General features: G+C 52.7%; 44 protein-coding genes and 1 riboswitch. Of the genes, 26 read left to right on the top strand and 18 right to left on the bottom strand.

Features of this window, described 5'->3' with window-relative positions:
- Positions 1-155 precede the first annotated feature (155 nt).
- Positions 156-641, top strand: a complete 486-nt coding sequence (gene folA / locus AACU55_RS20095) for a type 3 dihydrofolate reductase (RefSeq protein WP_013577047.1) — start codon at positions 156-158, stop codon at positions 639-641.
- Positions 642-723: 82 nt separating this feature from the next.
- Here the strand turns inward: folA and apaH are convergent, their stop codons facing one another.
- The 6 genes from apaH to lptD form a co-directional block, all read right to left on the bottom strand.
- Positions 724-1,578, bottom strand: coding sequence for a bis(5'-nucleosyl)-tetraphosphatase (symmetrical) ApaH (gene apaH, locus AACU55_RS20090; protein ID WP_134705984.1), 855 nt, complete (start codon positions 1,576-1,578; stop codon positions 724-726).
- Positions 1,579-1,583: 5 nt separating this feature from the next.
- Positions 1,584-1,961 (bottom strand): Co2+/Mg2+ efflux protein ApaG, encoded by a 378-nt coding sequence (gene apaG / locus AACU55_RS20085; protein ID WP_112286979.1) that lies wholly within the window; start codon positions 1,959-1,961, stop codon positions 1,584-1,586.
- Positions 1,962-1,965: 4 nt separating this feature from the next.
- Positions 1,966-2,793 (bottom strand): 16S rRNA (adenine(1518)-N(6)/adenine(1519)-N(6))-dimethyltransferase RsmA, encoded by an 828-nt coding sequence (gene rsmA / locus AACU55_RS20080; protein WP_013577044.1) that lies wholly within the window; start codon positions 2,791-2,793, stop codon positions 1,966-1,968.
- A 5-nt stretch (positions 2,794-2,798) separates the two neighbouring features.
- A complete protein-coding gene (gene pdxA / locus AACU55_RS20075) occupies positions 2,799-3,806 on the bottom strand; it encodes a 4-hydroxythreonine-4-phosphate dehydrogenase PdxA (protein WP_134705983.1) in 1,008 nt (335 codons plus the stop codon).
- Positions 3,796-5,091: a peptidylprolyl isomerase SurA gene (gene surA / locus AACU55_RS20070; protein WP_013577042.1), complete on the bottom strand. Its 1,296-nt coding sequence runs from the start codon at positions 5,089-5,091 to the stop codon at positions 3,796-3,798. Before surA ends, pdxA begins: the two co-directional genes overlap by 11 nt.
- An 86-nt stretch (positions 5,092-5,177) precedes the next feature.
- Positions 5,178-7,553: an LPS assembly protein LptD gene (gene lptD / locus AACU55_RS20065; protein ID WP_013577041.1), complete on the bottom strand. Its 2,376-nt coding sequence runs from the start codon at positions 7,551-7,553 to the stop codon at positions 5,178-5,180.
- A 181-nt stretch (positions 7,554-7,734) separates the two neighbouring features.
- Between lptD and djlA the strand changes: the two genes are divergently transcribed.
- Complete coding sequence (djlA, locus tag AACU55_RS20060) at positions 7,735-8,556, top strand: co-chaperone DjlA (protein ID WP_013577040.1); 822 nt, start codon at positions 7,735-7,737, stop codon at positions 8,554-8,556.
- Positions 8,557-8,624: 68 nt separating this feature from the next.
- Here the strand turns inward: djlA and AACU55_RS20055 are convergent, their stop codons facing one another.
- The 4 genes from AACU55_RS20055 to AACU55_RS20040 all read right to left on the bottom strand — a co-directional run bounded on the left by AACU55_RS20055 (position 8,625) and on the right by AACU55_RS20040 (position 18,892).
- Complete coding sequence (locus AACU55_RS20055) at positions 8,625-12,404, bottom strand: S6 family peptidase (protein ID WP_134705982.1); 3,780 nt, start codon at positions 12,402-12,404, stop codon at positions 8,625-8,627.
- A 205-nt stretch (positions 12,405-12,609) separates the two neighbouring features.
- Positions 12,610-13,311 carry a bifunctional tRNA pseudouridine(32) synthase/23S rRNA pseudouridine(746) synthase RluA gene (rluA, locus tag AACU55_RS20050; RefSeq protein ID WP_015690474.1) on the bottom strand — a complete coding sequence of 234 codons (702 nt, stop codon included), beginning with the start codon at positions 13,309-13,311 and terminating at the stop codon, positions 12,610-12,612.
- Between the two features lie 66 nt (positions 13,312-13,377).
- Entirely contained in the window at positions 13,378-16,275 is a 2,898-nt protein-coding gene (gene rapA / locus AACU55_RS20045; protein ID WP_013577037.1) for an RNA polymerase-associated protein RapA, read from the bottom strand.
- A gap of 211 nt (positions 16,276-16,486) precedes the next feature.
- Complete coding sequence (locus tag AACU55_RS20040) at positions 16,487-18,892, bottom strand: DNA polymerase II (protein WP_256369597.1); 2,406 nt, start codon at positions 18,890-18,892, stop codon at positions 16,487-16,489.
- A 238-nt stretch (positions 18,893-19,130) separates the two neighbouring features.
- On the opposite strand from AACU55_RS20040, the gene AACU55_RS20035 reads away from it, so the two are divergent.
- Complete coding sequence (locus AACU55_RS20035; protein WP_134705980.1) at positions 19,131-19,898, top strand: DedA family protein; 768 nt, start codon at positions 19,131-19,133, stop codon at positions 19,896-19,898.
- Here AACU55_RS20035 and thiQ read toward each other — a convergent pair.
- The 4 genes from thiQ to sgrR form a co-directional block, all read right to left on the bottom strand.
- A complete protein-coding gene (gene thiQ / locus AACU55_RS20030; RefSeq protein WP_013577034.1) occupies positions 19,888-20,598 on the bottom strand; it encodes a thiamine ABC transporter ATP-binding protein ThiQ in 711 nt (236 codons plus the stop codon). The genes AACU55_RS20035 and thiQ overlap by 11 nt on opposite strands.
- On the bottom strand, positions 20,582-22,192 hold the full coding sequence (gene thiP / locus AACU55_RS20025; protein WP_134705979.1) for a thiamine/thiamine pyrophosphate ABC transporter permease ThiP: 1,611 nt from the start codon (positions 22,190-22,192) through the stop codon (positions 20,582-20,584). Before thiP ends, thiQ begins: the two co-directional genes overlap by 17 nt.
- Positions 22,168-23,151, bottom strand: coding sequence for a thiamine ABC transporter substrate binding subunit (gene thiB / locus AACU55_RS20020; protein WP_134705978.1), 984 nt, complete (start codon positions 23,149-23,151; stop codon positions 22,168-22,170). The genes thiP and thiB overlap by 25 nt, the downstream gene beginning before the upstream one ends.
- Before the next feature lie 43 nt (positions 23,152-23,194).
- Positions 23,195-23,310, bottom strand: a riboswitch (TPP riboswitch).
- A gap of 40 nt (positions 23,311-23,350) precedes the next feature.
- Positions 23,351-25,012, bottom strand: a complete 1,662-nt coding sequence (gene sgrR, locus AACU55_RS20015) for an HTH-type transcriptional regulator SgrR (RefSeq protein ID WP_134705977.1) — start codon at positions 25,010-25,012, stop codon at positions 23,351-23,353.
- A gap of 102 nt (positions 25,013-25,114) precedes the next feature.
- Between sgrR and sgrT the strand changes: the two genes are divergently transcribed.
- From sgrT to AACU55_RS20000, 3 genes are all read left to right on the top strand, one after another.
- Positions 25,115-25,300 (top strand): glucose uptake inhibitor SgrT, encoded by a 186-nt coding sequence (gene sgrT / locus AACU55_RS20010; RefSeq protein WP_037033442.1) that lies wholly within the window; start codon positions 25,115-25,117, stop codon positions 25,298-25,300.
- Between the two features lie 160 nt (positions 25,301-25,460).
- Positions 25,461-26,624: an MFS transporter gene (locus AACU55_RS20005; RefSeq protein WP_037033441.1), complete on the top strand. Its 1,164-nt coding sequence runs from the start codon at positions 25,461-25,463 to the stop codon at positions 26,622-26,624.
- 227 nt (positions 26,625-26,851) lie between these two features.
- A complete protein-coding gene (locus tag AACU55_RS20000; protein WP_134705976.1) occupies positions 26,852-27,544 on the top strand; it encodes a hypothetical protein in 693 nt (230 codons plus the stop codon).
- A 283-nt stretch (positions 27,545-27,827) separates the two neighbouring features.
- Here AACU55_RS20000 and leuD read toward each other — a convergent pair whose 3' ends face one another.
- The 4 genes from leuD to leuA are packed head-to-tail and all read right to left on the bottom strand — an operon-like array spanning position 27,828 to position 32,526.
- Entirely contained in the window at positions 27,828-28,430 is a 603-nt protein-coding gene (gene leuD, locus AACU55_RS19995; RefSeq protein ID WP_013577027.1) for a 3-isopropylmalate dehydratase small subunit, read from the bottom strand.
- Between the two features lie 10 nt (positions 28,431-28,440).
- A complete protein-coding gene (leuC, locus tag AACU55_RS19990; RefSeq protein WP_013577026.1) occupies positions 28,441-29,841 on the bottom strand; it encodes a 3-isopropylmalate dehydratase large subunit in 1,401 nt (466 codons plus the stop codon).
- A gap of 1 nt (position 29,842) precedes the next feature.
- Positions 29,843-30,934 (bottom strand): 3-isopropylmalate dehydrogenase, encoded by a 1,092-nt coding sequence (leuB, locus tag AACU55_RS19985; protein ID WP_013577025.1) that lies wholly within the window; start codon positions 30,932-30,934, stop codon positions 29,843-29,845.
- 2 nt (positions 30,935-30,936) lie between these two features.
- The gene (gene leuA, locus AACU55_RS19980) at positions 30,937-32,526 is read right to left on the bottom strand and encodes a 2-isopropylmalate synthase (RefSeq protein ID WP_013577024.1); all 1,590 of its coding nucleotides are present in this window, start codon (positions 32,524-32,526) and stop codon (positions 30,937-30,939) included.
- A 739-nt stretch (positions 32,527-33,265) separates the two neighbouring features.
- Between leuA and leuO the strand changes: the two genes are divergently transcribed.
- From leuO to ftsZ, 20 genes are all read left to right on the top strand, one after another.
- Positions 33,266-34,213: a transcriptional regulator LeuO gene (gene leuO, locus AACU55_RS19975; protein WP_037033438.1), complete on the top strand. Its 948-nt coding sequence runs from the start codon at positions 33,266-33,268 to the stop codon at positions 34,211-34,213.
- A 289-nt stretch (positions 34,214-34,502) separates the two neighbouring features.
- Complete coding sequence (locus AACU55_RS19970) at positions 34,503-36,299, top strand: AMP-dependent synthetase/ligase (RefSeq protein ID WP_134705975.1); 1,797 nt, start codon at positions 34,503-34,505, stop codon at positions 36,297-36,299.
- Positions 36,300-36,726: 427 nt separating this feature from the next.
- On the top strand, positions 36,727-38,445 hold the full coding sequence (gene ilvI, locus AACU55_RS19965) for an acetolactate synthase 3 large subunit (protein WP_013577021.1): 1,719 nt from the start codon (positions 36,727-36,729) through the stop codon (positions 38,443-38,445).
- A 2-nt stretch (positions 38,446-38,447) separates the two neighbouring features.
- Positions 38,448-38,939, top strand: coding sequence for an acetolactate synthase small subunit (gene ilvN / locus AACU55_RS19960; protein WP_013577020.1), 492 nt, complete (start codon positions 38,448-38,450; stop codon positions 38,937-38,939).
- 166 nt (positions 38,940-39,105) lie between these two features.
- The gene (cra, locus tag AACU55_RS19955; RefSeq protein WP_013577019.1) at positions 39,106-40,110 is read left to right on the top strand and encodes a catabolite repressor/activator; all 1,005 of its coding nucleotides are present in this window, start codon (positions 39,106-39,108) and stop codon (positions 40,108-40,110) included.
- A gap of 708 nt (positions 40,111-40,818) precedes the next feature.
- Positions 40,819-41,277, top strand: a complete 459-nt coding sequence (gene mraZ, locus AACU55_RS19950; RefSeq protein ID WP_013577018.1) for a division/cell wall cluster transcriptional repressor MraZ — start codon at positions 40,819-40,821, stop codon at positions 41,275-41,277.
- 2 nt (positions 41,278-41,279) lie between these two features.
- Positions 41,280-42,221 carry a 16S rRNA (cytosine(1402)-N(4))-methyltransferase RsmH gene (rsmH, locus tag AACU55_RS19945; RefSeq protein WP_037033435.1) on the top strand — a complete coding sequence of 314 codons (942 nt, stop codon included), beginning with the start codon at positions 41,280-41,282 and terminating at the stop codon, positions 42,219-42,221.
- On the top strand, positions 42,218-42,538 hold the full coding sequence (ftsL, locus tag AACU55_RS19940; RefSeq protein WP_013577016.1) for a cell division protein FtsL: 321 nt from the start codon (positions 42,218-42,220) through the stop codon (positions 42,536-42,538). Before rsmH ends, ftsL begins: the two co-directional genes overlap by 4 nt.
- Before the next feature lie 27 nt (positions 42,539-42,565).
- Positions 42,566-44,329, top strand: coding sequence for a peptidoglycan glycosyltransferase FtsI (locus AACU55_RS19935; RefSeq protein ID WP_119262108.1), 1,764 nt, complete (start codon positions 42,566-42,568; stop codon positions 44,327-44,329).
- A complete protein-coding gene (gene murE / locus AACU55_RS19930; protein WP_013577014.1) occupies positions 44,316-45,803 on the top strand; it encodes a UDP-N-acetylmuramoyl-L-alanyl-D-glutamate--2,6-diaminopimelate ligase in 1,488 nt (495 codons plus the stop codon). Before AACU55_RS19935 ends, murE begins: the two co-directional genes overlap by 14 nt.
- Complete coding sequence (gene murF / locus AACU55_RS19925; protein WP_112150992.1) at positions 45,800-47,161, top strand: UDP-N-acetylmuramoyl-tripeptide--D-alanyl-D-alanine ligase; 1,362 nt, start codon at positions 45,800-45,802, stop codon at positions 47,159-47,161. The genes murE and murF overlap by 4 nt, the downstream gene beginning before the upstream one ends.
- Positions 47,155-48,237 (top strand): phospho-N-acetylmuramoyl-pentapeptide-transferase, encoded by a 1,083-nt coding sequence (gene mraY, locus AACU55_RS19920; RefSeq protein WP_013577012.1) that lies wholly within the window; start codon positions 47,155-47,157, stop codon positions 48,235-48,237. The genes murF and mraY overlap by 7 nt, the downstream gene beginning before the upstream one ends.
- Positions 48,238-48,239: 2 nt before the next feature.
- On the top strand, positions 48,240-49,556 hold the full coding sequence (gene murD, locus AACU55_RS19915; protein WP_037033430.1) for a UDP-N-acetylmuramoyl-L-alanine--D-glutamate ligase: 1,317 nt from the start codon (positions 48,240-48,242) through the stop codon (positions 49,554-49,556).
- Positions 49,556-50,758, top strand: a complete 1,203-nt coding sequence (ftsW, locus tag AACU55_RS19910; RefSeq protein WP_013577010.1) for a cell division protein FtsW — start codon at positions 49,556-49,558, stop codon at positions 50,756-50,758. Before murD ends, ftsW begins: the two co-directional genes overlap by 1 nt.
- Entirely contained in the window at positions 50,755-51,822 is a 1,068-nt protein-coding gene (murG, locus tag AACU55_RS19905; protein WP_134705974.1) for an undecaprenyldiphospho-muramoylpentapeptide beta-N-acetylglucosaminyltransferase, read from the top strand. Before ftsW ends, murG begins: the two co-directional genes overlap by 4 nt.
- A gap of 78 nt (positions 51,823-51,900) precedes the next feature.
- Entirely contained in the window at positions 51,901-53,376 is a 1,476-nt protein-coding gene (gene murC, locus AACU55_RS19900; RefSeq protein ID WP_015690468.1) for a UDP-N-acetylmuramate--L-alanine ligase, read from the top strand.
- Complete coding sequence (locus AACU55_RS19895; protein ID WP_134705973.1) at positions 53,369-54,289, top strand: D-alanine--D-alanine ligase; 921 nt, start codon at positions 53,369-53,371, stop codon at positions 54,287-54,289. Before murC ends, AACU55_RS19895 begins: the two co-directional genes overlap by 8 nt.
- A 1-nt stretch (position 54,290) precedes the next feature.
- The gene (ftsQ, locus tag AACU55_RS19890) at positions 54,291-55,127 is read left to right on the top strand and encodes a cell division protein FtsQ (protein WP_013577006.1); all 837 of its coding nucleotides are present in this window, start codon (positions 54,291-54,293) and stop codon (positions 55,125-55,127) included.
- Positions 55,124-56,380, top strand: a complete 1,257-nt coding sequence (gene ftsA, locus AACU55_RS19885; RefSeq protein ID WP_009634688.1) for a cell division protein FtsA — start codon at positions 55,124-55,126, stop codon at positions 56,378-56,380. The genes ftsQ and ftsA overlap by 4 nt, the downstream gene beginning before the upstream one ends.
- Before the next feature lie 71 nt (positions 56,381-56,451).
- Positions 56,452-57,606: a cell division protein FtsZ gene (ftsZ, locus tag AACU55_RS19880; RefSeq protein WP_013577005.1), complete on the top strand. Its 1,155-nt coding sequence runs from the start codon at positions 56,452-56,454 to the stop codon at positions 57,604-57,606.
- Positions 57,607-57,671: the final 65 nt, after the last annotated feature.

The raw sequence follows: 57,671 nt of genomic DNA, 5'->3' as shown, positions 1-57,671 counted from the left end.
GCTACTTTTGGCGGGGAATATCCCGGCAGGGTAAGAGCTCTCTTATATCTTTGTAAAGCGTGGGTCTCCCTATCGACGGCTGATGGGGCTTTCCGTATAGTGGCAGCTCTTTTTTGGGGTCACGCACAAATCCTTTTTCTACACAGGGCTTCACAATGATTATTAGCCTGATCGCCGCACTGGCGACCGATCGCGTTATTGGCATGGAAAACGCTATGCCTTGGCATTTACCTGGTGATCTGGCCTGGTTTAAGCGTAATACGCTCAACAAACCCGTTATCATGGGACGAAAGACGTTTGAGTCAATCGGACGTCCGTTGCCTGGCCGGCTGAATATTGTCATCAGCTCTAAACCGGGCGAGCATGAAGGTGTGACCTGGGTAACCTCTGTTGACGCTGCGCTGGCGGCGGCCGGCGATGTGGAAGAAGTGATGGTGATGGGGGGCGGCCGCGTGTATGAGCAACTGCTGCCGAAGGCCAATCGTTTATATCTGACTCACATTGATGCCGAAGTCGAAGGGGATACACATTTCCCTGATTATGAGCCGGATGACTGGGAAAGCACATTCAGCGAATTCCACGATGCGGATGAGCAGAACTCTCATGGTTATTGCTTCGAAATCCTTGATCGCCGCGCCTGATCCTACGGCTGCGTGAGCCGTGTGACAGCAAAAAGGCACCCTTTGCAGGTGCCTTTTTGCTGTCTGAATATCCGCTGTTTGATCAAACGGCTTTCGGGATTTCAGACTGCTGTTTTTCGCTCTGGCGGTTTGAAGGCTGGGCGAAGTAGGTTTTGTCTTCCCAGCGCAGCATGGTCAGGTCACCGCCCCAGCAGCAGCCGGTATCCAGCGCATAAATGCCTTGCGGCGTGCCTTTCCCTTCCAGTGATGCCCAGTGTCCGAACGCAATACTGTAGCCTGCTTCCTGTAAGGGCCCCGGAATATCAAACCAGGGTTTCAGCGGCTTTGGCGCGTTTTCCGGGATATCTTTGCAGATCATATCCAGTTGTCCGTTCGGGAAGCAATAACGCATGCGGGTGAAAGCATTGGTGCTGAAACGCAAACGCGCCAGACCCGTCAGTTCAGGATGCCAGTTGTTCGGCATATCGCCATACATCGCATCCAGAAACAGCGGATAAGTATCGCTGCTCAGGACGGCTTCCACTTCACGGGCGCACATTTGAGCGGTGTCGAGATCCCATTGCGGCGTGATCCCTGCGTGGGCCATGACCAGCTTCAGATCTTCATCAACCTGCAGTACTGGCTGGCGGCGCAACCAGTTGATCAGTTCGTCAGCGTCTTCGGCTTCAAGCAAGGGCGTGATGCGGTCTTTCGGTTTGTTGAAACTGATCCCCGCGTAAACCGCCAGCAGATGCAGATCGTGGTTACCGAGCACCATCCGGACACAATCCCCCAAACCGCTGACAAAACGCAGCACTTCGAGCGAGGACGGACCGCGGGCAACTAAATCACCCGTCAGCCACAGGACATCGTTTTGCGGATTAAAATCCACCTGCGCCAATAGCGCCTTGAGTTCATCGATGCAGCCGTGAACATCACCAATAAGATATGTCGACATGAGGATTAATTTATCAGCGTAGGGATGGCGAGGCGGAAGACCGGAACAGGCACACGGAAGGCTTCACCGTCTTGTGCGACCATTTCATAATGGCCTTCCATCGTGCCCAGTGGCGTTTCTAAAATAGCGCCGCTGGTATAGTGAAATTCATTGCCAGGCAGGATCAGCGGTTGTTCACCGATGACCCCTTCACCCTGGACTTCAGTCTGGCGACCGTTACTGTTGGTTATCAGCCAGTAACGGCGAAGCAGTTGCACATTAAAACGCCCCAGATTGCGGATGGTGATGGTGTAAGCGAAGACAAAACGTTCTTCTTCGGGTATCGACTGTGACTCAACGTAGATACTTTGCACCTGAACACAAACGCGGGGCGAATTAAGCATAACGCTACTCCTGAAGTTCCGGGGTTTTAGGTCGTGTGGACAACCAGTTAGCCAGTTTACAGAATTGCTCTACAGAAATATTTTCAGCACGCATGCTGAGATCTAAACCCAGTTCGGTCATTTGTTCCGGAGTGAACAGGTGGCCGAGGCTGTTGCGCACTGTTTTACGACGCTGGTTGAAAGCATCCGTTGTCAGACGGCTCAGAATGCGAATATCAGGCACCGGATACGGGATCACTTCATGCGGCACTAAACGTACCACAGCGGATTCCACTTTAGGCGCCGGTGTGAAGGATTCTGGTGGAACTTCCAGAACAGGGATCACATTGCAGTAATATTGCGCCATCACCGTTAAACGACCATACGCTTTGCTGTTCGGGCCTGCAACCAGACGGTTTACCACTTCCTTCTGCAACATAAAATGCATGTCTTTGATGGCGTTGGTATAAGTGAACAAATGGAACATCAGCGGCGTAGAAATGTTGTACGGCAGGTTACCAAAGACACGCAGTGGCTGACCGAGTTCTTCAGACAGTTCGCCGAAATTAATTTTCATCGCATCAGACTGGATGACCCGCAGTTTGCCCTGAAACTTAGGGTTATTTTCCAGACGTGTTGCCAAATCACGGTCGAGTTCGATGACCGTCATGCTGTCCAGGCGCGAAGCAACAGGCTCAGTTAACGCCGCCAGACCGGGACCGATTTCAACGACGGCCTCGCCCGGCATAGGGTGAATGGCCGACACGATGCTATCGATAACAAACTGATCGGTTAAGAAGTTTTGCCCAAAACGTTTACGGGCAAAGTGACCTTGGTGGACTCTACTATTCATTGTTGTTATTTATCGTTGCTGTTATTTGCCATGTGAATGGCGAGATTTATTGCTGTCTTGAAACTGCCCGCATCGGCGGTGCCGGTGGCGGCGAGTTCAAGGGCGGTACCGTGATCAACGGAAGTCCGGATAAAAGGCAGGCCGAGTGTGATATTCACTGCGCGACCAAATCCCTGATATTTTAGCACCGGAAGGCCCTGATCGTGATACATCGATAAAACAGCATCGGCATGTTGCAGATATTTAGGCTGGAATAACGTATCAGCGGGCAGCGGGCCGATGAGATTCATCCCTTGCTGGCGCAGTTCGTCCAGGGCAGGAATGATAATGTCGATCTCTTCGTGCCCCATGTGGCCACCTTCGCCGGCATGTGGATTCAGGCCACACACATAAATTTGCGGCTCGGTAATACCAAATTTGGTTTTCAGATCATGATGCAAAATGGTGATGACTTCATGCAGGCATTCACGGGTAATTGCACCCGGCACCGCCAGCAAAGGCAAATGCGTGGTCGCCAGCGCAACGCGTAACTCTTCGGTTGCCAGCATCATCACAACACGGTCGCAATGGCTGCGGTCAGCGAAGAATTCGGTATGGCCGATGAAGGGAATTCCGGCATCGTTGATAATGCTTTTTTGAACCGGGCCGGTGATCAGTGCAGCGAATTCACCGCTGATAGCACCGTCGCAGGCACGTGCCAGCGTTTCCACCACGTAGGGCGCATTAGCCACATCAAGTTTACCTGCGGTCACCGGGACGGCGAGTTTAACAGGCAAAACGGTCAATATGCCCGCAGCCTGAGGCTCTGGCGGACGCGCTCTCTGATAATCGCGTAAGCGGATATTCAGGCCGAGTTTCTCAGCACGTTCAAGCAGTAAGGCCGGATCGGCACAGACCACTAACTCAACAGGCCATGCCTGCTGAGCCAGCGCCAGTACCAGATCCGGCCCAACCCCGGCCGGTTCGCCGGGGGTAATGACCACAGATTTTGTCACGGAAGTATTATTTTCCATTCCCATCCATAATTTTCACATACGCTTCAGCACGCTGTTCCTGCATCCACGTCTGGGCTTCTTCCGCAAATTTGCGGTTGAACAGCATGCGGTAAGCACGTTCTTTCTGTGCCGCATCTGTTTTATCGACCTGACGGGTGTCAATAAGTTGGATCAAGTGCCAGCCAAACGAAGAGTGAACCGGTGCACTGATTTCGCCTTTTTTCAGGTTCATCAACGCATCACGGAACGCAGGATCGTACATATCTGGTGACGCCCAACCTAAATCGCCGCCCTGATTAGCAGAGCCAGGATCCTGAGAAAGCTGTTTGGCTTCATCAGCGAATGTGGCTTTACCGCTCTTAATATCAGCCGCAACCTGTTCCAGCTTCGCACGCGCCTGCGCATCCGTCATTACGACAGAAGGTTTCAGCAGGATATGACGGGCGTGAACCTCGGTGACAGAAACCGTTTTATTGTCGCCACGGATATCGTTCACTTTCAGGATGTGGAAACCAACACCAGAACGGATCGGGCCAATGACCTGGCCTTTCTGAGCGGTGCTTAACGCCTGAGCAAACAGGGAAGGCAGTTCCTGCAATTTGCCCCAGCCCATGTTGCCGCCTTTCAGTGCCTGGGAATCAGCCGAGTAGGTGATAGCCAGTTTGCCAAAGTCCGCACCATTGTTCAGATCAGCAACAATTTTCTTCGCCAGCTGTTCTGCAGAATCAACCTGATCCTGAGTTGGGTTTTCTGGCAGTGGCAACAGGATATGGCTGAGGTTGAATTCAGCACCGCTGCCGTTTTGCGCCGCAACCTGTTTGGCAAGCTGATCCACTTCCTGAGGCAGTATGGTGACACGGCGACGCACTTCACTGTTACGTACTTCGCTGATGATCATTTCCTTGCGAATCTGCGTACGGTAAGTGCTGTAGTTCATTCCGTCATAAGCCAGACGGCTGCGCAGTTGATCAACAGAAATGTTGTTTTGCTGTGCAATACCGGCAATGGCTTTATCCACGTCCTGATCGGTTGGCGTGATGCCCATTCGGGTCGCCATTTGTAACTGGATCTGATCCATGATCAAACGGTCGAGGATCTGGTGACGCAGAGTCGCATCATCCGGCAACTGCTGTTTAGCCTGCTGTGCCTGCTGTTTTACAGAATTAAACAAGCTATCAACGTCACTTTGCAATACCACGCCGTTGTTAACGACGGCGGCAACTTTATCAACTTCCTGAGGGGCAGCAAACGCAGTGCTGGCACAAAGCGTCACGCCGAGGAGAAGTGTTCTCCAGTTCTTCATACTTTTTCCATTTGTCTAATCCGCAAGCGCGGGTTTCAAGTTCACTGAATTCGTCGTGTCTTCACGAAATGAATCGTGTTTCGGGCTTAGAAAGCGCGTTGATAAGGCAGTATGCCGCTGGCCAACATTTCTTTCGTTCCGAGGGTTTGATTGTTACCCAGGCCTCTAAGTTCAATATTGAAACCAATCTTATTGTCATATTTACTTTCTGACTTAACCGTATCGTAGCTGGTGATCTTACGTTCATAACCAACATTGATAGCCCAGCAGCATGTGTTGTATTGCAAACCAATAAGCTGATCGGCTGGTTGCTGTGCTTTGGTGTCGTAATAATACGCCCCCACGATCGCCCAACGGTCAGCAATCGGCCAACTGGCGATGCCGCCAACCTGCGAAATACCGTCCTGATAACCCGGGTTGGTAACGTTAGGTAACGTTGCCTGAATATATTCCGGGCTGGCGTAACGGTAACTCAGCTGAATCATTCTTTCTGAGTCTGCGCGGTACTCCAGCACTGCATCGCCTAAAGCCAGCGCATCCAGACGGGTGTCATACTGCACTCCGCCACGGATACCCCAGAAATTGTTGATTTTGTAGTAGCTGTCACCGGCCCACACCAGGCTGCCCGTATCATCATTTTTATCCAGGACGCTATCAACGTCACCGGTACGTGGCGGCTGGAAGTAATAAATCTGACCGGCAGAGGCATTAAAGCGCTCTTCCAGATTTTCGTCATAGATACGGGTCGTTAAACCGCTTGCCACCTGGTTTGCAGAGGCAATACGGTCCAGACCACTGTAGCTTTTATCGCGGAACAGGCCGGTGTAGTCGGACTGTAACAGCGTCGAGTCATAGGTATTGATCGAGCTCTGATTGCGGTAAGGGATATACAGGTACTGCACGCGCGGTTCGAGGGTCTGGGTGTAGTCACTGTTCCAGTCCATCGTGCGGTCGAACACCATTTTGCCGTCGCTTTTAAACTCAGGCATCGTACGGTTCACGGATGAACGCAGTTTGGTATTCGGATTGCTATCGTAATACGCGTCCGGAATATCCTGCTGATAGTGGGTAGTCATCAGCTTCACTTCGTTATCCAGACTTCCCCAGCCATTACTGAGTGGCAGGCTGATAGTCGGCTCGAAGTGTGTACGCACTGCTTCCGGGTTGTCAGGGTTTACGCTGGTGAATTTCACCGCCTGACCGTACAGATGCAGGTCAAACGGGCCCACATCATTTTTGTAATAGTTAATATCCAGCTGTGGCTGTGCACGGTAAGCGTTGGCGTTCCCGAAATCTGAGAACACCTGGAACTGCTTACTGGCCAGTGTAACATCCCAGTTTTGGTTCGCGTAACCTACGCTGAATTTCTGCGTGGAATAGCCGTCAGTACTGGAACCGTATTTCGAATCGAAATCGGTGAAGTAATAAGGGTCACTGACCTTGGTATAGTCGACGTTGAAGCGCCAAACCTGATCGTATACACCGGCATGACGCCAGTAATACATCCAGCGCTTGGTTTTATCGCTGGTACGGTTTTCATCTTCGACATACTGCTGATCGATTTTCTTATCGTTACCCAGATAATCGAATTCCATCAGACCCGCACCGGCAACGGTCAGGTAGCGGAATTCATTTTGCAGTTGCAGACCACGGTTGCTCATGTAATTGGGCGTAATCGTGGCATCGTAGTTTGGCGCAATGTTCCAGTAGTAAGGAACGGTGACACCAACGCCATTATTGCTGCTGTAGTTAGCATTAGGGATAAGGAAACCGGAACGACGCTTATTGCCAATCGGCAACTGCATGTACGGGCTGTAGAACACCGGCACCGGACCGATATGGAAGCGGGCATTCCAGATTTCAGCCACTTCTTCCTGACGATCCTGAATCACTTCGGAACCGACGACGCTCCAGCTGTTATCGCCAGGCAGACAGGTGGTAAATGTACCGTTATCCATGATGGTGTAACGGTTGTTGTCACGCTGCTTCATTTTGTCAGCCTGACCACGTCCCTGACGGCCGACCATCTGATAGTCGCCATCCTGAACATCAGTATCTTTGGTGGTCAGGTTCGCAAAGCCTTTCGGGCCATTCAGCTTGATTTGGTTATCGTTATAACGCACGTTGCCGGTCGCAGTAGCGGTTCGGGTCGGGGTCGGCTGATTGGGATTGGCGATTTGATTAAGCTGAACCTGATCAGCATCCAGTGTGCTGTTGCCCTGAACAACGTTAACGTTGCCGCTAAACAGCGCACTGTCAGGATAATTGCCGGTCGCCTTATCGGCGTTGATGGTCACAGGCAGTGAATTAGGATCACCCTGCACCAAAGGTTTGTCATAGGTCGGAACGCCGAGCATACATTGTGCTGCGAGATCGGCCATTGCGCCGTGACTGTACAATACTGACCAGATTGTGGCGGCCAGCATTGTCGGTAAGCGTGTTTTCAGACGTCTGTTTTTCATACGTAAAATGGTGTTCCGTCATCAGAGGCATCATGCCGGCAAACGGTCAGAGACTATCTCACTCATCATGGTTGCGCTAGTGTTAAATCCCACCTGTTACGTTGCTGCCGTTAGGCACAACGATAAATGCCGGTTATGATAAAGCAATTTTTAAGCGACGGCATGGCGAATTGAGGAGTATATGCAGTATTGGGGAAAACTGCTCGGACTTATCCTGGGCTTATGGTCCGGTTTAGGCTTCTGGGGAATTGTAGCAGGGCTGCTGATAGGGCATATGTTTGATACCGCGCGTTCAGCGAAACGCAGAGGGTATTTTGCCGATCAGCAGACACGTCAAACCATCTTTTTCCGCACCACGTTTGAGGTGATGGGAAATCTGACTAAATCAAAAGGCAGAGTTACCGAGGCGGATATTCAGATCGCCAGTCTTTACATGGAACGTATGCAGTTGCACGGCGAGCAGCGCGAAGCCGCACAACGCGCCTTTCGCGACGGGAAAGAAGCTGACTATCCCTTGCGTGAGAAAATGCGCGAACTGCGCACTGCGTGTTTTGGTCGTTTTGACCTGATACGGACTTTTCTGGAAATCCAGATCCAGGCCGCGTACGCCGACGGTTCATTGCATCCCAATGAACGCGAAGTGTTGTACGTGATTGCTGAAGAGCTTGGGATTTCACGGATGCAGTTCGATCAGTTCCTGCGCATGATGGAAGGCGGCCAGCAGTTTGGCGGTCACCAGCAGGGGGGACGCTCGTATGGCGGCGGTTATCACCAGACGCAGCAAGGCCCGACGCTGGCAGATGCCTGCAAAGTGCTGGGCGTGAATGCCACCGACGACGCAACGACCATTAAACGTGCCTACCGCAAACTGATGGGCGAGCATCATCCTGACAAACTGGTGGCGAAAGGTTTACCGCCTGAAATGATGGAAATGGCGAAGGAAAAAGCACAGGCGATTCAGGCGGCGTATGACCTGATCAAACGTGAAAAAGGCTTTAAATAACGTCATCATTAAAAAGGCGCTCTTTTCAGAGCGCCTTTTGCTTTGTGGGACACAGATTTGTGTCAGTGTCAGAACTTAAACGTCACCCCTGCGACAGCCTGCCAGTAATCTACCCCTTCATCTTCCAGCCTGTGCTGATACTGTACACCGGTATTCAGTGACACATTCGGCATCGGATTGCTGATAATCCCCAGGTCTAGCATCCCGGAACTGCCTGCAGCACCGCTGTGGAAGCTGTTGCTGACGTCGCTGTAGGTGACTCCGATGTCCACTGACGCATCGTCTCTGAGATCTGTAATGAACAATGTATTCGCCGTAATCGCCCATTTACCAGCATTTGCGGTATCCCAGTCGTAGCGGTAACGCATCCCTAAGCGGGCAGTCTGACGGGTGATATCGTCATAATGAACCTTCGTATTATCAATATCCGTAAAATCATCGACTTGCAGGCGCTGAATGCCAAATCCAACTAATGGCGTCAGCACATGATTACCCGCCTGGATTTTATATCCCACATCCACAGAGCCACCGAAGGAGGTCGCACTGATATCCGCCACGTCACTGCCGCGCAGGTCGGTCGATACATTGCCGTCATAGATGGCGACGTCCGAAGCTACATCCACCGTTAAACCGCTGACATACTGATACGACAGCAGTGAAGAGAGTCCCCAGGTGGTGTATTGCGTTTTGCTGTTGCCGTCGGCGGCATCCGGCGTGACATCCAGATTAGCGCTGGAAAGGCCAAGGCTCAGTGCCAGCGAGTGGGTGTCGTTACCCAGTTGCATCACTTTGGCACCCAATAGCCAGCCTTCTTCTTTCTGCGTGTAGTCGTAGCCATAATCCATAAAGCCGAGTGCTGAATGATAGTTGTCTTCTCCGTTGAGATACTGGAAGAAGAGATTCTGTTTCTTATCATCCTGTGCCAGAACCTGATTGCGGAAGGTTTCACTCACGCGACTGTTGTAGCTCAGCAGGGCGGAAGGTAAAGACAGATAAGAAGGCACCTGCGGCGTAACGGCCGGACGCGTATTTTTTCCGCTATCATCGTCATCTGGCGTCGGTGCCGGCGGGACCGGCGTATTATCGCCGCCGTCATCCGGCGTTGGTTCAGGAACCGGTGTATCGTCGTCCTCGCCATCGTCTTCATCATCCGGCGTCGGTTCTGGCGGAACCGGCGTGTTATCGACCGGTACCGTATTGTCGCCTTCGGTCAGCATGTTGTTTTGCAGACGGTAATCCCAGAACTGATCGCCGCTGCCTGCCACTTCACGCTGTTCTTCAGAGCTGCGGCCCGGTGCGAAGGCATACAGGTTATAGGCGTAAGCGCCGCGCGCCACGTATTCCCCCGCCAGTCTGAAGCTGTCTTTGGTTGCCTTACCGGCCACCTGGATCAGCGACACGCCTTCCTGATTATCCGCTGCGCCATCATTATCCGTATCAGTGAAGAAACCCGCCCCTGACGGTGTGACTTGAACACTCACCGGTGCAGAGGAAACCATGTCGCCGTTGATCAGCAGCTTGTCGGTTTGTGTGAAAGCCGGATCGAAATGCGTGCGCAGGCTGAGCAGATTATTGCTGCCCGCCGCCATTGTGCCGTTAACGGTTTGCGTGGCCGCGACAAATGTATCGCTCTCGCTTTCGTTTTCGGCTGGCCAGTGTGGCAGAAGCTGCACATCATCTTTCAGGATCAGATCGGCGACGGTGTTGTTACCGGCCAGCACCGTGTTTTTCTCCATCGTGACGGTGGACGCAAGGGAGCCGTTGAGGATCAGCGCGCCGCTGTAAATATTGGTGGCACCGGTGAACGTATTCTCGCTGTTGATGTACAGCGCGCCCGGCGCCATTTTCTTCAGGGTTCCGTTACCGGAAATAGTGGCGTCAATCACCACGTCATTATTGCCGTCGGTGCTGGTGGTTTTACTGTCTGTCTGATCAACAGAAATCATACTGCCGGAAGCCAGTTCCACCTTGCCGCTCAGATGCGATTTACTGTTCAGCATCAGGTTTGCCAGCTCATTGAGCTTAACGTTGGCATCCAGTGTGGCATGTTCGTTCACCCGCAGGGTGGCATGGCTGGCCACATCCACATTGTTTATCGTATAGGTTTCATCAATCCAGTCATCACTGAAAACAACGTTACCGGCATGCGGTGTCGGGCGACCCGCCAGTCTCAGAATGCCATTTTGCACGGAGAGCTGATTCAGATCGGCTCCGCCAGCCAGTTCCCAGACGCCTGCGGAGGAGTCCGGCGCATAATCGACGTTCAAATTCGACGCCGTTTCCTGACTGCCGAGATGGCCAATAAATGTCTGGTTATCAGAGTTATTCAACGTCAGCGTACTGATCTGGTCTGCATTGCTGTTAATAATTGTCGCACCGGAATCACTGTGATTAATGGTGCTGAAAGCCATGTCATAGCCATTCAGATCCAGATTACCGCCACGGTAACCAAAGTAAATATCGCTGCTTTCAATCTGGTTTTCGCCGCCGATCTGCACGGTCGGTCGACCGCTGACAATGGTGACTTTGGAGAAGGCTTTTTGCTCCCCGGCTTCATTGGCCTGCTGGGCTAACACCACCAGCCCGTCGCCGACATTCAGCGCGCCGCCATTATTCCCCACGGCATTGACGTACAGCGTACCTTCGCCGATTTTATGTAAAGTATCTCCGGCTAAACCGTTCACTTCCCAGTCAACGGTTTTATCCGCATCGACTTCGATCCCGCCGCCCACCCAGGTGCTGTTCGCACCTTCAGCCGACACCACCCGGTAATCGTTCGAGAATTGCAGTTTTGCGGCACCATGATTGACGGCGCTATCGAGTACGATCAGGCCGCCATCACCGGCAAAGCGCAGGTCTTTCGAGGCATTGAGTTCATCATTGGAGGCTTGCGAAGGCAGTGCCGTGTTGACGCCGTGCCACTGCCAGCTGTTTTCGCCCTGCGTAATATTGGCAGCCGTCCAGTGAATGTCGCCGTCGGCGGCTATATCGGTCACATCAGGATCGGTATTTTCAGCAATAACGCCCTTGAGGAAATTCAGCTGCATATCCAGCGTATAACTGATGTATTCATATCCTGTTTTTCCTGTGCCTCCCCATGGTGAGACACCATAGATTTTCCATTCTTTTTCCACGTTATCGTAAACATAGAGCGGGCTTCCGCTGTCGCCTGCTTGTATCGCTGAACTGAATGGCTGAGCACGTGCATCAGGTGGCCCGTAGTTCACCCAGCGTAAACGTGACGGTTCAAAAGTGGGATTAACCATCGTGCCGCCGCTTTTCCAATCGTAAGCCCCGGTGATATAGACGGGTTTCTTGGTGACCGGGTCGACCTGATACTGCGTTCCTGAGCCAACCCGTGCATAGTAAACATAACGTTCCGGGTTATTACGCACCTGCTGCGTGTCTACCATTGGTACTGGCGCGGCTTCGGTCACGACTTTATTCAGACGGGGAACATGAAAGTCTTTATTCCATGTTTCATAAGCTGGATGAATATTTCGGCTGATTAATTTATAGGTGGTTCGGTATTTTGCGTGATTCCCAAAATCAACGGAAGTATATCCACCGTTATGAGCAACGCTGGCAATATAGGAAGGTGAAATTAATGTCGCGAAACCCAGGCTGTTGACTGCGCCAAAATCAGGCATAGGAAAGTTCAGCATTCCGGCTGACGTGCCGTCCATTTTGAAAACTTCAATGTTTTCTTCACCGGCACCATATTTCCCCAGATTCTCTGCGAAGTCGCGGTAGTCCTGAACCGCAACATCTTCACGCATGATACCGGCATCGGCATCAAAAAGCGCCAATGCAATCAGGCTGCTGAGCAGCTTTGGTTTCCATTTCATGTCGTCTTCCCTGAAGGGTGAATAATTAAATTTGAATAAATAGGGCGGGATGTTATCAGTCGTGCGGGGCGAATTAACAGGGAAGGGAATAGGTGAGGAAGCCGATATTATATTTTTGGCAAGGTAAATTCTGATAAAACAACACGATGCTAATGTAATACATATTACTTAATAGTGATTGAAGAAATATGTATTATTTGAATGGTTAAAAATCCGGTTCGCAGTTAAATACCAGCGGCGCATCGGTTATCGGATGATAAAACGATAATTCCTGTGCGTGCAGTTGCAAACGACCGGCCGCTGCCAGCGCCTGCGGATGGGCATAGAATTTATCGCCCAGAATCGGATGCCCGAGCGCCAGAAGGTGCACGCGCAACTGGTGCGAACGTCCGGTAATCGGCCGCAGTTTCACCCGCGTTGTGCCGTCATCATCCCATGACATCACTTCATACTGCGTCAGCGCTTTCTTGCCGGTCTCGTGACAGACCTTCTGTTTCGGCCGGTTAGGATAATCGCAAATCAGCGGCAAATCGATAATGCCGTAATCTTCTTCAACCCGTCCCCAGACCCGCGCGATATACACTTTCTTAGTTTCGCGTTCGCGGAACTGGCGTTTAAGTTCACGCTCAGCGTCTTTGGTCAGCGCCACCACGATCACGCCGCTGGTGGACATATCCAGACGATGGACGGACTCAGCCTCAGGAAATTCCTGCTGAATACGCGTCATCAGGCTGTCCTGATGCTCGGCCAGCTTGCCCGGCACGGAAAGCAGCCCGCTCGGCTTATTGACCACCATGATGTGTTCATCCTGAAAAATCACCTGTAACCAGGGATCGGTCGGCGGATTGTAATTCTCCAGCGGCCGGGTTTTCGACGGTTCAGGGATAGTCGGTTGATGTTCGCTCATAGCGGTTTCAGTCTGCATTCAGGTTGAAATAAATAAGGGATGCAGACCGGCTGCATCCCGTCGGGCTTACTGATGGCTGACCACCACCAGGCGGATCGCATCCAGACGCCAGCTGGCATCGTTCAGATTCGCCAGCACCTGCTTACGGTTAGAGTCTACCGATTCCAGTTCGTCATCGCGAATGTTCGGGTTCACTTCTTTCAGCGCTTTCAGACGATCCAGTTCTTTGGTCAGTTGCTCGTCAGCTTCCACTTTCGCTGCTTCAATCAGGGCGCGTGCCTGATCGGCAATTTCCGCTTCTGCCTGTTGCAGCATGGCGTGAACATCCTGCTGCACGGCATTCACCAGTTTGCTGGAGTTGTGACGGTTGATGGCATTCAGCTGACGGTTAAAACTCTCAAATTCAACCTGAGCCGCCAGATTGGTGCCTTTACGATCCATCAGCATACGCACCGGTGTCGGTGGCAGGAAACGGGTCAGTTGCAGATGCTTCGGCGCCTGACATTCCACCACGTAAACCAGTTCCGCCAGCAAGGTACCGACCGGCAGCGCTTTGTTTTTCAGGATAGATACCGCGCAACTGCCGGTATCACCGGAAAGGATCAGATCCAGACCGTTACGCACGATCGGATGTTCCCAGCTGATAAACTGTGCATCTTCACGCGAGAGCGCCTGTTCACGATCGAAGGTCACGGTGCAACCGTCTTCCGGCAGACCCGGGAAATCCGGCACCAGCATGTGATCAGACGGTGTCAGGACGATCAGGTTATCGCTGCGATCTTCCTGATTGATGCCGACGATATCGAACAGGTTCAGCGCAAAGTTGACCAGGTTAACGTCGTTATCCTGCTCGCCGATTTCCTTCGCCAGTTGTTGAGCACGTTCGCCACCGTTGGAATGCATCTCCAGCAGGCGGTCACGGCCATTTTCCAGCTTCTCTTTCAGCGCGTCATGTTCGGCGCGACATGTAAGAATGAACTCGTCCAGACCTTCCTGCGCGGCCGGTGCCGCCAGGAACGCAATCAGTTGCTCATAAGCGCTGTCGTAAATGGTGCGGCCGGTCGGACAGGTATGTTCGAATGCGTCCAGACCTTCATGGAACCAGCGAACCAGTACCGACTGCGCGGTCTGCTCGAGGTATGGCACCATGATGTCGATATTGTTTTGCTGGCCGATACGATCCAGACGCCCGATACGCTGTTCCAGCAGATCCGGGTTGAACGGCAGGTCGAACATCACCATCTTGCTGGCAAACTGGAAGTTACGGCCTTCGGAGCCGATTTCAGAACACAGCAGAACCTGCGCGCCTTCTTCCTGGGAAGCAAAGTAAGCGGCGGCGCGGTCACGTTCGATGATCGACAAACCTTCGTGGAACACAGCAGCACGGATCGCTTCACGCTCCCGCAGAACCTGTTCCAGTTGCAATGCAGTGGCGGCTTTAGCGCAGATCACCAGTACTTTTTCGTCGCGGTTGGCGGTCAGATAACCGAGCAGCCATTCGACGCGCGGATCAAAGTTCCACCAGGTAGCGTTCTCGCCTTCAAATTCCTGATAAATCTGTTCCGGATACAGCATGTCGTGCGCACGGGCTTCGGCGGTTTTCTTCGCGCCCATAATGCCCGAGACTTTTATCGCGGTCTGATACTGCGTCGGCAGCGGCAGTTTAACCGCATGCAGATGACGCTCAGGGAAACCTTTCACGCCATTACGGGTGTTACGGAACAGTACGCGGCTGGTACCGTGACGGTCCATCAGCATGGAAACCAGCTGTTTCGCTGCGGCTTCGTCGCCTTTATTGGCGGCGGTCAGCAGGGCATCGGTATCGGCATTGCCGACACTTTCACCGAGCAGCGCCAGCGCTTCCGGCGTCAGCGGTTCTTTGTTGAGTAACAGCGTCACGGCATCAGCCACCGGCTGATATTGCTGTTGTTCTTCGATGAATTCTTCGTAATCGTGGAAACGGTCCGGATCCAGCAGGCGCAGGCGCGCAAAGTGGCTTTCCTGGCCCAGTTGTTCCGGCGTAGCGGTCAGCAGCAGAACACTCGGGATTTGCTGGGAAAGCTGTTCGATAACCTGATATTCGCGGCTCGGCGCGTCTTCGCTCCACACCAGATGGTGGGCCTCGTCGACCACCAGCATATCCCAGGCCGCATCGGATAACTGCTCCAGACGGGATTTATTGCGGCGCACGAAATCAAGGGAACAGATCACCAGTTGTTCAGTTTCAAACGGGTTCGTTGCTTCGTGGATGGATTCAGCGTAGCGATCGTCGTCAAACAAAGAGAAGCGCAGATTGAAGCGGCGCAGCATTTCTACCAGCCACTGGTGCTGCAGGGTTTCTGGCACCACGATCAGTATGCGTTCGGCACGGCCGGACAACAGTTGCTGATGAATAATCATGCCCGCTTCGATGGTTTTGCCCAGCCCCACTTCATCGGCGAGTAAAACGCGCGGCGCATGGCGCTGACCGACTTCATAAGCGATGTGCAACTGATGTGGGATGAGGCTGGCACGCATACCGCGCAGACCGCCGAATTCCAGACGGAACTGTTCACGCTGATATTTCCGGGCGCGGAAACGCAGGGCAAAACGGTCCATACGGTCAATCTGACCGGCGAACAGACGATCCTGCGGTTTGCTGAAGGTCAGTTTGCTGTCGAGCAGCACTTCGCGCATGGCAACGCCGGTTTCTTCTGTGTCCAGACGGGTGCCGATATAGGTCAACAGACCTTTGTCTTCAACAACTTCTTCGACCTGCAACTGCCAGCCTTCGTGACAGCTGATGGTATCACCGGGGTTGAACATCACGCGGGTGATCGGGGAATCATTTCGGGCATACAAACGGTTTTCACCGGTGGCGGGGAAAAGCAGGGTGACCATGCGCACATCCAGCGCGACTACGGTTCCTAATCCTAATTCGCTTTCCGTATCGCTTATCCAGCGTTGACCTAATGTAAACGGCATAATTTCTCTCTGTGTTGTGTGCTCTGTATACGGCGACTGCGCAATGCTTGTTCAGCCCGAGAGGTTTCACGGGCAATAGTTTTCTTTCCCCGCCCGGAGGCGCGGAGTAATTCACTGTGTGAGGATGATTCAGAAATGGGAAAGGGCGCTATGGTAATGGAAGGTAAGCGATTCGTCACCTGTGAATCACAAGAGCTGCGCCTTCTTTTGTTTAAAATAAACCCATCTGACCTGTAATCAGTGTAGCAAAGTCATCGTGAAGGAAAGGTAAAATGCCATCGGCGACCGGCTCGAGCTGACGCTCGATGTAGTGATCGTAATCGACAGGTGACTGACGGTTTTCCAGCGGCTCCGGGCCGGAAGTGGTCATCACATAGCTTATCCAGCCACCATTCTGATACTGTTTTGCCCGGCCATGCAGCGCGTTATAGTCATCGGCCAGCCGCGCGGCGCGAACATGCGGCGGCACGTTTTTTTCATAATCACTCAGTTTGCGCCGCAGGCGTTTGCGGTACACCAGTTTGTCATCAAACTCGCCACTGAGCGTGCGTGCGACATATTCGCGCACGTAATCCTGATACGGCTGGCGGTGGAATATGCGTTGATACAGCTCCTGCTGAAATTCCTGCGCCAGCTTCGTCCAGTCGGTGCGTACAGTTTCCAGCCCTTTATAAACGATGTGCTCACCGTCGGCGTCATTCACCAGCCCGGCATAGCGCTTTTTGCTGCCGGTTTCCGAGCCACGAATGGTCGGCATCAGGAAGCGCTGATAATGGGTTTCGAATTCCAGCTCGAGTGCGCTTTCCAGCCCGTATTCCTGTTGCAGATGGGCTTTCCACCAGGCATTAACCCGCTCCACAAGATGGCGGCCGATAACGTCGGCGTCTTCCTGTGAATGGGCTGTATTCAGCCAGACAAAGGTGGAATCAGTGTCACCGTAAATCACCTGATAACCTTCGGCTTCAATCAGTTCGCGGGTCTGACGCATAATGTCGTGCCCGCGCAGGGTAATAGAAGAAGCCAGACGCGGATCAAAGAAGCGGCAGCCGCTCGAACCGAGCACACCGTAAAACGCGTTCATGATGATTTTCAGTGCCTGCGAGAGCGGTTTGTTTTTCTGCTTCTTGGCTTCTTCGCGACCCATCCAGATCTGGCGGACAATTTCCGGCAGGCAATGTGTTTCCCGCGAGAAGCGGGCGTTGCGATAACCCGGCACCGAATGTTCATCGTCCGGTTGTTGCAGCCCGGCGACCAGTCCGACCGGGTCGATCAGGAAGGTGCGGATAATCGACGGGTACAGACTTTTATAATCGAGCACCAGCACCGAATCGTACAAACCGGGACGCGAATCCATCACAAAACCGCCGGGACTCATTTCGCCCTGCAATTCGCCCATATTGGGCGCGACGTAACCGGCGCGGTGCATGCGCGGTAAATAAAGATGGGTAAAGGCCGCCACTGAACCGCCGCTGCGATCCACGGCCAGACCGGTGACCGAGGCGCGTTCCAGCAAAAACGGCATCAGTTCAGTTTTGGCAAAAATACGCGTCACCAGTTCGCAGTCTTTCAGGTTATAGCGTGCCAGCGCCGGTTTATCTTCCCGAAAACGTTGTTCGATTTCGGCCAGCCGCTGATAAGGATTGTCGCTGGCTTTGCCTTCGCCTAATAAACTTTGCGAGACGAATTCCAGGCTGAACGAGTTGAAGTTCCAGAACGCCGATTTCAGTGCTTCAATGCCGTCGATGATCAGACGACCCGCAGCGGCAGCAAAAAAGTGCCCCTGTTTGAAACCGTGTTCACGCCATTCCAGTTCACCGCCGCCGCGCCCGAATTTCAGCGGGATTTTGTAGCGGTCTGCGTGTTTTTGTAAAACCCGCAGGTCAAACTGCACTACGCTCCAGCCGATTATCGCGTCGGGATCATAGATTTCCAGCCACTCATTGAGTTTTTCCAGCAACTGCGGGCGGCTGTCGACGTAGACCATGTTGAAATCAAATTGAGCATTAGGATCGCCGTTCGGCGGGCCGAGCATATACACGTGGCGCTGCCCGCAGCCTTCCAGCCCGATGCAGTACAACTCGCCGTTGCCGCTGGTTTCGATATCCAGAGAACACAGTTTCAGCGGCGGGCGGTAGTCCTCCGCCGGTTTCATTTTGGTGTCCATCAGCAGCTTGTCCGGCCCCGGTTTACCGCTGAACCACACCGGTGCGGTGATATAGCGTTCCATCAGGAAGCGTTCCGGCGGGCGGATATCCGCTTCGAAAACACTGACGCCATTTTCTTTCAGCAGTTTTTCAATCCGCATTAACTGCCGGTGTTGCGGGCAATACAGGCCGAGAACCGCGCGGGAATGGAAATCCTGCAACGGCAACGGACGCAGACTGATATTTTTTTCATCAATGAGAATGCGCTCCGCCGCCGCGCGTTGTTCGGCCGGAATAAACGCCACCGATTCCTGTAAAGGCAGGCGCACTTTCTGCGGACCTTCGTCGGTCGCCAGCCACAATTCCACCTCGGTACCGCGTGGCGTGTCGCGCCAGTGGCGGGTCAGCACAAATCCCTGACGCGGCGGGGTGTCAGTGGCAGCAGAAGCGGGACGGACAAAGGTTGAAGTGATAAGCGCCTCGGAACGGTAAAGATGAACAGATAAGGAATCAGAACAGAGTATGGTTATTTATACAGTCTTTGTCTATGGCTCAGGTTTCTGCCAAATACGCATACAATTACCCGGTTGACTGTGATAGTTCATGCGCTGACAATTCAGCCGCTTGATGTATTTACTACAATGAGAATGCAGAAAACTCACACTTGTCTCATTTATCTGCGCAATTGGCGCAACTGAATTCTGGGAAGATATGGAAGCCTATCTACAACATCTGGTCGCTCAGTCGGTGGGCTTCGCATTAATTATCGTCGCGGTGGTGGCTTTCTTCGAGTCGCTGGCGCTGGTGGGGCTGATCCTGCCGGGTACCGTCATGATGGCGACGCTCGGGACGTTGATCGGCAGCGGTCAGGTGGGGTTGTACGAAGCCTGGCTGGCGGCGGGGCTGGGATGTTTCTTCGGCGACTGGGCCTCGTATTTCATTGGCCGCGGTTTCAAGGAACCGCTGCATCGCTGGCGCTTCCTAAAACGTTACCAGTCATTACTGGATAAAACCGGTTATGCGCTGGATCGCCATAGTTTTGCGACGGTGATTATCGGGCGTTTCATCGGACCAACACGCCCGCTGGTGCCGATGGTTGCCGGTATGCTGAACCTTCCGCCTTACAAATTTGCACCACCGAATATTATTGGCTGCATCACCTGGCCACCGGTGTATTTCCTGCCGGGTATTCTGGCGGGCGTGGCCATTGATATTCCGGCCAGCCACAACAGTTCGGTCTTCAAATGGATGCTGTTTGCCGCCGTGGTGCTGATCTGGCTGAGTGCCTGGTTGCTGTGGCGCTGGTTCCGTTCGGGCAAAGCTTCACCTGATGCGATGACAAAATGGTTGCCCTTAGCGCGTCTGCGCATCGTCTGTGTGCTAAGTCTGGTCGCAACCGCAGTGAGTCTGGTGATGCTGAGCGAACAGCCGATGATGCCGGTTTATGGTCATTTGCTGTGGCAAGTGATCACCCGCTGATCCCCGGCATTATCCCCAACACGCTGGCCTGCGGCGCACTGCCGTCGGTCAGTGCCTGCGTCGGCCCGTCGTAAAAAATCCGGCCATCGACGATCAGCAACGTGCGCGGCGCGATCCGTGCCGCATCATCCAGATTGTGCGACACCATCAGCAACGTGAGATGGCGTTGCTCACATACCTTATCCAGCAACGTCAGCATCTCACTGCGCAGCGCCGGATCGAGTGCTGAAAAGGGCTCGTCGAGCAATAAAACCGGCTGACTGCGCAGCAGGCAACGCGCGAGCGCGACACGCTGACGCTGGCCACCGGAAAGTTGTGATGGCAGCCGGTCCAGACATTCAGTCAGCCCGACCTGTCGGGCAATTTCTTCCAGTTCCTGCTTCTGCTGCGCGGTAAGTTTCAGCCCCGGATGCAATCCCAGCCCCATGTTCTGACGTACCGTCAGATGCGAGAACAGATTATTTTCCTGAAACAACATCGACACCGGACGTTTTGCCGGTGGCGTCACGCTGTGATCTGCGCCGTTGAGCAGGATCTGCCCGCTGACCGGCGCCAGAAAACCGGCGACCAGACTCAGCAGGGTACTTTTCCCGGCGCCGCTCGGGCCGAGGATTGCCACACGTTCACCGGCGTCGATCTGTAAATCGAACCGCATCGGCAGATGTTCGTACAAATACGTCAGTTTATTCAGCGTCAGCATGGCGGCCCGGCAGTTTCTCAATCAGGGTGAATAACAGGAAGCATAGCAGCAGTAATAACAGCGCCGTCACCGCACCGTCCTGGCTGCGATAGGAACCAATCTGCTGATACAGATAAAACGGCAGGGTGCGGAAATTCTCGTTGCCGAACAAGGCAATCACACCGAAATCCCCCAGAGAAAGTACACAGGCGAAAGCCAGTGCCTGTGCAATCGGGCGTTTCAGTGCGCTGAGTTCAACCCGGCGCAGCCGCTGCCAGCCATGCATATCCAGCGAAAGACACAGCAGCGTGTAGCGTTCTGCCACATCACGCATCGGGTTATCCAGCACTTTTAATGCATAAGGTACGGCCATCAGCGCATTCGTGAGGATCACCAGCGGCCATGGCGATTGTGGCAAACCGGTGGTATCGCCGAGCAACAGGAAGAAACCGGTCGCCAGCACAATACCCGGCATCGCGAGGATCAGCATGCCGCTCAGGTCCATCGCCTGCGCCCAGCTATTTCTCTTGCGTAACCGCAGTTCGCGGCTGCTCCACAGCAGCATCATGGTCAGCAGCACACACAATAATCCGCTGCCGAGCGCGATACGCACGGATGTCCATAATGCCTGCCAGAGCGCGGGTTGTTGCAAGACACCGACCGCTGCCCGGTTTATGCCATCGGTAATGACGGCGAGTAATGGCGGCAGGATCAGCAACAACGCCAGGCCAATCAGTACGGCATCGGCGATGCGCCGCAGCCAGGAATCGTCAGGATTACGCCAGCGCTGAGAATGCGTTTGGCCCACCGGCAACGCCTGACTGAGTTTCTGACTGAGCAACACCAGCGCCAGGCAACAAAACAGCTGGATCAGGGCCAGCGTGGCGGCGCGGCTTAAATCGTAGTCGTAACTTAGCGCCTGATAAATGGCGAGTTCAATGGTCGTCGCCTGCGGACCGCCACCCAGTGAAAGCACCGTGGCGAAGCTGGCGAAACACAGCATAAAGATTAAGGCGGCGGCGGGGAATATCTGCCGGCGAATGGCAGGCCATTCCACAAAGCGGAATTGCTGCCAGATATTCATACCGAGTTGTGCGGCGAGCTGGCGCTGCTCAACGGCGATATTTTCCAGTGCCTGCACTAAAAGACGGGTTGCCAGCGGCAGATTGAAAAACACGTGCGCCAGCAAAATGCCCTGTAAACCGTAAGGCGAGAAACGGTAATCCATGCCCAGCCAGCCGCAAATTTGCGCCAGCCAGCCCTGTCTTCCGTAAACACTGAGAATGCCAAACACCGCCACCAAAACCGGCAAGACCAGCGTCATCGCACATAAACGTAATAACAGCTGACGGCCGGGGAAACGGCGGCGGAACAAGGTGCGTGCCAGCAAAATCGCGGGCAGCACCGAGCAAAGCGCTGAAAGCAGCGCCTGCCAGAAAGTAAAGCGGATCACATGCCAGAGATAAGGATCCTGCCAGAGCGAGGTGCCGTTCATCTGTGGCGCATGACGCCACAGAGAGCCTAAAGCCAGTACGGCCACCAGCAACATAGCCAGTGATGCGATGACGCCCGGCAACAGCCAGCGGGGGATCAATGGCTGACGGCGTTCTGCCATGCCTGGATCCATTGTGAACGATGAGTAGCGACATCCTGTGCGCTGTATTGCAGAGATTTGGCCGGAACCGTCAGCTGTTTAAACGCGTCAGGCAGCGGCGTATCCACCACCGGATACATCCAGTTGCCGGTCGGGATCACTTTCTGGAAATCTTCCGTGGTGACGAACTTCATAAACTGTTCAGCCAGTTTCGGTTGCTTGCTGTTTGCCAGCTGGCCCGCCACTTCGACCTGCATGTAATGCCCTTCGGTAAAATCGGCTGCGGCGTAGTTATCTTTCTTCTCTTCGACAATATGGTATGCCGGAGAGGTGGTGTAGCTCAGCACCAGGTCGCTTTCACCTTTGAGGAATAAACCGTAAGCCTCGCTCCAGCCTTTAGTGACGGTGACAGTTTTCTTCGCCAGTTTTTCCCACGCTTGCGGCGCTTTATCGCCGTAGACTTTTTGCATCCACAGCATCAGGCCCAGACCCGGTGTACTGGTGCGTGGATCCTCATAAATGACTTTCCATTTCTGGTCGCTGTTGATCAGTTCATCGAGGCTTTTTGGCGGATTCTTCAGTTTATTTTTGTCGTAGACGAAGGCGAAATAACCGTAATCGTAAGGCACGAAAGTGCTGTCATTCCAGCCGCCCGGCACCGTCAGTCTGGCGTTGGTTTTCGGTGCTTTGGCGAATAAACCGGTTTGTTCAGCGGCCTGCAACAGGTTGTTATCCAGCCCCAGCACGATGTCGGCTTTGCTGTTTTTACCTTCCATCCGCAGACGGTTGAGCAAAGACACGCCATCTTCCAGCGCCACGTATTTCAGTTCGCAGCCGCATTGGGCTTCAAAGGCTTTTTTAATGGCGGGACCGGGGCCCCAGTCAGCAGAGAAAGAATCGTAGGTATAAACCGTCAGAACAGGTTTTGCCGCAAATGTAGGTGCAGAAAGTAACAGCAGGCAGGACAGTAATTTTTTCAACTTTGCGCTCCAAAAAAATGAAAGGGCAAAGGATTTTGAGTAAGCATCGCGCAGTCTCAAATCCCTCCGCCGGGGTTAACCGGATCAGGTTCGACGGGTATCAGGTCTCAGCCATATTTAAACTTGCTTTCACAAGTGCTGGCACCCCGTTGAGAACGGATGTCATTCTAGTGATTAACGGCGCGATGCGATAGTCCGATTAACTGTCCGGTGGGGCAAACCAGGCGGATTTAAAGTCGAACCAGCCGAGGGTGTTCATACGCACGCCGCGCATACTGCGTTGCCCCTGTAGCACCAGCCAGTGATGGAACAGGGGATGGATCTGATGGCTGACCGTCTGTTTCTGGCTCCATTTCGCCATCGATAAATTCCCGGCGTGCCACAGGGCGGCATCGTCGTTCATCTCTTCGCTAAAGCAATGCTTTGCCAGCGGCAATTCGTAGAAATGCGCGAACAGTGAAAACTCCAGCGGCAGGGTGAAGTTGGCACTGCCGAGCCACAGATCACTTTTGGCATCGCCGCGGTGCCAGACTGCGTAATCCACTATCTGAATAATCAGTTCGATACCTTCTTCCGCCAGCAACGGGCGCAGGGCGTTGCAGATCGCCTGATGTTCGGAATGCTCGCCGTAAAATGTCAGCGTTACCTGCGTCAGGTTTTGCGGTTTGGGCGGACGTGGCCGGGGCGCTTTGTGATGCCATCGCGGCAGCAGGCCATACGCCGGAGACCAGTAGCGCTGGTAAATCGGTTCGGCATTATTCAGTAAGGCGATGGGATTGAGTAAATCGCACAACCACTGGCGTGTTTCTTCAGATTGTCCGACCGGCGAACGCTGGTCAAATAACAAGAAATAGCAGCCTTCTTCAAGGCGACTTTCCAGCTCGCTTTTGCCTGATTCATCAGCCTGAAGCTGTACGCCGGAATGCACCAGCTCTTCACTCAGTTCCGGTAATACCCAGATATTCACCTCGTCGATCAGTGCCCGGAAGCCAAAATAATCGTCAAAGGCGCGGATGCGCAGCTGTGTTTTCAGATTACGCACCACGGCGTAAGGGCCGGTGCCGACCGGATGGCGGGCAAAATCAGGCAGTGACTGCCATTCCTGCGGCAGGATCATCGCGTGGATATTGCCAAACAACCACGGCAGCCAGCGGTCGGGTTCATTCAGGTGGATATCTATGACATTTGCCGTGGGCGTCATGACTGATTTCAGGTTGCTGAACAGCGGATGTGATTTCAGGCGAATAAACGTGGCGATAATATCTGCCATCTCGAGTTCGCGACCATGATGAAAATGAATGGCGGGGCGCAGATAAAACCGCCAGTGCAGCGGCGAAACTTCCTGCCAGTGATGGGCTAAATCGCCTTCTGCTTCCCCGTTTTCCTCATTTATGCGTGTCAGGCCGCTAAAGATTTGTCTGGCAATGTGGGTTTCGGAACGGCGCAACATGGTGCCGGGCAGCAGATTCATCAGCGGGCGATAATACAGTACGCGCAGAATATGTTTGCCCTGACGAAAGCTGCGACCGAGCTGGGAGAGCAGCATCTGGCGCACCAGGGTTTTGTCGCCGACCAGTTGTACCAGCTGATCAATGCTGTCCTGTTCCAGCAGCTCTTCAGCGCGCTGTTGCTGGAGTGCCAGCCCGGTATAAAGAAATTTCAGCGTGGATCGTTTGCCGCGTCCGGCCTCTGCATCCCACGTCAGCCAGCCCTGTTCTTGCATGGTGCTGAGCAACGAGCGCATGTGTCTGCGTGAACAGTTCAGGACTTCTGACAGTGCCTGTAATGTCGTTTCAGTTTCTTCACCGTGACAGCTTTGCCATAAGCGGATGAACTGTTGTTGCAAACGGGATGAGGACATAAAAGAGGAACTCCGTGGCCGATCTTCATCAATTTATCTTTCCTCATATTACGCCGATACTGTTTCTCAACGAAAGCCTGTTGTGAACAACCGGAGATCATCATGAAACGCAGTCTGAACGCCCGTTTCTATCAGCGTTATTTTGAAGCCATCAAAAAGAACGCCTCTAAAAATCATGCTGACTGGCTGTCCTGGGTTCCGGTGCAGTACCGTCTGGATATTCTGTCCCGTCTCACGCAGTGGGATATGGAAACGATGGACGACGAGCAATACCGCCGGCGACTGTGACTTCAGGTCTGACTAAATTCGATTTTCTGAGTAATGGTGTATTGTCACCAGCCAGTGAGGAAACTCACTGGTTTTTTTATGCTCATTTTCCAGAACCGACTGAAACTTCGCTACACTGTCTGTCTTGCTTTATCTGCATTCATTTCTCAGGGACGACGTCATGTCAAAACCTCGTTTTAATCGTATTTATGTCACCTTTCTGGTGGTCTCCTTGCTGTGCGGCGTGGCGGGTGCATTACAGGCGCCGACGCTGAGTCTGTTTCTGACCAATGAAGTGAAAGTCCGGCCATTGTGGGTCGGCTTCTTTTATACCGTTAACGCTATCGCCGGGATTGCCATCAGCTTCCTGCTGGCTAACCGCTCGGATAACAAAGGCGACCGGCGGAAATTGCTGATGTTCTGCTGCCTGATGGCGATCGGCAACAGTCTGGTCTTTGCCTTCAGCCGCGATTATCTGGTGTTGATCACCGTCGGTGTGTTGCTGGCAGCGATAGGTAACGCGTCGATGCCCCAGCTCTTTGCACTGGCGCGGGAACATGCGGATCGCTCCGCCAGTGAAGTGGTGATGTTCAGCTCGATGATGCGTGCGATGCTCTCGCTGGCCTGGGTGCTTGGCCCGCCGCTGTCGTTCATGGTGGCGTTGAACTACGGCTTTACGCCAATGTACCTGAGTGCGGCAGCGGTGTTTGTCGGCAGCATACTGATGATCCTGTTTTTCCTGCCCTCAGTACCACGCCTTGAACTGCCAGTGGACGAAAAAGTAGTGCATGCCAGCGCCTGGCGTAACAAAGATGTTCGTCTGCTGTTCTTTTCTTCTTTGCTGATGTGGACCTGCAATATCATGTATGTCATTGATATGCCGCTGTACATCACCAGCGATTTGGGCCTGCCGGAAGGACTGGCAGGCTTGCTGATGGGGACGGCGGCCGGGCTGGAAATTCCTGCCATGCTGCTGGCCGGATATCTGGTGAAACGTACCGGCAAACGCAAGCTGATGCTGTACGCCGTGGCGAGTGGTGTGATTTTCTATGCCGGACTGGTGGCGTTTCAGTTCAAGGCGGCGCTGATGATCCTGCAACTGTTCAATGCGATTTTCATCGGCATCGTGGCGGGGATCGGCATGCTGTATTTTCAGGATCTGATGCCGGGAAGGGCAGGTTCAGCGACTACGCTATTCACCAACAGCATTTCCACCGGTGTGATTTGCGCGGGGTTGCTGCAGGGCTTTATCGTGGAAAACTTCGGCCATTATCCGGTCTACTGGGCGGCAACTGTGCTGGCGGTGGTGGCGCTCGGGCTGATGTATAAAGTCAAAGATGTTTAAATGACGTAAGGTTAAAGAGCGATTTATTCGCTCTTTAACCTATTCAACTGAATAATATATTCCGTTTTTTGCTTGTTCCGGCAACGTCTTAATGATTTTGAAGTATCTGTTTTTATCCTGCAAAGATTAATATTTTAAGTGCTTCGCATCCTCTTTACCTGTATGGCTAATGAAAAGTATTTTCTATAATAGCGTCTTTCTTAAAATTCTAATGCAGGGTGTTAAATATGATTCCAGTTGTACTTATCAGGAAAACATATAATTCATTTATTGATGAGAAAAAATCTGAGGGCTGCTGTATTGGGTTATGCCTGACGTGGCTGGGCGATATATTAAAAGAAAGGCCGGTACAACAAAGGGGGGGCTGGTTTTCCGGCTGGCTTTCCGGTTGGTTCTCCACGCCACTGACACCTGACAAGAAAGCCTTAATCCCCTCTGATACTGCGAAGCTGAGGCTATTGCTTGAACGTTCATACCGGCGGCACGAGAGCTATCTGAGGAGCTGCAAGGAGAGCCAGCAGGATCCGAAACGTCAGACAGGACGCCATCAGGTCTTTGTTAATTATAAAAATTTCCGTCAGGCAGAAAAGGAAAGAATAACTGGCGTTCCCGGTTTACAGTATCGTCTGATAACACGTAATGATTTCATGTTATTTAACGGGGTAAACAGTTTTGGTCACGCTCACCCTCTCACCGGAGCGATCATTGCTTTCCGGTTTTCTGAGGTGCCGGGTGAGGTTGGCTATCATGCCGTTGCGGCGTTTCGCTACAGTGCTTCGGAATGTTTTTTTCTCGATCCCAATTTAGGATTATTTAAAACATCCTCTTCTTATCCTATGTTAGATATTACTAAATATATTAAACAAGTATACAGAGAGGCTGTTCCATTAATGGAATTTATAGTTTCTAAGAAAGGCTAATTAAATGGTGGCCGATTTTTGTGCATTAGCCGTTGTTGAGTAAAAATAGTAGAAGTGTTTTGAATATGATTAATGTTATTTCCATCGAAAAAAATTATGGTTAAGTCGATTTTTTATCAGGCAAGTACCAGGATCCCATCGCTGTAAGTGAAATAATCGTGACAAAGAAACTGAAGACAGGATGGCTATGCAGGGGGAACTTTGCAGAGGCTTTCGGGGATGTCTTAAGGCTGATGAAGAAAGCGGGGCTGGGCCCGCCTTCTTCATCGTTTACAGATAATAATCACTGCATAAACGCAGGCTGATTCTTCTCGTAGCCGGAGATATTTTCTTCGTGTTGCAGGGTCAGACCGATGCTGTCCAGACCGTTGATCATGCAGTGACGACGGAAGCTGTCGATGACAAACGGATAGCTTTTATCGCCCGCTTTAACAGTCTGCGCTTCCAGATCCACTTCGAACTGAATGCCTTCGTTAGCTTTCACCAGCTCAAACAGTTCATCCACTTCGGCGTCGCTCAGCGTGATTGGCAGCAACTGGTTGTTGAATGAGTTACCGTAAAAGATATCGGCAAAGCTTGGCGCGATCACAGCATGGAAACCGTAATCGGTCAGTGCCCATGGCGCATGTTCGCGGGAAGAACCGCAGCCAAAGTTTTCGCGTGCCAGCAAAATGCTCGCGCCTTTGTAGCGCGGTTTGTTCAGCACGAAATCAGGATTTGGCACCTGACCGGCATCGTCCAGAAAACGCCAGTCATTAAACAGATGCTGGCCGAAACCGGTACGGGTAACTTTCTGTAAAAACTGTTTAGGAATGATGGCATCGGTATCGACGTTAGCTGCATCCAGCGGAACCACCAGACCGATGTGTTGGGTAAATTTAGCCATGGTGTTTTCCTCAGTTCAGTTCACGGATATCAGCGAAACGGCCGGTGACCGCCGCCGCTGCCGCCATTGCCGGGCTGACCAGATGCGTGCGACCGCCACGACCCTGACGGCCTTCGAAGTTACGGTTGCTGGTAGACGCGCAACGTTCGCCCGGTTCCAGACGGTCATTGTTCATCGCCAGACACATAGAACAGCCTGGCAGACGCCATTCAAAGCCCGCTTCGATGAAGATCTTATCCAGCCCTTCTTCTTCCGCCTGCGCTTTTACCGGGCCGGATCCCGGTACCACAATGGCCTGTACGCCGTTCGCCACTTTACGGCCTTTGGCCACCGCTGCCGCAGCGCGTAAATCTTCGATACGGGAATTGGTGCAGGAGCCGATGAACACTTTATCAATCGCCACGTCGGTCAGTTTAATGCCCGGCTGCAAATCCATATACGCCAGCGCTTTTTCCGCTGAGGCACGTTCTACCGGATCGGCAAAGGATGCCGGGTCCGGGATGGTCTGATTCACGGCCATCACCTGACCCGGGTTAGTACCCCAGGTGACCTGTGGTGCGATTTCAGACGCATCCAGCGTAACAACGCTGTCGAACTTCGCCCCATCTTCGGTTTTCAGGGTTTTCCAGTATTCGACCGCCGCGTCCCAGTTCTGATCTTTCGGCGCAAACTGACGGCCCTTCAGATAAGCAAACGTAGTTTCATCCGGCGCAACCAGACCGGCTTTCGCCCCCATTTCGATCGCCATGTTGCACAGGGTCATACGACCTTCCATGCTTAACGCTTCAATGGCTTTACCGCAGAATTCCACAACGTGACCGGTGCCGCCTGCGCTGCCGGTTTTCCCGATAATCGCCAGAACGATATCTTTCGCTGTGATACCGACAGGAGCTTCGCCGGTCACTTCAATTTTCATGGTTTTAGCGCGACCCTGTTTCAGGGTTTGTGTCGCCAGAACGTGTTCAACTTCCGAAGTCCCGATACCGAATGCCAGTGAGCCAAACGCGCCGTGCGTGGCGGTATGGGAATCACCGCAGACAATCGTCATACCCGGCAACGTCATGCCCTGTTCAGGGCCGATAACGTGAACGATGCCCTGATACGGGTGATTCAGGTCATACAACTGCACGCCGAATTCAGCACAGTTCTTGATTAATTCCTGCATCTGGATGCGCGCCATTTCGCCGCTCGCATTGATGTCTTTAGTTTGCGTCGACACGTTGTGATCCATGGTCGCAAAGGTTTTACCTGGCTGGCGAACCTGGCGGCCCATCGCACGCAAGCCGTCAAACGCCTGCGGAGAGGTCACTTCGTGAACCAGATGGCGGTCAATGTATAACAATGGCGTTTCGTTTTGCGCTTCGTAAACCACATGCGCATCAAACAATTTCTGATACAGAGTTTTGGCCATGTTATGCCCCTTCTTTCACAAAGCGGGCAATGATATCGCCCATTTCATTGGTACCCAGCGCCTGCTGACCGTTAGCTAAATCGCCGGTGCGGTGGCCTGCTTCCAGTGCTTTATTAACCGCCTGCTCGATAGCATTGGCTGCATCATCAGCACCCAGACTGTAACGCAGTAACAGTGCGGCGGACAAAATTTGTGCAATCGGGTTGGCAATGTTTTTACCGGCGATATCCGGGGCTGACCCCCCCGCAGGCTCGAACAGACCAAACGCCTGCTCGTTCATGCTGGCAGAAGGCAACATCCCCATCGAACCGGTGATCATCGCGCATTCGTCCGACAGGATGTCGCCGAATAAGTTTGAACACAGCAACACGTCAAACTGCGACGGATCTTTAATCAGCTGCATGGTCGCGTTATCGATGTACATGTGGCTCAGGCTGACATCCGGGTAATCTTTAGCGATTTCGTTAACCACTTCACGCCACATAATGGAAGTCTGCAACACGTTCGCTTTATCGATGGAGGTCACTTTGCTGCGGCGTTTGCGCGCTGATTCAAAGGCGATGCGGGCGATGCGTTCAATCTCAAAACGGTAATACACTTCGGTATCAAATGCTTTCTCGTGCATGCCCTGACCTTCGCGACCTTTAGGCTGACCGAAGTAAATACCGCCCGTCAGTTCACGAACACACAGAATGTCGAAGCCTTTTGCGGCGATATCGGCACGCAGCGGACAAAACTCTTCCAGCCCCTGATACAGGCGCGCAGGGCGCAGATTACTAAACAACTTGAAATGTTTGCGCAGTGGCAATAATGCGCCACGCTCAGGCTGATCGTTTGGGGGCAGATGTTCCCATTTCGGGCCACCCACGGAGCCGAACAGAATCGCATCGGCTTGTTCGCAACCGGCAACGGTCGCTGGCGGCAACGGGCTGCCATGTTTGTCGATGGCTGCGCCACCCACATCGTATTCGCTGGTGGTGATCTTCAGGCCAAAACGCTGACGTACTGCGTCCAGAACTTTGTATGCCTGGGCCATGACTTCCGGGCCAATTCCGTCTCCGGGTAAGACGGCAATATGATGGGTCTTGCTCATGTTCACACCGTTTCCTGATTATTTTGAATGTTGTTGTGTTGCTGACCTGTCTGCTGCAAACGTTGTTTTTCGATCTCAACTTGTTTGCTGCGCCAGATGTTATTCAGTACGTGTACCATCGCTTTTGCGGAGGATTCGACAATGTCTGTCGCCAGCCCGACACCGTGGAAGCGGCGGCCATTGAAGGAGACGACCACGTCAACCTGACCCAGGGCATCGCGGCCCTGACCTTTGGCGCTCAGCTGGTATTTCACCAGTTCAATCTGATAACCGGTGATGCGGTTGATAGCCTGATACACGGCATCTACCGGACCGTTGCCGGTAGCGGCTTCGGTAATGATTTCTTCGCCACAGGCCAGATTGACTGACGCAGTGGCGGTAATTTTTGAGCCGGACTGCACGCTGAAGTTATCCAGACGATAGAATTCAGGTTCTTCCTGCTGCTTGTTAATGAAGACCAGTGCTTCTAAATCGTAGTCGAAAACCTGACCTTTTTTGTCGGCCAGCTTCAGGAACGCGGCATACAGATGATCCAGATTGTAATCAGCTTCTTTGTAGCCCATTTCTTCCATGCGATGCTTAACGGCAGCACGACCGGAACGGGAAGTCAGGTTCAACTGAACCTGATTCAGACCGATGGATTCCGGGGTCATGATTTCGTAGTTTTCACGGTTTTTCAGCACGCCGTCCTGATGGATCCCGGAGGAGTGTGCGAAGGCGTTAGAGCCGACAATGGCTTTGTTGCCCGGGATCGGCATGTTGGTTATCTGGCTGACAATCTGGCTGGTGCGGTAGATTTCTTTGTGATTAATGTTGGTGTGAACGTTCATGTAGTCGCTGCGGGTGCGGATCGCCATGATCACTTCTTCCAGCGCAGTGTTACCGGCGCGTTCACCGATACCGTTCAATGTGCCTTCAACCTGGCGCGCACCGGCCTGTATCGCGGCGATGGAGTTACCGACAGCCATGCCCAGATCATCGTGGCAGTGAACGGAAATAATCGCTTTATCAATGTTTGGAACACGCTCATACAAATTGGTGATGATGCCACCGAACTGAACCGGCGTCGTGTAACCCACGGTGTCAGGAATGTTGATGGTGGTCGCCCCGGCTTTGATTGCAGCTTCGACCACGCGGCACAGATTATCCAGTGGGGTACGGCCGGCATCTTCGCAGGAGAATTCGACGTCGTCAGTATAATTACGGGCGCGTTTCACGGAATGCGTGGCCATTTCCAGCACCTGATCAAACGAGCGCTTCAGTTTGGATTCAATGTGCAGGGTAGAAGTGGCCAGGAAGACGTGGATTCGGAAAGCTTCTGCGACGCGTAATGCTTCGGCAGCGGCGTCGATGTCACCGTCCACACAGCGGGCCAGACCGCAAACACGGCTATTTTTAATCTGGCGCGCGATAGTTTGTACAGACTCGAAATCGCCGGGAGAGGAGACCGGGAAGCCGACTTCCATCACGTCAACGCCCATTCTTTCCAGCGCCATTGCAATTTGAATCTTCTCTTTAACACTCAGGCTGGCTTGTAACGCCTGTTCACCGTCACGCAGCGTGGTATCGAAAATAATGACTTGCTCGCTCATGGGTTATTCCTTGTCTGCTTTTACTTTCGCGCCCTGCGGGAGATAAAAAAAAACCCGCGCATCGGCGCGGGTTTATTGTCTGTGGAAGTTGAATCAGTTCTGATTTTCGCCCACTGGCTTACCGCGCAAATATTCTGCGTTGAGTAGTAGGCCTAGGAGACGGGTCATCATGAACATGTGTTTCAGCTTCTCATCATCGGGTGGTCAGAACGGATATCGTTCAAACAGTGACTAAAGTGATACGGGAATGTGTGCGGTATGTCAACCTTCACTGTGTGGAAATTCAAGAAAATCGCCAAAATGATATTTAATCTCATTTAGCATAAAACACTGGCGTCGCCGAGGTACTCGGGATGAAGGTTTTAAAGGGGGGCGGAAAAATAAGAACAAAAAAAATGCACCCGCCCGGGGGCACCTGGATAAATACTCTATTTAATACAGTGAATTAAAAATGATTTAGTATGGCTTAACTTATTATTCATTTTTAGAATGTTGTTTACGGAAATATTTTGCTGTTTGATATCATCAGTTTCTTTGTGGGAAATAAAATTTGTATTTCTGTTTCTGATTATTGGAAACAAAAATTCATATTTTTCTGAAAATGAATTGATGAGAATTTGCTGCGTTTTCTCTGCCAATATTTATGTTCCCCAATACCATCTCAATGCTGCGCTTTACGAAATAGATTATTGAAGATAATCATTTTATTTGGATTCGAATGTCTATTATGAGGGATATCATGTCTGACGCCGATACAGAAATACAACCTAAAACCGCTGAGGCAGAAACGCACCTTCGCAATGTTGATTTAAATTTATTAACGGTTTTTGATGCCGTCATGCAATTACAAAATATTACACGTGCAGCCAATATGTTGGGGATGTCCCAGCCAGCGGTCAGTAATGCCGTTGCCCGTTTGAAAGTGATGTTTAATGATGATTTGTTTGTGCGTTTCGGGCGCGGGATCCAACCGACGATGCGTGCACGTCAACTGTTTGGCCCGATCAGACAGGCTTTGCAACTGGTGATGAACGAACTGCCGGGGGCAGGTTTTGACCCTTATCTCAGCACACGCCAGTTTAATGTCGCTATTTGCAGCCCGCTCGATAAACGCTTCACCAGCCTGGTGCTGAATGCCGCCGAAGAATTATCGCCGGGTGTCAGTGTTAAACTGCAAACGATTGTTAACGATGATATTGAACATCAGCTGCGTTACCAGAATATAGAATTTGTGATCAGTTATCGTAAATTTGAGCGTGCTGATTTTTGCAATCATGCCTTATTTAATGATGAGCTGGTTCTGGTTGCAGCGCAAAATCATCCCCGCATCAGCCCGCATATGTCTGATGAAAAGTATCTGAAAGAAAAACATGCTGTCATGATGATGGACCGCTTCTATTCTTTCAGTTCACCTTATTACGACGACTCTGAATTAGTTTCGCTGATTTCCTATCAAGGAACCGATCTGTTCAGTGTCATGGAAATTGTCTCCAAAACCGACATGGTTGCACTGGTGCCGCGCTGGCTGGCACAGGCAAATGCAGGAATACTTAATTTATCCGTCATTCCATTGCCGTGGATGAAAAATACGCTGACTTGTTATCTTTCCTGGCACGAATCATCCAGCAAAGACAAAGGTAATATGTGGATGAAAACATTATTGAGCCAGTGTGTTGTTTCTCTGTAATCAGTCAGTCATTACGACTTTTTTGGCAGCCGCGATTGCAGCGAAAGTGGCTGCCTGTTCTTTATCAGATAGTTTTTTATCCTGCAGGTTTTTTTCTCCTCGTTAGAGTCCTGCAGGTTTTTTTTGTCTTAGAAATTCCGCGTGATATTTCCAAAACCCTGCTGCAGCTCCTACAATTTCATTTCGCCTTGCAATCTTTGTCGGTAGACTGCGTTAAATCTTTGTAACAGAGCAATGCAGTCAGCTCCCTCCTTTTACTGACTACGCTGGACGCCGGTATAAACGCTCAATGAATCCAACCTTAAATGATTACCATCTGATTTCCCGTTTTCGTCAGCAAGTCGTTGCCCGCGCTGAACAGACTGCATTTCGCGAGTGGTCGCCAGCGGCAGAATCTGCCCTGACCTGGCGTGAGCTGGGCGAGAAAGTGGATGCCTTATCCGACGTGTTATTGCAGGAGCAAGTGGGCGTTCAGGAACGGATCGCCATTTGCGGGAATAATTCGATGGCCTGGGCGACAGCAGATCTTGCGATCCTGCAATTGCGTGCTGTCACCGTGCCGGTTTATGCCACCAATACACCCGCGCAGTCCGCATATGTACTCAATGATGCGGATGTCCGTATTTTGTTTGTCGTCGGTCAGAAACAATATGACGCGGCGGTGGCTGTGCGTGATCTCTGCCCGCAGCTGAAACACATACTGGTGCTGGACAATGATGTCGATTTACGTGGCGTACCCATTGCCCGGCATGTTTCAGGCGTTGTTCCCCGGGATGCTGCTCTAGCTGCTGAGCGTGAAGTGCGGGTGAATGCCCGTGACCTGAGTGATCTGTTCACGCTTATCTATACCTCGGGCACCACCGGAGAAGCAAAAGGCGTGATGCTGGATTACCGCAGCATGGCGACGCAACTGATGCAGCATGAAAGGCGTCTGAGCATTTCGGAGCATGATGTTTCCCTTTGTTTTCTGCCGCTGGCGCACGTTTTTGAACGCGCATGGAGTTTCTTCGTGATGCATTGCGGTGCGCAAAACGTGTTCCTGCGCGAAACTGATCTGGTGCGTGATGCTTTGCAGGCCATTAAACCGACAGTAATGTGTGCGGTACCGCGCTTCTATGAAAAAGTGTTCAGCGCGATCCACGACAAAGTCGCGCGCGCAGGAACCCTCAAAAAGCGGCTTTTCCACTGGGCCGTCGGGCAGGGCAAAGAGAAGTTTTTGATCGAGCGCCGTGGCGAACGTTATCCGTTCTGGCTGGCGCCTGCGCATTTTCTCGCCGATAAACTGGTGCTAAAAAAGCTGCGTGATTTGCTGGGTGGCAATCTGCGTTTTCTGCCTGCCGCCGGTGCAAGTCTGGACGACAATGTCATTCTGTTTTTCGAATCACTCGGTCTGAAAATCAAATACGGCTACGGCCTGACGGAAACGTGCGCGACGGTGACCTGCTGGGAAGAAAATGATTTCCGCTTTGGTTCTGTCGGAACGGCGTTACCAGAGATTGAAGTGCGGATCGGCGAGGAGAATGAGATTCAGGTTCGCGGCCCAACACTCCTGCGGGGTTACTTCAATAAACCGGAAGAGACGGCGGCCAGTTTCACTGCCGACGGCTGGTTTAAAACCGGTGATGCCGGGAAAATGGATGCACAAGGGAATGTGTTTATTACCGAACGACTCAAAGATCTGATGAAAACGTCGGGCGGAAAATACATTGCTCCGCAGCGTATCGAAGGCACGCTGGTGCAGGATCGTTATATCGAGCAGGCGGCAGTCATCGCCGATGAAAGGCACTTTGTTTCTGCGCTGATCGTGCCTGATTTTGATGTGCTGAACGTGTATGCCCAGGCGCACCGTATTGATTATTTCAATCGCGCCGGACTGGTGAAAAACGAGCAGATCCTCTCGCTGTTTGCTCACCAGCTACGCGAGATTCAGCATGATCTTGCCGGTTTTGAGCAGGTGAAAAAGTTTGTGTTGCTGACCAAACCTTTCACGATGGAAGCGGGTGAACTGACCCCGACCCTTAAACTGCGCCGCAAAAATATTTTCAGCCGTTATCAGAAGGAAATCGATCAGCTTTATCAGGAGTAATGCTTCATCTGCCCGTTTCATCACTTTCCTTTCTGAATCACCGGCGTATGTCACTTCGCCGGTTTTCTTCCCTCGTTTTAGTTTCAGGTCCGCTATGGACATAATTTAATACTGTAATTTTTCCAGCCTTCCTGATATTTCTGACTGGTTAGTGCTCGCAGGCAGTGTTTTGTCCCGAGCGGGAGAATGAAGGCAGTGCGAGGCGATAAAATCATGCCTGTGCAGAATTTTTGGCGTTTGCCTGACTCCGGTTCTGACGCTAAGGTACTGAGTTAGATTCTTGAACGCCAATAAGAACAGCAGGGTTTTGTGAGCCCGATAGAAAGTCCTAAAATTCAGCAATTTATCTTTAAATTGCTGCTGATAGAACAGCTAGCTGAAACACAAGTCATCCTATAAAAGAAGCAAAAAGCCTGGAGGCAAAACCATGGAGATGTTGTCAGGAGCCGAGATGGTCGTCCGGTCGTTAATCGACCAGGGCGTTAAGCACGTATTCGGTTATCCCGGCGGTGCGGTGTTGGATATCTATGATGCCCTGCATACGGTCGGTGGGATAGATCATGTGCTGGTGAGACATGAACAGGGTGCTGTTCATATGGCTGACGGTTATGCGCGTGCCACGGGTGACGTGGGCGTCGTGCTGGTGACTTCCGGTCCCGGCGCAACCAATGCGATCACCGGCATTGCCACGGCTTATATGGATTCCATTCCGCTAGTGGTGCTATCCGGCCAGGTACACAGTTCACTCATCGGTTATGACGCATTCCAGGAATGCGACATGGTGGGGATTTCACGCCCGGTGGTGAAACACAGTTTTCTGGTAAAACGTGCGGAAGATATTCCGACTGTGCTGAAAAAAGCGTTTTATCTTGCCTCTACCGGCCGTCCTGGCCCGGTGGTTGTCGACCTGCCAAAAGATGTGGTGAACCCGCAGATTAAACTGCCTTACGCCTATCCTGATCAGGTTGCGATGCGCTCCTATAACCCGACGGTGCAAGGCCATCGCGGGCAAATCAAACGCGCAGTCCAGACTTTACTGGCGGCGAAGAAACCGGTGTTGTACGTCGGCGGCGGTGCGATTAATTCTGAGTGTGATGCTGAACTGTTGCAACTGGCAGAGAAACTGAATCTGCCCGTCACCAGTTCCCTGATGGGGTTGGGCGCATTTCCCGGAACCCATCGCCAGAGCCTCGGTATGCTCGGCATGCACGGTACTTACGAAGCCAATATGGCGATGCACAACGCGGATTTAATCTTCGGTGTGGGTGTGCGTTTCGACGACCGTACCACCAATAATCTGGCGAAGTACTGCCCGAATGCGACGGTTATGCACATTGATATCGACCCGACGTCCATTTCCAAAACCGTGAATGCGGATATTCCGATTGTGGGTGATGCGAAGCAGACGCTGATTCAGATGCTGGAATTGCTGGCACAAAGCGACGAAAAGCAGGAATTCGATGCGCTGCGCGACTGGTGGCAAAATATTGAGAACTGGCGCGGGCGTGAGTGCCTGAGCTACGACAAAAATACCGGTACCATCAAGCCACAGGCGGTTATCGAAACGCTGCACCGTCTGACCAAAGGCGATGCCTACGTCACGTCGGACGTCGGGCAGCATCAGATGTTTGCTGCACTATATTATAAGTTCGATAAACCGCGTCGCTGGATCAACTCCGGTGGCCTCGGCACGATGGGCTTTGGCCTGCCTGCTGCGCTGGGTGTGAAACTTGGCCTGCCGGATGAGACGGTAATTTGTGTGACCGGTGACGGCAGTATCCAGATGAACATTCAGGAGCTGTCGACCGCGCTGCAATACGATTTGCCAGTGATCGTCGTGAACCTGAACAATGGCTATCTGGGCATGGTGAAGCAGTGGCAGGACATGATTTACTCCGGCCGTCATTCTCAGTCTTACATGCAATCGCTGCCTGATTTCGTGAAACTGGCGGAAGCTTACGGGCATGTGGGTATTGCTATCCGCACGCCGGATGAGCTGGAAAGCAAGCTGGCGCTGGCGCTGGAACAGAAAAATCGTCTGGTATTTGTTGATATCAGCGTGGATGAAACAGAACACGTTTACCCTATGCACATCCGTGGCGGTGCGATGGACGAAATGTGGTTAAGCAAAACGGAGAGGACCTGATCATGCGCCGGATTTTATCAGTATTACTGGAAAACGAATCGGGCGCGTTGTCCCGCGTGGTTGGCCTGTTCTCTCAGCGTGGCTATAACATTGAAAGCCTGACCGTTGCACCGACGGATGATCCTACCTTGTCGCGCATGACGATTCAGACCGTGGGTGATGCCAAGGTGCTCGAGCAAATCGAAAAACAGCTGCATAAGCTGGTAGACGTATTACGAGTCACGGAACTGGTGCAGGGCGCTCACGTTGAGCGTGAAATCATGCTGGTGAAGGTGCAGGCTTCCGGTTATGGCCGGGAAGAAGTTAAACGCTCTACCGAGATTTTCCGCGGTCAGATTGTGGATGTCACAGCAACGCTTTACACCGTTCAGCTGGCGGGTACCAGTGACAAACTGGACGCGTTTTTAGCCAGTATCCGTGATGTGGCTGAAATCGTCGAAGTTGCGCGCTCCGGCGTAGTGGGTGTCTCCCGTGGCGACAAAATCATGCGCTAAAGCGTAAATAATCAGCAAGATGTGAAACTTATCTGATATTTAAAAGCCCGGCTCTTGAGTTGGGCTTTATTTTTTGCGAGACAGGTGAAGCGATTCGGTAAAACACCTTGCCCGGCAGAGGCTTCTGCGGTTAGATAAAGCATTATCTTTATTAAGGGGTTTCTCAGTGAAGCTGGATGAGATCGCGAGGTTAGCGGGCGTTTCGCGTACAACGGCCAGTTATGTGATTAATGGCAAAGCGAAACAGTATCGTGTCAGCGATAAGACAGTCGAAAAAGTTATGGCTGTCGTGAAGGAACATAACTATCACCCGAATGCGGTGGCAGCGGGTTTACGCGCCGGTCGCACCCGTTCTATTGGCCTGGTGATCCCCGATCTGGAAAATACCAGTTACACCAAAATCGCCAACTTCCTCGAGCGTCAGGCCCGTCAGCGGGGTTATCAACTGCTAATCGCCTGTTCAGAAGATCAGCCTGACAACGAAATGCGCTGCATCGAACATCTGCTGCAACGTCAGGTAGATGCGATCATTATTTCCACGTCATTGCCGCCGGAACATCCTTTCTATCAGCGCTGGGCCAACGATGATTTCCCGATCATTGCGCTTGATCGCGCTTTGGATCCCGAACACTTCATCAGTGTTGTGGGTGCCGATCAGGATGACGCACTGATGCTGGCGCAGGAGTTGCGCACCTTTCCTGCTGAATCGGTATTGTATCTCGGCGCGTTGCCTGAGCTTTCCGTGAGTTTTCTGCGCGAGCAGGGATTCCGCCAGGCATGGGCTGAAGATCCACGCCAGCCGGAATACCTTTATGCCAATGCTTATGATCGTGAATCAGCGGCCATAGTGTTTGCCGAATGGCTAAAAACGCACCCGATGCCGCAGGCGTTATTTACGACGTCATTCCAGCTGTTGCAGGGTGTGATGGACGTGACGCTGAAAATGGAAGGGCGTTTACCGGTCAATCTCGCTATTGCCACATTCGGCGATAACGAGCTGCTCGATTTCCTCGAATGCCCGGTTCTGGCCGTGGCGCAGCGTCACCGCGATGTGGCTGAACGTGTACTGGAGCTGGTTCTGGCCTGTCTGGATGAGCCGAAGAAGCCGAAAGCCGGGCTGACCCGTATCCGCCGTAATTTGTTCCGCCGTGGTCGCCTGAGCCGCAAATAAATCCCGGACGGGTATTCACCTGACTGCCCGTCTTTTTCACCGTTGCTGAATCGCGTTAAAACATTCCGGTAATTTGCGTTGCCGTTTCTGATAATCAAAATACGAGAATTCCCATATGACTTTAATGGGCAATTTAGGAGCATTCCCATACTGCTGAATTATTAACAAATGTTTTTGCTTTCCTTCTGCTGATATAAACCTTCCAATCAATTTCTAAAATACGTTAATGCTCGCCGCAAAAGTGCTGTAGAATTCCCCGCTTAAATTCCAGCGGTGTGAGTTTGCTGCGGTACTGATGGCTTTTAAATCTGCCCGAAGGCTTATGCCATGCGGGTTGGCATGTAAAATGATGTTGATTTAGACGTGACAGCCAGAAAAAAATTGAAAATGATTTTTGTTAAGGCAAAACGGTCAGGAAATGAGAGTTGGATAGCAGAAGAATATAAATAGTTAAATAATGTTCAGTTTGGCTTTTTTTTAAACGAAATTATTAACCCTCCGAAATTTCTTCAACTAATCATGACGTTATTTTCTATACCCCCTCTAAAAAACCTCATCACATTGCGCTAAGCATTTGTGTGGCTGCGTAAATATTGCCAAACCGTCTCCGCTCTGGCTTGACAAGGTTTTAAAACCATCCGTAAACTCTTTTCTGTGGGAATTTGTGGGGGAAAGTGGTGAAAAGGGTCACAGAGGGGTAGAGCGGTCATGTTTCGTGGCGCGACGATGGTTAACCTCGACAGTAAAGGGCGACTTGCCGTACCCACCCGTTATCGGGATTTACTGAGCGAAGAATCGCAAGGTCAAATGGTGTGCACCATAGACCTCCATCACCCATGTCTCCTCCTTTACCCCCTCCCTGAGTGGGAAGTTATCGAACAAAAATTGTCCCGTCTGTCGAGTATGAACCCCATTGAGCGCCGTATTCAGCGCCTTTTACTGGGGCATGCCAGTGAATGTCAGATGGATAATGCCGGGCGTCTGCTGATTGCAACAACATTGCGTCAGCATGCCGGGCTCGCAAAAGAAGTGATGCTGGTTGGGCAGTTCAATAAGTTTGAATTGTGGGATGAACAGACCTGGTATCAACAAGTTAAGGAAGACATCGACGCTGAACAATCGTCTCAGGAGCCACTTTCTGACCGATTACAGGACTTGTCATTATAAGCATGGTTGAAAACTACAAACACACTTCCGTTTTGCTGGATGAAGCCGTTAACGGCCTCAACATTCGACAGGACGGCATTTACATAGACGGAACTTTTGGCCGTGGTGGCCATTCACGTCTGATTCTGTCCCAGCTTGGGCCGGACGGACGCTTGCTGGCGATTGACCGTGATCCACAGGCGATCAAAGCCGCAGAATCTATTGATGATCCGCGTTTCTCTATCGTTCACGGACCTTTTTCTGATCTGGCCGACTATGTGCGGGATCGGGGTCTCGAAGGCAAGATCGACGGCGTACTGCTGGATTTAGGCGTTTCTTCTCCTCAGCTTGATGATCCTGAACGTGGATTCTCATTTATGCGTGACGGGCCTCTGGATATGCGTATGGATCCTACCCGTGGTTATTCAGCAGCTGAATGGCTGATGAAAGCCGAAGCCGAAGATATTGCCTGGGTGTTGAAAACTTTTGGTGAAGAGCGTTTTGCCAAACGCATTGCACGCGCGATCGTTGAGCGTAACCGCGAATTGCCGATGACCCGGACTAAAGAGCTGGCGGATCTGATCGCTAATGCCTCGCCAGTGCGTGAGAAGCACAAGCATCCGGCCACGCGCAGCTTCCAGGCGATCCGTATCTACATCAACAGTGAGCTGGAAGAGATTGAACGTGCGCTGGATGGCGCACTGGAAATTTTGGCACCTGAAGGACGTTTATCCGTGATCAGCTTCCACTCTCTGGAAGACCGGATTGTGAAACGCTTCATCCGTCAGCATAGCCGTGGCGCGCAGGTGCCAGCCGGTATCCCGATGACGGAAGCGCAAATCGCGGAACTTGGCGGACGTTCTCTGAAATCAGTCGGGAAAATGATGCCCTCTGAAGCCGAAGTGGCAGAAAACCCGCGGGCACGCAGTTCTGTTCTGCGTTTTGCTGAGAGAACAACAGCGTGATAGGCAACGAACGCCACGGATTAGTGGGAGTGATCGCCAGCGATATCCTTCGTAACGGCAAGATCCCGTTAATTCTGATGATCGCCGTTTTGGTCAGCGCAATTTTAGTGGTCACTACCGCTCACCGTACGCGTTTGCTGACGGCTCAGCGTGAACAATTAGTCCTGGAAAGGGATGCGCTGGACATTGAATGGCGCAACCTGATCCTTGAAGAGAACGCCCTCGGTGATCACAGCCGGGTAGAACGCATCGCAACGGAGAAATTGCAAATGCAACACGTTGATCCATCTCAAGAAATTATTGTGGTTCAGCCTTAAAATGCGCACGGAGAATACAGGCAGCGAATGAAAGCAACACGCACCGCGAAGTTAAAGCGTCCCGAAAATCAAGCCAGCTTTATCAGCTGGCGTTTTGCGTTGTTGTGCGCTTGTATCCTGCTGGCATTGGTTGGCCTGATGTTGCGTGTGGCGTATCTGCAGGTGATTAATCCGGATAAGCTGGTGAAGGAAGGTGACCTGCGTTCCCTTCGCGTACAAACCATTCCAACCTCCCGTGGCATGATTACCGATCGCTCTGGTCGCCCGCTGGCGGTCAGTGTACCGGTTAATGCCATCTGGGCTGACCCAAAAGAAATTAGCGATCGCGGCGGTATCACCTCCGATACCAAATGGAAAGCGCTGGCCGATGCACTGAATATGCCTCTTACCCAACTTTCTTCCCGCATTACTGCCAATCCAAATGGGCGCTTCGTGTATCTGGCGCGTCAGGTCAATCCTGCGGTCGGCGAATATATCCGTAAACTCAAACTGCCGGGGATTTCCCTGCGTCAGGAATCCCGCCGCTATTACCCGGCCGGGCAGGTGACGTCGCATGTTATTGGCGTCACCAATATCGACGGAGAAGGTATTGAAGGCGTCGAGAAGAGTTTTGACCGCTGGCTGACCGGTAAACCGGGTGAACGTACCATTCGTAAAGACCGCTTCGGGCGCGTCATCGAGGATATTTCTACTGTAGACAGCCAGGCAGCACACAATCTGGCGCTCAGCATCGATGAGCGTTTGCAGGCGCTGGTTTACCGCGAGCTTAACAACGCCGTGGCATTCAACAAAGCCGAGTCGGGCACTGCGGTGCTGGTCGATGTGCAAACCGGTGAAGTGCTGGCGATGGCTAACAGCCCGTCCTACAACCCGAACAACATGCCGGATACGCCAAAAGACGTGATGCGTAACCGTGCCATCACCGACATCTTCGAACCGGGTTCCACAGTGAAACCGATGGTGGTGATGACGGCATTGAAAAACGGTGTGGTGCGCGAGAACAGCGTACTGAATACTTTGCCGTACCGGATTAACGGTCATGAGATTAAAGATGTGGCCCGTTACGCGGAGCTTTCCGTTACGGGTATCTTGCAGAAGTCGAGTAACGTCGGTGTTTCACGACTGGCGTTATCGATGCCATCCGCTGAGCTGGTAGATACTTACTCGCGATTCGGATTGGGAAAACCGACCAATTTGGGGCTGGTCGGAGAAAGCAGTGGCTTATACCCTAAAAAACAACGGTGGTCTGACATAGAGAGGGCCACCTTCTCTTTCGGCTACGGGCTAATGGTGACACCTCTCCAGTTAGCGCGAGTCTACGCAACAATCGGCAGCATGGGCGTTTATCGCCCATTGTCGATCACACGAGTTGATCCGCCGGTTTCCGGCGAGCGCGTCTTCCCTGAACCGCTGGTACGTACCGTTGTGCATATGATGGAAAGCGTGGCACTGCCTGGCGGCGGTGGCGTGAAAGCGGCAATCAAGGGCTATCGCATTGCGATTAAAACCGGTACCGCAAAAAAAGTCGGCCCGGATGGGAAGTACGTTAACAAATACATTGCCTATACCGCCGGCGTTGCGCCAGCAAGCAATCCAAGATTTGCCCTTGTGGTGGTTATCAACGATCCACAGGCAGGGAAATATTACGGTGGGGCCGTTTCCGCACCGGTGTTTGGCGCCATCATGGGCGGCGTATTGCGCACCATGAACGTTGAACCGGATGCGCTGACTGCCGATGAAAACGCAGACATAGTGAATAATCAAAAAGAGGCTTCAGGTGGCAGATCGTAATTTGCGCGACATCTTAGCGCCCTGGGTGAGTGATGCCCCGGCGGTAGCGCTAAAAGACATGATTCTGGACAGCCGCGTTGCGGCTGCCGGCGATCTGTTTGTCGCGGTTTCAGGCCATACCAGTGACGGGCGTCGTTTTATTCCCCAGGCAATTGCCCAGGGCGTCGCCGCCGTTGTGGCCGAGGCAAAGGGTGAGCAACAGCACGGAACGGTCTGCCAGATGCATGGCGTACCGGTGGTTTATCTTGAGGATCTCAATATTCTGCTGTCAGAGCTGGCGGGACGTTTTTACCAGCAACCGGGCAAAGAATTACGTCTGGTTGGCGTAACTGGCACCAACGGCAAAACCACGACCACGCAACTGCTGGCGCAATGGAGCCAGTTGCTGGGCGAAACCAGTGCCGTGATGGGCACTGTGGGCAATGGCCTGCTGGATAACGTGATACCAGCGGAAAACACCACCGGTTCTGCCGTACAGGTTCAGCACATTCTGGCTGACCTGGTGAAACTGGGTGCAACCTTTGCCGCAATGGAAGTTTCTTCACACGGGCTGGTTCAGCACCGTGTTGCCGCACTGCCGTTTGCCGCTGCCGCATTTACCAACCTGAGCCGTGATCACCTTGATTACCACGGTGATATGCAAAGCTATGAAGATGCCAAATGGCAGCTTTTCGCCTCACATCAGGTCGGTCAAAAAATTATCAATGCTGACGATGAAGTCGGTGCACGCTGGCTGGCGAAAACGCCAAATGCTATTGCGGTCAGCATGGAAGACAAAATTCCGGCAGGCTGGAGTGGCCGCTGGCTGGTGGCACGTAGCGTGAATTATCACGATAACGGTGCCACCGTAAACATCGATTCAAGCTGGGGTGAAGGCAAGCTGGAGAGCCGCCTGATGGGGGCCTTCAACGTCAGCAATCTGCTGGTTGCGCTGGCCACGCTGCTTTCTCTGGATTATCCGCTGGCGCAATTACTGGCGACCGCCTCTCAGCTGCAACCGGTTTGTGGCCGTATGGAAGTTTTCAATGCGCCGGGTAAACCTACGGCAGTGGTTGATTATGCGCACACTCCTGACGCACTGGAAAAAGCGCTGGCGGCAGCGCGGCTACATTGTCGCGGCACGTTGTGGTGCGTTTTTGGTTGCGGTGGAGATCGCGATAAAGGCAAGCGTCCGCTGATGGGCGCTATTGCTGAGCAATACGCTGACCGCGTGATTGTTACCGATGATAATCCTCGCAGCGAAGAGCCTCGCGCTATCGTTGCAGATATCCTTGCCGGTCTGCTTGATGCAGGACGTGTGCAGGAAATCCATGGCCGCGCAGAAGCAGTCACCAGCGCGATCATGCAGGCGAAAGAAGACGACGTTGTGTTGATTGCCGGTAAAGGGCATGAGGATTACCAGCTCGTCGGAAACCAGCGTCTCGACTATTCCGACCGTGTGACGGTTGCACGTTTGCTGGGGGTGATCGCATGATCCGTGTTTCCCTGCAAACGCTGGCTGATGCGCTCAACGCTGAGCTCATCGGCACTGATACTCAAATTGACAGCGTGACGACGGACACCCGTCAGATCACTGAAGGCTGTTTGTTTGTCGCCCTGAAAGGCGAAAAATTCGATGCCCACGACTTTGCCGCTGATGCCGTAAAAGCCGGTTCAGGGGCTTTACTGGTAAGTAAGCGCTTACCGGTAGATGTTCCTCAGTTAGTGGTTGCTGACACCCGTATTGCGCTCGGGCAACTGGGCGGCTGGGTGCGTCAGCAGGTTCCGGCGCGTGTCGTCGGCCTGACCGGTTCATCCGGCAAGACGTCTGTGAAAGAGATGACCGCGGCGATTTTGCGCGAGTGCGGCAATGTGCTGTATACCGCAGGCAACTTCAATAACGACATTGGCGTTCCTCTGACGTTGCTGCGCTTAACGGCAGAACATGATTTTGCTGTCATCGAAATGGGCGCGAATCATGCGGGTGAAATCGCCTACACCACTGCGCTGGCACGACCTGAAACGGCGCTGGTGAATAACTTGTCCGCCGCACATCTGGAGGGTTTCGGTTCCCTCGCAGGCGTGGCCCGTGCGAAAGGCGAGATTTTCGATGGGCTGCCGGAAAACGGCATTGCCGTGATCAATGCGGATAACAACGATTGGGCGAACTGGCAGCATAAGCTGAACGGTAAAACCGTCTGGCGTTTTTCTCCCGCTTTCGGTGAAGGCATCGATTTCAGTGCGACTGATGTCAACATCAGCCCGCTGAATACCGCGTTCACACTGCATTCTCCTCAGGGCAGCATTGATGTTTCGCTGCCGGTTCCGGGTCGTCACAATATCGCTAACGCACTCGCGGCGGCTGCGCTGGCAATGTCTGTCGGTGCATCGCCGGAGAACGTGCGCGCCGGGCTGGCGACGCTGCAATCCGTGAAAGGGCGCTTATTCCCGATCGTTATCAGCGAGGGCAAAACCTTGCTTGATGACAGCTACAACGCGAATGTGGGTTCAATGACCGCTGCTGCACAGGTGCTGGCGGAAATGCCGGGCTACCGCGTGATGGCAGTGGGCGATATGGCTGAACTGGGCGCTGAAAGCGAACATTGCCATCGTCAGGTCGGTGAAGCTATCCGCGACGCCGGTATCGACAAAGTATTCAGCATTGGTCATGACAGCCGCATCATCAGTGATGTCAGCGGGTGTGGTGAACATCTGGAAGATAAGGCAGCCCTGACGGCCCGTTTAACGAGCTTACTGTCTGAACATGCGGTAATTACCGTTTTGATTAAAGGTTCACGTAGTGCCGCAATGGAGCAGGTAGTACGCGCGTTACAGGAGAATGCAACATGTTAGTTTGGCTGGCCGAACATTTGGTCAAATATTATTCCGGCTTCAACGTCTTTTCTTATCTGACGTTTCGCGCCATTGTCAGCCTGCTGACCGCTTTGTTCCTGTCGCTGTGGATTGGGCCTCGCATGATTGCCCGTCTGCAGAAAATGTCTTTCGGCCAGATTGTCCGTAACGACGGCCCGGAATCACATTTCAGTAAACGTGGTACACCAACGATGGGCGGCCTGATGATTCTGGCGTCTATCACGATTTCCGTATTGATGTGGGCCTATCCGTCCAATCCATACGTGTGGTGCGTACTGTTCGTATTGCTGGGTTACGGTGTGGTGGGCTTTATCGATGACTATCGCAAAGTCGTGCGTAAAGACACCAAGGGGCTGATCGCCCGCTGGAAATACTTCTGGCAGTCAGTCATTGCGCTGGCCGCCGCTTTCACGATGTATGCCATTGGTAAAGACACGCCAGCGACCGAGCTGGTGGTGCCGTTCTTTAAAGACATCATGCCGCAGCTGGGTTTGATGTACATCCTGCTGAGCTACTTTGTGATTGTCGGTACCAGTAACGCCGTCAATCTGACGGATGGTCTGGACGGGCTGGCGATTATGCCAACGGTTTTCGTCGCGGCGGGCTTTGCGCTGGTGGCATGGGCGACCGGTAACATGAATTTTGCCAGCTACCTGCACATCCCTTATCTGCGTCACGCGGGTGAACTGGTGATCGTGTGTACCGCAATTGTCGGTGCCGGGCTCGGGTTCCTGTGGTTCAACACCTATCCGGCACAAGTTTTCATGGGCGATGTCGGTTCTCTGGCGCTGGGTGGCGCGCTGGGCACTATCGCTGTGCTGCTGCGTCAGGAGTTTTTGCTGGTGATTATGGGCGGTGTGTTTGTTGTCGAAACCCTGTCGGTAATCTTACAAGTTGGGTCCTTTAAGTTACGTGGGCAGCGCATTTTCCGTATGGCGCCTATCCATCATCACTACGAACTTAAAGGCTGGCCGGAACCGCGCGTTATTGTGCGCTTCTGGATTATTTCGCTGATGCTGGTGCTGATTGGCCTGGCGACGCTGAAGGTACGGTAATTATGGCTGACTATCAGGGTAAAAAAGTGGTCATCATCGGGCTGGGTCTTACCGGCCTGTCTTGTGTTGATTTCTTTGTTGCACGTGGCGTCACGCCGCGTGTCATTGATACCCGCGTCAGCCCGCCAGGACTCGATAAACTGGCGGATAACATTGAGTGTCATCTCGGTTCACTCAATGAAGACTGGCTGCTGGACGCTGATTTGATCATTTCAAGTCCGGGTGTTGCGCTGGCAACGCCAGCACTGAGTGCAGCTGCAGAGGCTGGCGTGGAAATCATTGGCGATATCGAATTGTTCTGCCGCGAAACGCAAACCCCAATTGTGGCTATCACCGGTTCGAACGGTAAAAGCACCGTCACCACGCTGGTCGGCGAGATGGCGAAAGCGGCCGGATGGCGCGTGGGCGTGGGCGGCAATATCGGTTTGCCTGTGCTGACCATGCTGGATCACGAATACGATCTGTTTGTGCTTGAGCTTTCCAGCTTCCAGCTTGAAACCACACACAGTCTTCATGCGGCGGCGGCGACTATTCTCAACGTAACTGAAGACCACATGGACCGCTATCCGTTTGGTTTGCAGCAATACCGTGCAGCCAAACTGAAAGTTTATGAGAACGCAGCATTATGCGTCGTCAATGCCGACGATGCGCTGACCATGCCGGTACGTGGCGCGGATAAACGCTGCGTGAGTTTTGGTGTTGATGTGGGGGATTACCATCTGACCCGTCAGCAGGATGATATCTGGTTACGTGTGCGTGGCGAGAAAGTCCTGAATACCCGTGAGATGCCACTGACAGGACGCCATAACTACACCAATGCCCTGGCGGCGCTGGCGCTGGCGGATGCAGTCGGTATTCCTCATGCGTCCAGCCTGAAAGCCCTGACGACCTTTACCGGTCTGGCTCATCGTTTTCAGGTGGCATGGCAACATAACGGCGTTCGCTGGATTAACGACTCTAAAGCGACCAATGTCGGCAGTACCGAAGCCGCATTGAACGGTCTGCACGTTGAAGGCACGCTGCATCTGTTATTAGGCGGGGACGGTAAATCTGCTGATTTCTCGCCACTGACGCGTTATTTGCAGGGCGACAATCTGCGTATTTACTGCTTTGGCCGTGATGGCGCAGAGCTGGCGGATTTGCGCCCTGACGTTTCTTCCTTGTTTGAAACGATGGAACAGGCGATGCGTGATATCAGCACGCGTGTGGTTTCCGGCGATATGGTTTTACTGTCGCCAGCCTGCGCCAGCCTGGATCAGTTCCGCAGTTTTGAACAACGCGGCGATATCTTTACCGCGCTGGCGAAGGAGTTGGGTTGATGCGGATACCCGGGCTGAGCCTCGTCGGCAAATTTAATGATTGGGTGATGGGCGCCAAAGAAAGCGAGTCCGTCACACTGGTGTTGTATGACCGGACTTTGCTGTGGCTGACCTTCGGGCTGGCTATCGTCGGCTTCGTGATGGTGACATCAGCGTCGATGCCGATTGGTCAGCGTCTGGCAGACGATCCGTTTTTGTTTGCTAAACGTGATGCTATTTATCTCGGTCTGGCCTTTGGTTTATCGCTGGTGACATTGCGTGTGCCGATGGCGGTCTGGCAGAAGTACAGCAATGTCCTGCTGCTGCTGTCGGTCATCATGTTGCTGGTGGTGCTGGTGGTGGGCAGCTCGGTTAACGGGGCATCACGCTGGATTTCTCTCGGGCCGCTGCGTATTCAGCCGGCAGAGTTCTCCAAGTTGTCACTGTTCTGCTACCTCGCCAGCTATCTGGTGCGAAAAGTGGATGAAGTGCGCAGTAACTTTTGGGGCTTCTGCAAACCGATGGGTGTGATGGTCGTGCTGGCAGTATTGCTGTTGGCTCAGCCGGACCTTGGTACGGTGGTTGTACTGTTCATCACCACGCTGGCGATGTTATTCCTGGCAGGGGCCAAAATGTGGCAGTTCCTGGCCATTATCGGTTCGGGCGTATTCGCAGTGGTACTGCTGGTTCTTGCCGAGCCATACCGTATGCGCCGTGTGACATCGTTCTGGAATCCGTGGGCGGATCCGTTTGGTAGTGGCTACCAGTTAACTCAGTCACTGATGGCATTTGGTCGTGGCGAATTCTGGGGACAAGGTTTAGGTAATTCAGTCCAGAAACTGGAGTATTTACCTGAAGCACACACCGACTTTATCTTCTCCATTTTAGGCGAGGAATTGGGGTATTTCGGTGTGGTTCTCGCCCTGTTAATGGTATTCTTCGTCGCTTTTCGCGCCATGTCCATCGGGCGTCGCGCGTTAGAGACCGACCAGCGTTTTTCTGGGTTTTTGGCCTGTTCAATTGGCGTGTGGTTTAGCTTCCAGGCGTTGGTTAACGTCGGGGCTGCGGCGGGCATGTTGCCAACTAAAGGCCTGACATTGCCGCTCATCAGTTACGGTGGGTCGAGCCTGTTAATTATGTCGACGGCAATCGTGTTATTGCTGCGAGTGGATTTTGAAACGCGGCTGGCAAAAGCCCAGGCGTTTGTAAGGAGTGCCCGATGAGTGGCAATACCCGGCGTTTAATGGTGATGGCAGGTGGTACCGGGGGACATGTTTTCCCGGGACTGGCAGTAGCCCATCATCTTATCGCGCAAGGTTGGGAAGTTCGCTGGCTGGGTACAGCAGACCGAATGGAAGCGGATTTGGTTCCAAAGCATGGTATCGAGATTGATTTCATTAAAATTGCCGGATTGCGTGGGAAAGGTCTGAAAGCGCAACTAACGGCACCGGTTCGCATATATCATGCGTGGCGTCAGGCGAAGGCCATCATGAAGCGCTTCCAGCCTGATGTGGTATTGGGCATGGGCGGATATGTGTCCGGTCCCGGAGGCCTGGCTGCCTGGTCACTGGGTATTCCGGTGGTGTTACACGAACAAAATGGCATTGCCGGCATGACCAATAAAGGGTTGTCGCACATTGCCAAAAAAGTATTGCAGGCGTTTCCGGGGGCATTTCCAAATGCTGACGTTGTTGGCAATCCGGTGCGTACTGACGTGCTGGCGCTGGAATTACCGGCAACCCGACTGGCCGGCCGCGAAGGTCCAATCTGTGTATTAGTGATTGGTGGCAGTCAGGGCGCGCGAGTCCTTAATCAGAGCATGCCGGAAGTGGCAGCGCTGATGGGCGATAAGATTACGTTGTGGCACCAGGTCGGTAAAGGTGCTCTGGCGTCAGTGAATCAGGCTTATGAAAAAGCCGGTCAGACGCAGCATAAAGTGACCGAATTCATTGATGACATGGCAGAGGCTTATGCCTGGGCCGATGTGGTGGTTTGCCGCTCCGGTGCGTTAACGGTCAGTGAAATTGCCGCCGCAGGTTTACCCGCGATTTTTGTGCCTTTCCAGCATAAAGACCGTCAACAGTACTGGAATGCGCTGCCGCTGGAAAAAGCCGGTGCCGCGAAGATTATCGAACAGAAAGATTTTAGTGCCGCCGCCGTCGCTGATCTGATGGCCGGATGGGACAGAACCCATCTGATGGAAATGGCGATGGCAGCACGTGCTGCCGCCATCCCTGATGCGACAGAGCGTGTAGCCGCTGAAGTGGTTGCCGCAAGCAAAAAATGAAAATGAACGGGCCACGCAGTGTGGGGTCCCAGCCGTAAGAAACGGATTAATCAGTAACCTGAAATAGTGAATAAAAACGTGAATACACAACAATTGGCGAAACTGCGTACCTTCGTGCCCGAGATGCATCGTGTCCGGCACATTCACTTTGTTGGCATCGGTGGTGCCGGCATGGGTGGTATCGCCGAAGTGTTGGCCAATGAAGGCTATCAGATCAGCGGTTCTGATTTAGCACCTAACGCGGTGACTCAGCAACTGACCGCGCTGGGCGCGACGATTTATTTCAATCACCGCCCGGAGAACGTGCTGGATGCCAGTGTGGTGGTAGTTTCCACCGCTATTTCATCCGATAACCCGGAAATTGTTGCGGCGCGTGAAGCCCGTATTCCGGTGATCCGCCGTGCAGAAATGCTCGCTGAACTGATGCGTTTTCGTCACGGTATTGCCGTGGCAGGTACGCACGGTAAAACAACGACCACGGCGATGGTGACCAGTATTTATGCCGAGGCCGGACTAGACCCGACCTTTGTAAACGGTGGACTGGTGAAAGCGGCAGGTACGCATGCGCGTCTGGGTTCAAGCCGTTTTCTGATCGCTGAAGCAGACGAAAGCGACGCGTCTTTCCTGCATCTGCAACCGATGGTGGCCATCGTGACCAACATTGAAGCGGATCACATGGACACGTATCAGGGTGACTTTGAAATCCTGAAGCAGACGTTCATCAATTTCCTGCACAACCTGCCGTTCTACGGGCGCGCAGTGATGTGTATTGATGATCCGGTTATCCGTGAGCTGATCCCACGCGTAGGACGTCATATGACGACGTACGGTTTCAGCGAAGACGCCGATGTGATTATCGAAAATTACCGTCAGGTGGGCGCGCAAGGTCACTTCACGCTGCGCCGTCAGGACTTGCCGCTGATAAGCGTTACGCTCAATGCGCCGGGTCGTCACAATGCGCTGAACGCCGCGGCCGCAGTTGCCGTCGCGACGGACGAAAATATCAGCGACGATGCTATTTTGCGTGCGCTGGCAGGTTTTCAGGGTACCGGCCGCCGTTTCGATTTTCTGGGCGAATACGCGCTGGAAAATGTGAACGGTAAAACAGGTAGCGCGATGCTGGTCGATGACTACGGCCACCATCCGACAGAAGTGGATGCGACGATCAAAGCCGCGCGTGCGGGCTGGGCAAACAAGCGCCTGGTGATGATCTTCCAGCCGCACCGTTATACCCGTACTCGCGATCTGTACGACGATTTCGCAAATGTGCTTTCGCAGGTTGATGTGCTGATCATGCTGGATGTGTATCCGGCCGGTGAAGCGCCGATCCCTGGCGCAGACAGCCGCTCGTTGTGCCGCACTATTCGCGCACGCGGCAAGCTTGATCCGATTTTGGTTTCTGATATTGAGGCGGTGCCGGAAAGTCTGGCGCAAATCCTCGAAGGCGACGATTTAGTTCTGGTTCAGGGCGCCGGTAATGTCGGCAGAGTGGCCCGTAAATTGGCAGATCAAAAGCTGCAACCAGTAAAGAAAGGTGAAGAACATCATGTCTGAGAAAGTAGCGGTATTGTTGGGTGGTACTTCCGCAGAACGCGATGTGTCATTACAGTCAGGTGCCGCAGTGCTGGCTGGTTTACGTGAATCCGGTGTTGATGCCCACGGCATTGATACCAAAACGTTTAATGTGGCGCTTCTCAAAGAAGAAGGGTACAGCAAAGTCTTTATCGCACTTCACGGTCGCGGTGGCGAAGACGGAACGTTGCAGGGTTTGCTGGAGCAAATCGGTTTGCCTTATACCGGCAGCGGCGTGATGGCGTCGGCGCTCACTATGGACAAGTTCCGCACCAAACTGGTGTGGCAGGCTTTAGGGTTACCGGTCACGCCGTTTGTCGCACTGCATCGTTCACAAATTGAAGAAGCAGGGCAGGGCACTCTGGCGGCAAAAATCGCCGAATTAGGCCTGCCGGTGATCGTCAAACCAAGCCGTGAAGGTTCCAGCGTCGGGATGAGCAAAGTGACGACTGAAAAAGAGTTGTTACCCGCCCTGCAGGAAGGTTTCAGGCATGACGATAACGTACTGATCGAAAAATGGCTGAGTGGCCCGGAATATACCGTGGCTATCGTGGGCAACCAGGTGATGCCCTCGATTCGCATCCAGCCAGCCGGTACGTTTTATGACTATCAGGCAAAATATCTGTCTGATGAAACACAATATTTTTGCCCGAGCGGTTTAAGCGAAGCGCAGGAGCAGCAGTTGACTGCACTGGCCTTGCAGGCTTATCAGGCGCTCGATTGCAGTGGCTGGGGACGTGTCGACGTCATGCAGGACGGTGACGGCAACTTCAACTTACTGGAAGTGAATACGTCGCCGGGAATGACCAGCCACAGTCTGGTGCCGATGGCGGCTAAACACGCCGGGCTGAGTTTCCCGCAACTCGTTTTCCGTATTCTGGAACTGGCAGACTGATATGTCTCAAGCCGCCCTGAATACCCGAGAGCGTGAGACGGCCGAGAGCAACGGCCGTCGCAGTAACGGTGGCCAGCTGGCAGGGATCGTGTTTCTGCTGTTGGTGGTAGGAACGATTTTATGGAGTGCGTGGGCTGTTGTGGGCTGGATGCAGGATGCAAACCGATTGCCGTTGTCCCAGTTAGTTGTCACCGGGGAGCGGCATTACACGACCAACGATGATATTCGTCAGGCGATTCTGTCCTTAGGGGCACCGGGAACGTTCATGACGCAGGATGTAAACGTCATTCAGCAGCAGATTGAGCGTTTACCCTGGATAAAACAGGTCAGCGTACGTAAGCAATGGCCGAATGAACTGAAGATACATCTCGTGGAGTATGTGCCGGTCGCACACTGGAATGATCTGCATATGGTTGATGCCGATGGCAAATCTTTCAGCATACCCGCCGAGCGTGTGGTCAAACAAAAAATGCCGTTGCTTTACGGTCCGGAAGGCAGCGAACAGGATGTTTTGCAGGGCTTTCAAACGATGAGTCAGGCGCTGGCCGCCGGCAAGTTCACGTTGAAAGCAGTGGCAATGAGTGCACGTCACTCGTGGCAGTTAACTCTGGATAATGACGTCCGGCTGGAATTGGGGAGAGATGACCGGATGGGGCGTTTACAACGTTTTATCGAGCTTTACCCGCGATTCCAGCAACAGGCTGAAGCCGATAAAAAACGCATCACTTATGTCGATTTACGTTATGACAGCGGTGCGTCAGTAGGTTGGGCACCAGAGTTTATTGACCAGCAAAACAGTAATCAGCAACAGAATCAGGCACAGGCTAAACAACAATGATCAAGTCGACGGACAGAAAACTGGTAGTTGGGCTGGAGATCGGTACGGCAAAGGTCGCCGCATTGGTGGGGGAAGTTCTGCCCGATGGCATGGTCAATATTATTGGCGTGGGCAGTTGCCCATCCCGTGGCATGGACAAGGGTGGCGTGAATGACCTGGAATCGGTGGTGAAATGCGTACAGCGCGCCATCGATCAGGCTGAATTGATGGCGGATTGCCAAATTTCCTCTGTTTACCTTGCTTTGTCTGGTAAACATATCAGTTGTCAGAATGAAATAGGGATGGTTCCTATTTCAGAAGAGGAAGTCACGCAGGAAGATGTAGAGAACGTGGTGCATACCGCTAAGTCGGTACGCGTACGTGATGAGCATCGGGTTCTGCATGTGATCCCTCAGGAATATGCCATTGATTATCAGGAAGGGATTAAAAACCCGGTCGGACTTTCCGGCGTGCGTATGCAGGCTAAAGTTCACCTGATTACCTGCCATAACGATATGGCGAAGAACATTGTGAAAGCGGTAGAACGCTGTGGCTTAAAAGTCGACCAGCTTATTTTTGCCGGTCTGGCAGCCAGTTATGCCGTTCTGACGGAAGATGAACGTGAATTAGGTGTTTGTGTCGTTGATATTGGTGGTGGAACCATGGATATCGCGGTTTATACCGGCGGCGCACTACGTCATACTAAGGTAATCCCTTATGCAGGGAATGTGGTCACCAGCGACATCGCTTATGCGTTTGGAACGCCACCGACCGATGCCGAAGCGATCAAGGTTCGCCACGGTTGTGCATTAGGTTCAATTGTCGGCAAAGACGAAAACGTCGAAGTGCCGAGCGTCGGTGGGCGTCCACCACGCAGTCTGCAGCGTCAGACACTGGCTGAAGTTATCGAGCCTCGTTACACAGAATTGCTGAATTTAGTGAACGATGAAATTTTGCAATTGCAGGAGCAGTTACGTCAGCAAGGCGTAAAACATCATCTGGCCGCCGGCATTGTTCTGACAGGCGGTGCAGCACAAATTGATGGTCTGGCAGCTTGTGCGCAGCGGGTATTCCATACCCAGGTGCGTATCGGGCAACCCCTGAACATCACCGGGCTGACGGATTATGCGCAGGAACCTTACTACTCAACGGCTGTAGGGCTGCTGCACTACGGGAAGGAGTCTCACCTGAGCGGTGAGGCCGAAGTAGAAAAACGTGCCTCAGTGGGCAACTGGTTCAAACGAATCAACAGCTGGCTGAGAAAAGAGTTCTAATGTTTTAACAACGGGATCATGCTGTTAAGGTTTTTGATCCCGACGCGACAGGCACAAAACGGAGAGAAACTATGTTTGAACCTATGGAACTGACCAATGACGCGGTGATTAAAGTCATCGGCGTCGGTGGTGGCGGCGGTAATGCTGTCGAACACATGGTGCGTGAGCGCATCGAAGGTGTTGAATTCTTTGCCGTTAACACAGACGCTCAGGCGTTACGTAAAACGGCAGTAGGCCAGACGATTCAGATCGGTAGCGGTATTACCAAAGGTCTGGGAGCTGGTGCGAACCCGGAAGTGGGTCGCAATTCTGCAGAAGAAGACCGTGAAGCCCTGCGCGCTGCGCTTGAAGGTGCTGACATGGTCTTTATCGCAGCGGGCATGGGTGGCGGTACCGGGACCGGTGCAGCGCCAGTGGTTGCTGAAGTAGCAAAAGATTTAGGTATTCTGACCGTTGCTGTTGTGACTAAGCCTTTCAACTTCGAAGGCAAAAAGCGCATGGCATTCGCGGAGCAGGGTATTGCTGAATTGTCAAAACATGTGGACTCCCTGATCACTATCCCGAACGACAAGCTTTTAAAAGTTCTGGGCCGTGGCATCTCTCTGCTGGACGCCTTCGGTGCGGCCAACGACGTGCTGAAAGGTGCGGTGCAGGGTATCGCTGAACTGATCACCCGTCCAGGTCTGATGAACGTCGACTTCGCTGACGTGCGCACAGTTATGTCCGAAATGGGTTATGCCATGATGGGCTCCGGTGTGGCATGTGGCGAAGACCGTGCTGAAGAAGCCGCTGAAATGGCGATTTCCAGCCCGCTGCTGGAAGACATCGATTTGTCCGGCGCGCGCGGCGTTCTGGTCAACATTACTGCGGGCTTCGACCTGCGTCTGGATGAATTCGAAACCGTGGGTAACACCATTCGTGCTTTCGCATCAGACAACGCAACCGTCGTTATCGGTACGTCTCTTGATCCGGAAATGAACGACGAATTGCGTGTGACCGTTGTTGCAACGGGTATCGGCATGGACAAACGTCCTGAGATCACTCTGGTGACCAACAAACCGGCCAGCCAGCCAGTCATGGATCATCGTTACCAGCAGCACGGGATGTCTCCGTTGCCGCAGGAAACGAAACCCGCGGCGAAAGTGGTCAATGATCAAAGCGCGCAATCTAATAAAGAGCCCGACTATCTGGACATCCCGGCCTTCCTGCGTAAGCAGGCAGACTAGTCCGAATTGTAGGATCTCCGCTCTTTGTGCTAAACTGTCCCGCCGACCTTAAGGTATGCTTAGGT

It is taken from the genome of Rahnella sp. CJA17(1/100) (genome assembly GCF_963881615.1).
Lineage (GTDB): Bacteria > Pseudomonadota > Gammaproteobacteria > Enterobacterales > Enterobacteriaceae > Rahnella > Rahnella aceris.
This window is presented reverse-complemented; position numbering and strand designations above follow the sequence as displayed.

Bases quoted from the DNA above. Each gene is read 5' to 3' on its own strand.
- folA (WP_013577047.1), top strand. From the start codon at position 156: ATGATTATTAGCCTGATCGCCGCACTGGCGACCGATCGCGTTATTGGC.
- apaH (WP_134705984.1), bottom strand. From the start codon at position 1,578: ATGTCGACATATCTTATTGGTGATGTTCACGGCTGCATCGATGAACTC.
- apaG (WP_112286979.1), bottom strand. From the start codon at position 1,961: ATGCTTAATTCGCCCCGCGTTTGTGTTCAGGTGCAAAGTATCTACGTT.
- rsmA (WP_013577044.1), bottom strand. From the start codon at position 2,793: ATGAATAGTAGAGTCCACCAAGGTCACTTTGCCCGTAAACGTTTTGGG.
- pdxA (WP_134705983.1), bottom strand. From the start codon at position 3,806: ATGGAAAATAATACTTCCGTGACAAAATCTGTGGTCATTACCCCCGGC.
- surA (WP_013577042.1), bottom strand. From the start codon at position 5,091: ATGAAGAACTGGAGAACACTTCTCCTCGGCGTGACGCTTTGTGCCAGC.
- lptD (WP_013577041.1), bottom strand. From the start codon at position 7,553: ATGAAAAACAGACGTCTGAAAACACGCTTACCGACAATGCTGGCCGCC.
- djlA (WP_013577040.1), top strand. From the start codon at position 7,735: ATGCAGTATTGGGGAAAACTGCTCGGACTTATCCTGGGCTTATGGTCC.
- AACU55_RS20055 (WP_134705982.1), bottom strand. From the start codon at position 12,404: ATGAAATGGAAACCAAAGCTGCTCAGCAGCCTGATTGCATTGGCGCTT.
- rluA (WP_015690474.1), bottom strand. From the start codon at position 13,311: ATGAGCGAACATCAACCGACTATCCCTGAACCGTCGAAAACCCGGCCG.
- rapA (WP_013577037.1), bottom strand. From the start codon at position 16,275: ATGCCGTTTACATTAGGTCAACGCTGGATAAGCGATACGGAAAGCGAA.
- AACU55_RS20035 (WP_134705980.1), top strand. From the start codon at position 19,131: ATGGAAGCCTATCTACAACATCTGGTCGCTCAGTCGGTGGGCTTCGCA.
- thiQ (WP_013577034.1), bottom strand. From the start codon at position 20,598: ATGCTGACGCTGAATAAACTGACGTATTTGTACGAACATCTGCCGATG.
- thiP (WP_134705979.1), bottom strand. From the start codon at position 22,192: ATGGCAGAACGCCGTCAGCCATTGATCCCCCGCTGGCTGTTGCCGGGC.
- sgrR (WP_134705977.1), bottom strand. From the start codon at position 25,012: ATGTCCTCATCCCGTTTGCAACAACAGTTCATCCGCTTATGGCAAAGC.
- sgrT (WP_037033442.1), top strand. From the start codon at position 25,115: ATGAAACGCAGTCTGAACGCCCGTTTCTATCAGCGTTATTTTGAAGCC.
- AACU55_RS20005 (WP_037033441.1), top strand. From the start codon at position 25,461: ATGTCAAAACCTCGTTTTAATCGTATTTATGTCACCTTTCTGGTGGTC.
- AACU55_RS20000 (WP_134705976.1), top strand. From the start codon at position 26,852: ATGATTCCAGTTGTACTTATCAGGAAAACATATAATTCATTTATTGAT.
- leuD (WP_013577027.1), bottom strand. From the start codon at position 28,430: ATGGCTAAATTTACCCAACACATCGGTCTGGTGGTTCCGCTGGATGCA.
- leuC (WP_013577026.1), bottom strand. From the start codon at position 29,841: ATGGCCAAAACTCTGTATCAGAAATTGTTTGATGCGCATGTGGTTTAC.
- leuB (WP_013577025.1), bottom strand. From the start codon at position 30,934: ATGAGCAAGACCCATCATATTGCCGTCTTACCCGGAGACGGAATTGGC.
- leuA (WP_013577024.1), bottom strand. From the start codon at position 32,526: ATGAGCGAGCAAGTCATTATTTTCGATACCACGCTGCGTGACGGTGAA.
- leuO (WP_037033438.1), top strand. From the start codon at position 33,266: ATGTCTGACGCCGATACAGAAATACAACCTAAAACCGCTGAGGCAGAA.
- AACU55_RS19970 (WP_134705975.1), top strand. From the start codon at position 34,503: ATGAATCCAACCTTAAATGATTACCATCTGATTTCCCGTTTTCGTCAG.
- ilvI (WP_013577021.1), top strand. From the start codon at position 36,727: ATGGAGATGTTGTCAGGAGCCGAGATGGTCGTCCGGTCGTTAATCGAC.
- ilvN (WP_013577020.1), top strand. From the start codon at position 38,448: ATGCGCCGGATTTTATCAGTATTACTGGAAAACGAATCGGGCGCGTTG.
- mraZ (WP_013577018.1), top strand. From the start codon at position 40,819: ATGTTTCGTGGCGCGACGATGGTTAACCTCGACAGTAAAGGGCGACTT.
- rsmH (WP_037033435.1), top strand. From the start codon at position 41,280: ATGGTTGAAAACTACAAACACACTTCCGTTTTGCTGGATGAAGCCGTT.
- AACU55_RS19935 (WP_119262108.1), top strand. From the start codon at position 42,566: ATGAAAGCAACACGCACCGCGAAGTTAAAGCGTCCCGAAAATCAAGCC.
- murF (WP_112150992.1), top strand. From the start codon at position 45,800: ATGATCCGTGTTTCCCTGCAAACGCTGGCTGATGCGCTCAACGCTGAG.
- mraY (WP_013577012.1), top strand. From the start codon at position 47,155: ATGTTAGTTTGGCTGGCCGAACATTTGGTCAAATATTATTCCGGCTTC.
- murD (WP_037033430.1), top strand. From the start codon at position 48,240: ATGGCTGACTATCAGGGTAAAAAAGTGGTCATCATCGGGCTGGGTCTT.
- ftsW (WP_013577010.1), top strand. From the start codon at position 49,556: ATGCGGATACCCGGGCTGAGCCTCGTCGGCAAATTTAATGATTGGGTG.
- murG (WP_134705974.1), top strand. From the start codon at position 50,755: ATGAGTGGCAATACCCGGCGTTTAATGGTGATGGCAGGTGGTACCGGG.
- AACU55_RS19895 (WP_134705973.1), top strand. From the start codon at position 53,369: ATGTCTGAGAAAGTAGCGGTATTGTTGGGTGGTACTTCCGCAGAACGC.
- ftsQ (WP_013577006.1), top strand. From the start codon at position 54,291: ATGTCTCAAGCCGCCCTGAATACCCGAGAGCGTGAGACGGCCGAGAGC.
- ftsA (WP_009634688.1), top strand. From the start codon at position 55,124: ATGATCAAGTCGACGGACAGAAAACTGGTAGTTGGGCTGGAGATCGGT.
- ftsZ (WP_013577005.1), top strand. From the start codon at position 56,452: ATGTTTGAACCTATGGAACTGACCAATGACGCGGTGATTAAAGTCATC.